Source organism: Spirosoma daeguense (assembly GCF_054776875.1).
Window position 1 is genome coordinate 753,872 of record NZ_BAAHBF010000003.1, and the last position, 57,671, is coordinate 811,542.

44 protein-coding genes, 1 tRNA gene and 1 pseudogene (2 of these 46 running past the window's edge) are annotated in these 57,671 nt (G+C 45.5%); 29 read left to right on the forward strand and 17 right to left on the reverse strand.

Features of this window, described 5'->3' with window-relative positions; all coding sequences use genetic code 11:
- From ACYVD4_RS12085 to soxC, 5 genes are all read left to right on the forward strand, one after another.
- A protein-coding gene (locus tag ACYVD4_RS12085; protein ID WP_460945839.1) for a RagB/SusD family nutrient uptake outer membrane protein crosses the window boundary here: on the forward strand, positions 1 to 878 show its 3' portion. 583 nt of this gene lie to the left of the window's left edge; only the last 878 of its 1,461 coding nucleotides appear in the window; the start codon falls outside the window, past its left edge; the stop codon is at positions 876 to 878.
- On the forward strand, positions 878 to 2,656 hold the full coding sequence (locus ACYVD4_RS12090; RefSeq protein ID WP_460945842.1) for a tetratricopeptide repeat protein: 1,779 nt from the start codon (positions 878 to 880) through the stop codon (positions 2,654 to 2,656). The genes ACYVD4_RS12085 and ACYVD4_RS12090 overlap by 1 nt, the downstream gene beginning before the upstream one ends.
- Before the next feature lie 17 nt (positions 2,657 to 2,673).
- On the forward strand, positions 2,674 to 3,549 hold the full coding sequence (locus ACYVD4_RS12095) for a DUF1684 domain-containing protein (protein ID WP_460945844.1): 876 nt from the start codon (positions 2,674 to 2,676) through the stop codon (positions 3,547 to 3,549).
- 286 nt (positions 3,550 to 3,835) lie between these two features.
- Positions 3,836 to 4,426, forward strand: coding sequence for a c-type cytochrome (locus ACYVD4_RS12100; protein ID WP_460945846.1), 591 nt, complete (start codon positions 3,836 to 3,838; stop codon positions 4,424 to 4,426).
- A gap of 12 nt (positions 4,427 to 4,438) precedes the next feature.
- A complete protein-coding gene (gene soxC, locus ACYVD4_RS12105; protein WP_460945848.1) occupies positions 4,439 to 5,674 on the forward strand; it encodes a sulfite dehydrogenase in 1,236 nt (411 codons plus the stop codon).
- A 347-nt stretch (positions 5,675 to 6,021) separates the two neighbouring features.
- Here the strand turns inward: soxC and ACYVD4_RS12110 are convergent, their stop codons facing one another.
- Together ACYVD4_RS12110 and ACYVD4_RS12115 are read right to left on the reverse strand one after the other, a co-directional pair.
- Positions 6,022 to 7,365, reverse strand: coding sequence for an agmatine deiminase family protein (locus ACYVD4_RS12110; protein WP_460945850.1), 1,344 nt, complete (start codon positions 7,363 to 7,365; stop codon positions 6,022 to 6,024).
- A 137-nt stretch (positions 7,366 to 7,502) separates the two neighbouring features.
- Positions 7,503 to 7,874, reverse strand: a complete 372-nt coding sequence (locus ACYVD4_RS12115) for a hypothetical protein (RefSeq protein ID WP_460945852.1) — start codon at positions 7,872 to 7,874, stop codon at positions 7,503 to 7,505.
- 367 nt (positions 7,875 to 8,241) lie between these two features.
- Here ACYVD4_RS12115 and ACYVD4_RS12120 point away from each other — a divergent pair, with 367 nt between their 5' ends.
- Genes ACYVD4_RS12120 through ACYVD4_RS12130 form a run of 3 tightly spaced genes read left to right on the forward strand, consistent with a single transcriptional unit; the run spans position 8,242 to position 12,477 of the window.
- Positions 8,242 to 8,727: a globin domain-containing protein gene (locus ACYVD4_RS12120; RefSeq protein ID WP_460945854.1), complete on the forward strand. Its 486-nt coding sequence runs from the start codon at positions 8,242 to 8,244 to the stop codon at positions 8,725 to 8,727.
- A complete protein-coding gene (locus ACYVD4_RS12125; protein ID WP_460945856.1) occupies positions 8,657 to 11,710 on the forward strand; it encodes a ligand-binding sensor domain-containing protein in 3,054 nt (1,017 codons plus the stop codon). Before ACYVD4_RS12120 ends, ACYVD4_RS12125 begins: the two co-directional genes overlap by 71 nt.
- Entirely contained in the window at positions 11,707 to 12,477 is a 771-nt protein-coding gene (locus ACYVD4_RS12130; RefSeq protein WP_460945858.1) for a LytR/AlgR family response regulator transcription factor, read from the forward strand. The genes ACYVD4_RS12125 and ACYVD4_RS12130 overlap by 4 nt, the downstream gene beginning before the upstream one ends.
- Positions 12,478 to 12,700: 223 nt before the next feature.
- On the opposite strand, the gene ACYVD4_RS12135 is transcribed toward ACYVD4_RS12130, so the two are convergent.
- From ACYVD4_RS12135 to ACYVD4_RS12145, 3 genes are all read right to left on the reverse strand, one after another.
- Positions 12,701 to 13,237: a T9SS type A sorting domain-containing protein gene (locus ACYVD4_RS12135; protein WP_460945860.1), complete on the reverse strand. Its 537-nt coding sequence runs from the start codon at positions 13,235 to 13,237 to the stop codon at positions 12,701 to 12,703.
- Between the two features lie 25 nt (positions 13,238 to 13,262).
- On the reverse strand, positions 13,263 to 14,810 hold the full coding sequence (locus ACYVD4_RS12140) for a TMF family protein (RefSeq protein ID WP_460945862.1): 1,548 nt from the start codon (positions 14,808 to 14,810) through the stop codon (positions 13,263 to 13,265).
- 643 nt (positions 14,811 to 15,453) lie between these two features.
- Positions 15,454 to 16,020, reverse strand: a complete 567-nt coding sequence (locus ACYVD4_RS12145; protein WP_460945864.1) for a GIY-YIG nuclease family protein — start codon at positions 16,018 to 16,020, stop codon at positions 15,454 to 15,456.
- A 753-nt stretch (positions 16,021 to 16,773) separates the two neighbouring features.
- Here ACYVD4_RS12145 and ACYVD4_RS12150 point away from each other — a divergent pair.
- Positions 16,774 to 17,091, forward strand: a pseudogene (locus tag ACYVD4_RS12150) (DUF1353 domain-containing protein).
- Between the two features lie 33 nt (positions 17,092 to 17,124).
- Here ACYVD4_RS12150 and ACYVD4_RS12155 read toward each other — a convergent pair.
- The 3 genes from ACYVD4_RS12155 to ACYVD4_RS12165 all read right to left on the reverse strand — a co-directional run bounded on the left by ACYVD4_RS12155 (position 17,125) and on the right by ACYVD4_RS12165 (position 20,586).
- A complete protein-coding gene (locus ACYVD4_RS12155; RefSeq protein ID WP_460945866.1) occupies positions 17,125 to 18,534 on the reverse strand; it encodes an FG-GAP repeat protein in 1,410 nt (469 codons plus the stop codon).
- Between the two features lie 297 nt (positions 18,535 to 18,831).
- A complete protein-coding gene (locus ACYVD4_RS12160) occupies positions 18,832 to 19,386 on the reverse strand; it encodes a phage integrase SAM-like domain-containing protein (RefSeq protein WP_460945868.1) in 555 nt (184 codons plus the stop codon).
- 528 nt (positions 19,387 to 19,914) lie between these two features.
- Positions 19,915 to 20,586 carry a helix-turn-helix domain-containing protein gene (locus ACYVD4_RS12165; RefSeq protein WP_460945870.1) on the reverse strand — a complete coding sequence of 224 codons (672 nt, stop codon included), beginning with the start codon at positions 20,584 to 20,586 and terminating at the stop codon, positions 19,915 to 19,917.
- Positions 20,587 to 20,720: 134 nt separating this feature from the next.
- Between ACYVD4_RS12165 and ACYVD4_RS12170 the strand changes: the two genes are divergently transcribed.
- The 6 genes from ACYVD4_RS12170 to ACYVD4_RS12195 all read left to right on the forward strand — a co-directional run bounded on the left by ACYVD4_RS12170 (position 20,721) and on the right by ACYVD4_RS12195 (position 26,558).
- Positions 20,721 to 20,936, forward strand: coding sequence for a hypothetical protein (locus tag ACYVD4_RS12170; protein WP_460945872.1), 216 nt, complete (start codon positions 20,721 to 20,723; stop codon positions 20,934 to 20,936).
- A 67-nt stretch (positions 20,937 to 21,003) separates the two neighbouring features.
- Positions 21,004 to 22,266, forward strand: coding sequence for a site-specific integrase (locus tag ACYVD4_RS12175; protein WP_460945874.1), 1,263 nt, complete (start codon positions 21,004 to 21,006; stop codon positions 22,264 to 22,266).
- A 268-nt stretch (positions 22,267 to 22,534) separates the two neighbouring features.
- On the forward strand, positions 22,535 to 23,674 hold the full coding sequence (locus ACYVD4_RS12180; protein ID WP_460945876.1) for an AAA family ATPase: 1,140 nt from the start codon (positions 22,535 to 22,537) through the stop codon (positions 23,672 to 23,674).
- Positions 23,675 to 24,010: 336 nt separating this feature from the next.
- Positions 24,011 to 24,898: a CHC2 zinc finger domain-containing protein gene (locus ACYVD4_RS12185; protein WP_460945878.1), complete on the forward strand. Its 888-nt coding sequence runs from the start codon at positions 24,011 to 24,013 to the stop codon at positions 24,896 to 24,898.
- 373 nt (positions 24,899 to 25,271) lie between these two features.
- On the forward strand, positions 25,272 to 26,375 hold the full coding sequence (locus ACYVD4_RS12190) for an ATP-grasp domain-containing protein (protein WP_460945880.1): 1,104 nt from the start codon (positions 25,272 to 25,274) through the stop codon (positions 26,373 to 26,375).
- A gap of 21 nt (positions 26,376 to 26,396) precedes the next feature.
- Positions 26,397 to 26,558 carry a hypothetical protein gene (locus tag ACYVD4_RS12195; protein ID WP_460945882.1) on the forward strand — a complete coding sequence of 54 codons (162 nt, stop codon included), beginning with the start codon at positions 26,397 to 26,399 and terminating at the stop codon, positions 26,556 to 26,558.
- Positions 26,559 to 26,637: 79 nt separating this feature from the next.
- Here the strand turns inward: ACYVD4_RS12195 and ACYVD4_RS12200 are convergent, their stop codons facing one another.
- The 6 genes from ACYVD4_RS12200 to rpoN all read right to left on the reverse strand — a co-directional run bounded on the left by ACYVD4_RS12200 (position 26,638) and on the right by rpoN (position 33,057).
- Positions 26,638 to 27,435 (reverse strand): hypothetical protein, encoded by a 798-nt coding sequence (locus tag ACYVD4_RS12200; protein ID WP_460945884.1) that lies wholly within the window; start codon positions 27,433 to 27,435, stop codon positions 26,638 to 26,640.
- On the reverse strand, positions 27,428 to 29,647 hold the full coding sequence (locus ACYVD4_RS12205) for a DEAD/DEAH box helicase (RefSeq protein WP_460945886.1): 2,220 nt from the start codon (positions 29,645 to 29,647) through the stop codon (positions 27,428 to 27,430). Before ACYVD4_RS12205 ends, ACYVD4_RS12200 begins: the two co-directional genes overlap by 8 nt.
- A 211-nt stretch (positions 29,648 to 29,858) precedes the next feature.
- Positions 29,859 to 29,932, reverse strand: a tRNA-Arg gene (locus ACYVD4_RS12210).
- A gap of 52 nt (positions 29,933 to 29,984) precedes the next feature.
- Positions 29,985 to 30,782 carry an enoyl-CoA hydratase/isomerase family protein gene (locus tag ACYVD4_RS12215; protein WP_460945888.1) on the reverse strand — a complete coding sequence of 266 codons (798 nt, stop codon included), beginning with the start codon at positions 30,780 to 30,782 and terminating at the stop codon, positions 29,985 to 29,987.
- A gap of 83 nt (positions 30,783 to 30,865) precedes the next feature.
- Complete coding sequence (locus ACYVD4_RS12220) at positions 30,866 to 31,453, reverse strand: hypothetical protein (RefSeq protein ID WP_460946221.1); 588 nt, start codon at positions 31,451 to 31,453, stop codon at positions 30,866 to 30,868.
- A gap of 158 nt (positions 31,454 to 31,611) precedes the next feature.
- Positions 31,612 to 33,057 (reverse strand): RNA polymerase factor sigma-54, encoded by a 1,446-nt coding sequence (gene rpoN, locus ACYVD4_RS12225; RefSeq protein WP_460945890.1) that lies wholly within the window; start codon positions 33,055 to 33,057, stop codon positions 31,612 to 31,614.
- A gap of 151 nt (positions 33,058 to 33,208) precedes the next feature.
- Here rpoN and ACYVD4_RS12230 point away from each other — a divergent pair, with 151 nt between their 5' ends.
- Positions 33,209 to 34,672: a nicotinate phosphoribosyltransferase gene (locus ACYVD4_RS12230; RefSeq protein WP_460945892.1), complete on the forward strand. Its 1,464-nt coding sequence runs from the start codon at positions 33,209 to 33,211 to the stop codon at positions 34,670 to 34,672.
- A gap of 85 nt (positions 34,673 to 34,757) precedes the next feature.
- Here ACYVD4_RS12230 and ACYVD4_RS12235 read toward each other — a convergent pair whose 3' ends face one another.
- A complete protein-coding gene (locus ACYVD4_RS12235; protein ID WP_460945894.1) occupies positions 34,758 to 35,828 on the reverse strand; it encodes a PorP/SprF family type IX secretion system membrane protein in 1,071 nt (356 codons plus the stop codon).
- Between the two features lie 133 nt (positions 35,829 to 35,961).
- On the opposite strand from ACYVD4_RS12235, the gene ACYVD4_RS12240 reads away from it, so the two are divergent.
- Complete coding sequence (locus ACYVD4_RS12240; protein WP_460945896.1) at positions 35,962 to 39,414, forward strand: PKD domain-containing protein; 3,453 nt, start codon at positions 35,962 to 35,964, stop codon at positions 39,412 to 39,414.
- Positions 39,415 to 39,458: 44 nt separating this feature from the next.
- Here ACYVD4_RS12240 and ACYVD4_RS12245 read toward each other — a convergent pair whose 3' ends face one another.
- Positions 39,459 to 39,866, reverse strand: a complete 408-nt coding sequence (locus ACYVD4_RS12245; RefSeq protein ID WP_460945898.1) for a hypothetical protein — start codon at positions 39,864 to 39,866, stop codon at positions 39,459 to 39,461.
- 227 nt (positions 39,867 to 40,093) lie between these two features.
- On the opposite strand from ACYVD4_RS12245, the gene ACYVD4_RS12250 reads away from it, so the two are divergent.
- The 10 genes from ACYVD4_RS12250 to ACYVD4_RS12295 all read left to right on the forward strand — a co-directional run bounded on the left by ACYVD4_RS12250 (position 40,094) and on the right by ACYVD4_RS12295 (position 52,206).
- Entirely contained in the window at positions 40,094 to 40,831 is a 738-nt protein-coding gene (locus ACYVD4_RS12250; RefSeq protein WP_460945900.1) for an HAD family hydrolase, read from the forward strand.
- Positions 40,832 to 40,942: 111 nt separating this feature from the next.
- On the forward strand, positions 40,943 to 42,088 hold the full coding sequence (locus ACYVD4_RS12255; RefSeq protein ID WP_460945902.1) for a TIGR03364 family FAD-dependent oxidoreductase: 1,146 nt from the start codon (positions 40,943 to 40,945) through the stop codon (positions 42,086 to 42,088).
- A gap of 197 nt (positions 42,089 to 42,285) precedes the next feature.
- The gene (locus ACYVD4_RS12260; protein WP_460945904.1) at positions 42,286 to 45,618 is read left to right on the forward strand and encodes a SusC/RagA family TonB-linked outer membrane protein; all 3,333 of its coding nucleotides are present in this window, start codon (positions 42,286 to 42,288) and stop codon (positions 45,616 to 45,618) included.
- Positions 45,619 to 45,707: 89 nt separating this feature from the next.
- Positions 45,708 to 47,222, forward strand: coding sequence for a SusD/RagB family nutrient-binding outer membrane lipoprotein (locus tag ACYVD4_RS12265; protein ID WP_460945906.1), 1,515 nt, complete (start codon positions 45,708 to 45,710; stop codon positions 47,220 to 47,222).
- Positions 47,223 to 47,366: 144 nt separating this feature from the next.
- The gene (locus ACYVD4_RS12270; RefSeq protein ID WP_460945908.1) at positions 47,367 to 48,449 is read left to right on the forward strand and encodes an alkaline phosphatase family protein; all 1,083 of its coding nucleotides are present in this window, start codon (positions 47,367 to 47,369) and stop codon (positions 48,447 to 48,449) included.
- 108 nt (positions 48,450 to 48,557) lie between these two features.
- Positions 48,558 to 49,478, forward strand: coding sequence for a metallophosphoesterase family protein (locus ACYVD4_RS12275; RefSeq protein WP_460945910.1), 921 nt, complete (start codon positions 48,558 to 48,560; stop codon positions 49,476 to 49,478).
- 2 nt (positions 49,479 to 49,480) lie between these two features.
- Positions 49,481 to 50,023, forward strand: coding sequence for an HD domain-containing protein (locus tag ACYVD4_RS12280; protein ID WP_460945912.1), 543 nt, complete (start codon positions 49,481 to 49,483; stop codon positions 50,021 to 50,023).
- Between the two features lie 46 nt (positions 50,024 to 50,069).
- Complete coding sequence (locus ACYVD4_RS12285) at positions 50,070 to 50,276, forward strand: hypothetical protein (RefSeq protein WP_460945914.1); 207 nt, start codon at positions 50,070 to 50,072, stop codon at positions 50,274 to 50,276.
- A 142-nt stretch (positions 50,277 to 50,418) separates the two neighbouring features.
- The gene (locus tag ACYVD4_RS12290; RefSeq protein ID WP_460945916.1) at positions 50,419 to 51,699 is read left to right on the forward strand and encodes a DUF5690 family protein; all 1,281 of its coding nucleotides are present in this window, start codon (positions 50,419 to 50,421) and stop codon (positions 51,697 to 51,699) included.
- A 162-nt stretch (positions 51,700 to 51,861) separates the two neighbouring features.
- Positions 51,862 to 52,206: a nuclear transport factor 2 family protein gene (locus ACYVD4_RS12295; protein ID WP_460945918.1), complete on the forward strand. Its 345-nt coding sequence runs from the start codon at positions 51,862 to 51,864 to the stop codon at positions 52,204 to 52,206.
- Positions 52,207 to 52,307: 101 nt separating this feature from the next.
- On the opposite strand, the gene ACYVD4_RS12300 is transcribed toward ACYVD4_RS12295, so the two are convergent.
- Positions 52,308 to 54,824: a phosphocholine-specific phospholipase C gene (locus ACYVD4_RS12300; protein ID WP_460945920.1), complete on the reverse strand. Its 2,517-nt coding sequence runs from the start codon at positions 54,822 to 54,824 to the stop codon at positions 52,308 to 52,310.
- A gap of 186 nt (positions 54,825 to 55,010) precedes the next feature.
- Here ACYVD4_RS12300 and ACYVD4_RS12305 point away from each other — a divergent pair, with 186 nt between their 5' ends.
- A complete protein-coding gene (locus tag ACYVD4_RS12305) occupies positions 55,011 to 56,774 on the forward strand; it encodes an SWIM zinc finger family protein (protein ID WP_460945922.1) in 1,764 nt (587 codons plus the stop codon).
- Between the two features lie 70 nt (positions 56,775 to 56,844).
- Positions 56,845 to 57,671, forward strand: the 5' portion of a protein-coding gene (locus tag ACYVD4_RS12310; protein WP_460945924.1) for a cytochrome-c peroxidase. 361 nt of this gene lie beyond the right edge of the window; the window shows 827 of its 1,188 coding nt (coding positions 1-827); the start codon lies at positions 56,845 to 56,847; its stop codon lies beyond the right edge, outside the window.

A 57,671-nucleotide genomic window follows, 5' to 3' on the forward strand; every position in this document is an offset into this window, starting at 1 on the left:
TGAAACGTAGCACCGTAGCCGAAGTTTATACCCAGATTCTGAAAGATCTGGATGAGGCCGAAACCGATTTACCTGCTATGTATACCACTGGGTTGCTCAATACGACCCGCGCTCACAAAAACACAGCAATTGCCTTAAAAACACGCGTTTATCTGAATCAGGGAAACTACGCCAAAGTAGTTGAAGAGGCTAAAAAGATTGTGTCGGCCAGTGCACCTTATTCGGCAGGCACGGGCGTAAAACACCAGTTGCAGAACATCGTGGAAATTTTCACGACCAATTACACGAGCACCGAGTCGATTCTGTCGGTGCCGATGACCGAGCTGGACAACGTAACGGGGCAATCGTCGTTCCCCTACGTATTCAATTCTAATGCCGAATACAACCTGAATCCGAGCGGTATCTGGGGAAACACGGAATGGAAATCGACGGATTTACGGAGAACGTTTTCGCGCACGGCGTCGGGTGTTCAGTTCCTGACCAAATACAACAAGCCATCGCCGTTTCTGGATTACATGCCGATTCTGCGTTACGCCGAAGTACTGCTGAATTATTCAGAAGCGGCAGCCCGCACCGGCGATCTGGCAACGGCTACGAATCTGCTAAAAGCGGTACGTAATCGTTCGGATGCGAGTTATGTGTTTCCTGCCAGCGCGGTAGGTGCACAGGAAGCCCTGGTCAATACCATTCTGACCGAACGACGTATCGAACTGATTGGCGAAGGCTTCCGCTCGAACGATCTGCTACGTAATCTGCAAACGATTCCGGCCAAATCCAGCTCGTCGAACACGGCGCCCGCTGTGCAACCGTCGCAGGCCAACTACATTTTTCCGTTGCCCAATACGGAGATCGTTACCAACAAATTATTGCTGAATTGATGCCTACAAAAGCAATAACATTTCTTCTCTGTCTGATCGCGCTGAGTACGTTTGCTCAGCGGGTCAGGCGGGCTGAAGGCTCATCAGATGAGCATCAGCATGGTACGCAACAACATGAAGCGCACGATGGCTATAGTCACGACCACCTGACGCATATTCTGGATTACCGGAAAGAGACCGCCTACGTACCGAATCTGCCTCCTCCGCAGGTGCTGGAAGGAATCGGCACGGTTGATTTTAACATCAGTACTACGTCGAAGAAGACGCAAACGTTTTTTAATCAGGGTGTTGCGCTGTTGCATTGCTTTTGGGATTTCGAAGCGTATCGGGCTTTCAAAGAAGCGATAGGTAACGACTCAACGGCCATCATGCCATACTGGGGCCTTTACAGCGCGATTGGTGCCATTGAAGGAAACGAGTTTGTGGCTGATAAAAGACTGGCGATTCGAAAATTGAAAGCGTTGAAAACCAAGGCTTCGGAACGTGAACAGTTGTATGCAGATGGTATTTTACTCCGCGATGCTGATGCTGAAAATGGCAAGTCGGCGTATCAGCGGAAGCTGGAAATCATCGTACATAAGTATCCCAAAGATATTGATGCGAAGTTGTTTCTGGCGTTGAGTAAAATGGGCGGTTACGACACCGACCTGAATCCACGCGACGGCCAATTATACGCCGAATATCTGCTACGTGATCTGCTGAAAACCCATCCTGAAAATGCAGCCGCTCACCATTACTGGATTCATCTGATGGAAAACTGCTGCCCTGAACAGGCACTGGAAAGCTCGCGAAAATTGCCCACGCTTGCTCCCAATTCGGGTCATATGGTGCACATGCCCGGCCATGTTTACTACAAAGCGGGTGATTACAAGCGTGCTTACGAGTCGTTTGTCGCGGCTGTGGCTGTGGATTCGGCGTACATGAAAAAGCAGAATATGCCCGAAGTAGATACCTGGAATTACATCCACAACATCAATTACCTGCTGTCGAGTTGTGCGGAAGATGGCCGCTACAGCACCGCGCTGTATTACGCCGAAAAGTTGAAAAACATGCCCGCTACCAAAGAGCGGAAGCAGAAATACGAAGGCCGTTTTTTCTATCAGGGCATTATTGCCCCCGCCAAGATGGAACTGTGCTTCGGTTTTTATAAAAAAGCCGCTGACCGCTTGGCTGCAATCAAGATTGATGCTGATAGTCTGTATAGTGCGAAAGCGATGTCGTATAAAGATGGGCTATTTTATTTCGCGTCGGGCATGGATGCCGTGAGTCGCAATCGGATAGACGAAGCGCTTCATTTTGTGGATGCGCTGGATGCGCTTCTCTGGCGCAACAGCCATCAGACAACGGCCAGAGAAGTTATCAGTGGGCAGCGTCAGAATCACCTCAACGTAGCATCGCTCGAATTACAGGGTGTTATTCTGAGTGCACAGAATCGTCATCAGGAAGCAATTGCTACGCTCGAAAAAGCGCAGAAAAAAGAGAAAGACCTCGGTTACAGCGAGCCACCAACCTATGCGCGTCCGGTGCTGATTAATCTGGCCGAAGCGCATTTACGAGCTGGTCAGGCAGATAAAGCCATTGCTACGTATCAGGAATTGCTGAAACAACATCCGAATTCGGCAAATGCGTATTGGGGGCTTTACAAGGTCTACAAACAGCAGAACAACGTAGCACAGGCATCGCACTACGCCACTCGCCTGCACGACCTGACTCAGTATGGTGATGCGTCTTTATTTCCAATTGATAGTCAAGAACTTCATCAACAAAAACATAACTAATTAACTACGTATCAATTATGAAAACACAACACTTGTTTCTGGTGCTGACCACGTTTTTTCTGGCCGCCTTTACGGTCGAAAAGCCTTACGAAGAAGAGATTCGGGAATGGCACAACAAACGAATAGAAGATTTGAAAAGGGAAGAGGGCTGGTTGAATCTGGCCGGGCTGTTCTGGCTGAAAGAAGGCGACAATACGTTCGGAGGTGATGGTAGTAATAACATCATTTTTCCGTCGGAACACAGCGATGCGTTTTTGGGAAAGTTTGTCCTGAAAAATGGCAACGTGACAGTAGAGACGAAAAACGGAGCATCGGTTTTAGCTGGTGACAAACCCGTTACTAGGTTGGAAGTATTTCCATCTACCGGTAAACCACTGGTGCTAAGTCATAAATCACTACGTTGGTTTGTGATTCAGCGGGGCGATAAATACGCCATTCGTTTACGCGATCTGGAAAGCCCGTATCTGAAAGGTTTTACGGGCATCGATACGTATCCAATCAGCCAGAACTGGCGCATTAAGGCGAAGTTTGTGCCGACGGTTGGCAAGAAGATCACGATTGTCGATATTACAGGTCGGTCGTACGAGCAGGAATCACCCGGACAATTGGTATTTACGGTGGATGGGAAAGAGCAACATCTGGACGCAACTGGAAGCAAAGACCGACTACATTTTGTTTTCGCCGATCAGTCGAACAAGCACGAAACCTACGGTGGTGGCCGATTCCTGGACGCGCCCGGCCCTGATGCAGACGGCAATACGTATCTGGATTTCAACAAGGCGTATAATCCGCCCTGCGCTTTTACGCCCTACGCTACGTGTCCGACACCGACAAAGCAAAATCGGTTAACGGTTGCGATTGCGGCTGGTGAAAAACGCTACGGCGATCATTGAAAATTTACCCCAACTCCTCCCCTTAGTTCAAGGGGAGGGGTTTCACGTGGATGATAAATGGGGTTGTTTTTGCGCTATTTACCACCCCTAACCCCTCCTAAAACAGGAGGGGAATGTACAGAAACGACCCTGTTTACGCGTCCCCTCCTGTTTTAGGAGGGGGGTGGTAAAATCAAAACTCCAACAAGATTAGCCTTAGTTCAAGGGGAGGGGTTGGAATGACTGGCAATGTTTCACTCTCCTGTTTCGGAGAGGAATTTTGGTACGTATCAACTGTATCATTTCTATGATTTTTAAACAGCAACTTTTTCATGGTCTGGTTATCGTGACCGGCCTCTTTTCTTTGAATGCCCGGTACATTCCCAGTCATCAGATCGACGGGGTACTTAGACCAGACTCGTTACCTGTCCAGTTTGGGTTTGGTAGAGTTGCTACGTCGGAACATATTGCCCGTTTGAATGACGATGTACGGCCCGATGGACTCGGTTTGCCTGCTGGCGAAGGTGTGGCAGCGCAGGGAGCAGTGATTTTTTTAGCTAAATGTGCTGCCTGTCATGGCGTTGGAGGAATGGGCGGGCCGGGTGGTGCATTGGTTGTTAAGCCAGCCGTGCCGGGTAAGCGCTCTGAAAAGGTGATCGGTAACTATTGGCCGTATGCCACTACGATATTCGACTACATTCAACGCGCCATGCCGTTCAATGAGCCAAATTCATTAACCCCAAATGAAGTGTATGCACTCACAGCTTATTTATTGGCTGCGAACAAAATAATTGACGAAAAAACAGTACTCAATGCGAAAACGCTACGTAGCGTGAAGATGCCCGCGCAACCTCTCTTTGTGCCTGACGACCGAAAAGGCGGCCCTGAAATACGTTAAGCGACATACCAGATGGAAAATAATCAACCCGCAAAAAAAATAAGTCGCCGTACGTTGCTGGGCGGAGCTGCTACAGCTGCTGTTGCCGTAGTACAAACGTCATTTGCGAAAGGTCTGCAGATTGGGATTGACGAGAAAACGATTCTGACCGAAGACCCGACCAAAACAATGGGTGTGCCGCCCGGAAAAGTTGGTAGTCGTTCGGCCTTTGAGAAACTGGCCAAAAATGCGTCGGATATTTCGTCACGTTCACCGTTGCAGGATTTTTATGGCATCATCACGCCGTCTGATTTACACTTCGAGCGCCATCACAACGGCGTTCCATCCATTGATCCAACCAAATACGAATTAACTATACATGGTTTGGTTGAGCGGCCAATGGTTTTTTCGCTGGCCGATTTAAAGCGATTTCCTAGCGTGTCTCGGATTGCGTTTCTGGAGTGCTCAGGCAATTTTCGGACGGGCAAAGAAACCATGACGCCACAGGAAATCTGCGGCCTGACGAGCCAGAGTGAATGGACGGGTGTAAAATTATCGACCTTATTCAGAGAGGTTGGCGTGAAGCCGAATGCAAGCTGGTTTTTGGCCGAAGGTGGCGACGCAGCCCGGATGACACGTAGCATTCCTGTTTCGAAAGGATGGGATGATGCGATTATCGCCTACGCGCAAAATGGCGAAGCGATACGTCCCGAACAGGGCTATCCAGTACGTCTGTTTCTGCCGGGTTGGGAAGGAAATACAAGCGTGAAATGGCTACGTAGACTAGAACTGAGCGATGCTCCGTGGCATACCCGCGAAGAAACGTCGAAGTATACGGAAGGTATTAAAGATGGGAAAATCCGCCAGTTCAGTTTCGATATTGATGCCCGATCTATCATTACGTATCCGGCCTATCCGGCGCAGATTCAGAAAGGATGGATCGAAATTCGGGGACTGGCCTGGAGCGGACGCGGTAAAGTTGTGGGGGTAGAAGTTAGCACGGATGCGGGTAAAAGCTGGCAACAGGCTCAGTTGCAGGAGCCAATCTTGGATAAAGCGCACGTTCGCTTTAGGTACCTGTGGCAGTGGAAAGGAGCTAACACCGAAATTATGAGTCGCGTTACCGATGAGACCGGCTATATACAGCCAACCTTTGCCCAACTTATCGACGCGCGCGGCAGTGATGGCGGTTATCATTTTAACCCAATTACAACCTGGCAAATCAAGGCCGATGGGCGGGTACTAAATAAGCCGGAAATCAGAGGGTAAGCTCTATTTTGTATTGCTGTTTGCAACCAGACCAACATCTGAATTGTTGATCTGGTTATTTTTTTTACTATAAATTCTAAGTTTTTTCTAATCGATTTTATGCGGTTTACATGACTATACCACCGAAATTCACTCAGTGTTGGTCATTGGTTGATGCCTATCAATACGCCATTTGTTTTCAGTTGGAAACACCCCAGATCAGGGTGAAATTTGAGAATAGCCGTCTGTTACTAGCAGATGGCTATTTTGTTACTAGATAGATAATCAGTCTGTTAGGGCGTATTGTCTATCTAGAATTGCAAATAAAATGGTGTGGTCTTAACTATAGAAACAACTCCTTAGAAGGATTATTTAGGCATCTGGCGAGTTATGCAGTGAATACCACCTCCACCTACATTAATTGCGCGCACATCAACGCCAACGACGGTCTTTCCGGGAAATGCCTGCTGTAATAGATGAACTGCTTCCTGATCGTTTGCCGCCATATCGGGTGATAAACCCGCATATTTAGCTACTAATACTACGTTGTTGATAACCAGAAAATTAAGGTAGCTGGCTGCCAGTACACCTTTCATTGATCCATTTGGATTCAGATTTGATTTGTTGACCGACGCGAAATCCAAGGTAGCCATCAGATTGAACATTTCATCCTGTTCATCCAGATCAACATAAAGTGGTTTCACTTCCGGGAAATCAATGATCTGAAACGGGCGTCCGTCCTGATCACTCGACTGGGCCAGTACGCTACGTACATTTAGTAGCAGTTCACGGCTTTTCGCGAGAATCGGATTTGCAGCAGCCTCCTGCGCTGTAGGGGTTTCGGCCAGCAGCACCGTATTTGAATTGATAAAGCGCACAAATTCGTCTGTATGACCATTGGTCGTCAATAATGTATAGACAGGTTGCGTTTGGTTGCCGAATGGAACCGCAAAAGGCGCGTGAATGACCGGATGCGCATCGTTGCCCAGAAAACCTTTTACCCAGATGACTTTTTTGGTGTTGAACAATCGGGCGAATTCTGCTTCTACCTGCGCTTTACTCCAGTTTGGGTTTCGTTGAAAAACGACATCTTCCGAAATGATAACCGTTCCCTGACCATTAAACTCCAGAGCGCCCCCTTCCATAATCAACGATGAATTGATATGCTCTACGTGCATCGATTGGGCTATCTGCCGATCTACACTTTCATCGATTGCTTGAAAACCAGCAAATTCAGGATCTTTTACGTAGGAACCCCAACCCCATGAATTAAACTTAAAATCAACAGACTTTAACGTAGTACCATCCTTGATAAAAATAGGACCCGTGTCGCGAAGCCAGATGTCGACGTAGTTGATGTGATGAAATTTGAGCTTGCTATCAATCTGACTTTGCGTTACGCCTTTCGCAAGCAAAAGGGTTTTTACCTCCTGCTCGGTAGCTGCATCCGCTACGCATAAGTCAATTCGAACGGTCGATAATAAGCTTTTGAAAAGTTCGGCGTAAGTATCAGGAGCCGACCAGTCGTGTTTGTTGCTATAAGACGGCCACGCCATCCAGACTGACTCCTGTTCTTCCCACTCGGCCGGTACGCGAATCTGGCTTTGCGACGTTTGTAGTTGAGGATTGTCGAGAACAGAACACGACGTAATGAATGTGCCTGCCAGCAGACATAGGCCCGCCAGCCAAAAGCTACGATTGAAGGTAAACATGAATAGTGATTGGTATTTGTTGTAAGGAAGTTGTTGGTTGGTAAAGCAGACTTGCTACGTTGCTTTCCTGAAATACGCTACGTTCCGGAGTTTTCTATGAAATGAAAAAGCCAGGCAACAGTCGGCTTATTGTGTGCTTATTCCGTTAATCGTTTACGGATGCATTCGCCTTCTTTGAAATTAATGGTCCAGTCGTCCCAGACACCAACTTCTTTGCTGTTATAAATCTGTTTTACCACAATATCCCGTGCACCGGGCTGCACAGATCCGGTAAAAACAGAAGCTGATGCCGACGTACCGCAGTCTGGATAAACTGCACTGGTAGCTGTGATTGAGCCAATAAGTTTTTTATCGATGTAAACATCCAGCCTGTCAAATTTGGACGTGATCTGGGTGAAGATTGTGAAACTGGCCTGAGGAGTAATATCGGCTTCTTTTTTACAGCTTGTGCCGACGATAGCTAGTACAACTAAGCAAATTAGCGTCCGGGAAATCGAAACTAGGTTCATGATTGATTGTTGTTTACTGTTCTGAAAATGAAAAATTTGTGGCAGGTACATCAATAAAGTATTTGCCTGATCGATGTGCCAAAACTAGAAGACGGATGCTGGCGGATTAAAATTTAAAAAGGCCAGATGGGGCAGGAGGGGGCGGAAACGGGGTATTTTAGACGCTGAAGCGTTGACAAGCCAACCTAATTAACGTATTGCCAGGAGTGAAAAATGATCCTACGTACCAATAATGACTCGCTGTCCACTCAAGTCGTTATTGGCTACGCTTTAGAAACGATTCGCTACGTTTCGAAGAGAAAAAATAGGTTGTATTTATAAGGTTATACAACTTTTGTTGGCAAATCGAATTAGTTATACGCTACCTATGATATTAACCCCCGATCAAATTCAGATTATTAAATCTACCTGGGGGATTTTCCGGAACATGAACCCATCCTTGATTGGCGATGTGTTTTACAGTAAATTGTTTATGGATTATCCCAATCTACGTCGCTCATATCCCAAAGACATATCCAGTCAATATCCGCAGTTGTTGAGTATGTTATCAATTATTGTCAGTAGACTGGAACGACCACAAACTCTTAAAGAAGCATTGAACGGTATTGGCGAGAGCCGAAGCTGGGCAACGGTCGATCATTACCGGAAAATAGGCAAAACTTTACTCTGGACATTGCAGCAGGGGCTGGGTACTGATTGGAATCTGGCTGTAGAAGAAGCCTGGACACAATGCATTAAAGTGGTTATTGATGTCATGTTTTATGAAGGGAATTCTGGAAACAGTGCCCAGGCTGTTTTGGGTACTTTGGATACTAAACGTAGTAACCGTTCGGGCACAGGAGACGGAGTTTAGTACTGTTCAATACGACGAAAGTAGAGGGCTGAGTGCCCGATACGTACGCTGTATGATGCAGGATCGGCAAGGGTTTATGTGGTTTGGCACGCCCGACGGCTTGAACCGTTTCGATGGACATACGTTTGTTACGTTCCGGAAAAATCTACAGGATAGTAATTCTGTGGCTAGTAATTCTATTAACCGGCTGGCCGAAGATAAGGACGGAAATATCTGGATTGGGCTGTATAATGGTGGAGTCAGTTGCTATAATCCGCGCCGGGGACGCTTTACGCATTATCCGCTACGTAACGTAGAAGGCCATAATTTTCAGGGCCTGGAGGTGACAGGCATTTATGCCGACCGCCAGAATCAAATATGGCTTGGCGTAAAAGGCGAAGGTCTGGTGCATCTGGACCCCCAAACCGGACAGACAAAACGGTATAATATTGTTACGTATAAGGGCGATGCTGCCGCACAGGCTTATCTGAAGAGCTACAATATTCTGTATAAGATTTATGAAACTCCCGATGGTAAATTTTACTTAGTTACGCACGATGGCCTCTATACGTTTGACCGAAAAAAGCATCGGATGCAGGCTCTGCATCATCCGCCAGCCCGTGTAAGGCTGAATATGCACGACGACGTATTCGGCCCTTATGCCGTTGATGGGGATTTATTGTGGCTGGGTGCGTGGGCAGGAGGCCTTTCGTCGTACAACACCAAAACCGGCGAATGGAAAAATTTCAAATTCGATAAGCGAATCCTGCCGACAACCAACATAATAATGGGGCTCAGTCTACAGGGAAAAGACACATTATGGGTCACCTCGCTAGATAGGGGATTTGGCTATTTTCATATACCTACCGCTACGTTCAAATTCATAAAAGATAGAACAAAGTTTCCTTTTCTGGCCTATTATAATCTGTTCAAAGATCAGGCTGGTGGATTCTGGATGAATGCCGACGATGGGCTTTTGGCTGTCTGGCCACGGATAAAACCGTTTACTTACGTACCCGTGAAAGTTAAGCATCTGGATCACTCCACTAGCCATATTGTCAATAACGTTTTTGAGAATGACAAATATCGATTAATTGGTACGTGGTGGGCCGATGGTTTGCAGGTCTATAACAAACAGACAGGTAAACAGAAGAACTTGCCCGTCGATATATCATTAGGTGAACAGCTTCAGTTTATTTTAGATGTTCAGGCCGATAGCCGGGGAAATATCTGGGTTGTATCGCGCGATTTTTTGTACCGATTTGATCAGGCAACTGAAACATTAGTGAAGGTTAAACAACCGCCTATCTGGTCGCGTCAGGTTCAAACCAATTACTTTCGACTCATACAGGAAGATCGTCAGCACATGTTTTGGCTGGCCACTGCGAATAATGGCGTGTTTCGGTATGATCCACAGCAGGAACATTATACGCACTACGCTCCCACAGCAAACCAATCGTTGGGAACCCGCTCAGTGAGAGGTTTAACAATAGATACGCAGGGACGCATTTGGGTAGGTGGACGGGATACGTATCTGGCGTTTTTTGATGCGAAATTACGACAATTTAAGCGAGTGTCTTTGACTTATAACGGAACCAGCCCTTCGCGCGTGTTGTCTTTACTGGTCGATAAAAAAGGCTATCTGTATGTTGGAACTGATATTGGGCTGCTGGTTTACAATGCTAATCAGGCAAAACCAGTGGCGTTGCGGTTATATACGGCGCAGGATGGATTAAAAGGAGATGCCGTATACCAGATGAATCAGGATGACTACGGTAAAATCTGGTGTATAACAGAGACGTCACTTTGCGCGCTTAATCCGAAAAATCACCGGATCGACAGTTATGGGCTTCAGGATGGCATTACGCAGTCGAGTGTTGGTAATACGCTTAATCGGCTACCAAATGGTTATATGGCTTTATCGACTGAAAACGGTTATTACCGATTCCATCCTGCCAGTTTGCGCGTACCTAAACAGGACAAAACGCCCGTTATTACGTCGTTTCAAGTGTATGGACATGAATATTACTACCAAAAAGAACTCGCCCGAAATGGGTTTATTCGGCTAGAACCTGATGAAAATAGTTGTTCGTTCGAGTTTACGATTCTCGATTATAAAGACCCAGACGGATATCAGTACGTATATAAACTGGAGGGAATGGATGTCGACTGGATACAGTCTGAGCGTCGCCGATACGCTGGCTATACCAATCTGCCGGGTGGTAACTATGTATTTCGGGTTAAAGCCATCAATCGAACAGGTGATACGAATGTACCAGAGTTAACTATACCCATCTACGTCGAAACAATTTTTTATGCTACGTGGTGGTTTCGGATTGGGTTGATTTTGTTGTTTGTTGGCTCAGTGTATGCGTATTATCGGAACCAGCTCCGGAGTAATCGACGTATTTATGAACTGCAAAGCAAAGCGAACTCTCTGGAGAAAGAGAAAGCGCTGGTTATGTATGAGAGCTTAAAACAGCAACTGAATCCGCATTTCCTGTTCAATAGTCTGACATCGTTGAGTAGTTTGATACGTATCGATCAGAAACTAGCCGTACGATTTCTGGATAGCCTTAGCAAAATGTATCGCTATATTCTCAAAAATCGCGATACGGAACTGGTATCACTAGGAGATGAGCTTCGCTACGTACGGATGTATATAAACCTGCAAAAGACTCGATTTGAGGAAGGGCTGCAAGTACGTATTACCGTTGATGAAGACTTTTATACGGCTAAAATTGTGCCCGTTACGTTGCAGAACCTGATTGAAAACGCCATTAAGCACAATATTCTTACCACAGACGCACCATTATACATTTCGATTTTTGTAGAGGATAACCAATTGGTTGTCCAGAATAATCTGCAAAAGAAGACGTTCGTAGAAACCAGCAATAAGCAGGGGCTGGCTAATTTGAGATCCTTCTATCAGTATCTGTCCGATAAACCCGTACTTATTCGGGAAGATGCCAATTTCTTTACTGTCAATATTCCTCTTTTATGAAAGCTGTAATTATCGAAGATGAAACCCTGGTAGCCCGTGAACTTCAGGTAAAGATTGCCGATGTAGCCGACGACGTAGACGTTGTTACAGTGCTACCTAGTCTGAAAACGGCTCGCCACTGGTTTATGGAAAATGCGGAACCTGACCTGCTGTTCATGGATGTTCAATTGGGAGATGGTATCAGCTTCGATTTATTCAATTATTACAAACTCACATGTCCGGTAATTTTTACGACGGCCTACGACGAATATGCAATTCGGGCATTTAAAGCCAATGGTATCGATTATTTGCTCAAGCCCGTTGATGAAATAGAGCTTAAAGGGGCAATCGATAAATGTCGGGCGTTATTAGATAAACCAGTTGCATTACCCGCTGACCTCACTTCTCTGGTGCGAGCATTATCGACAGGTTTACCAACCAATTCTGCTTATAAAGAGATATTCATTGTCAGTGTGCGGCATCAATGGGTTCCGATCAAGACAAAAGACATAGCCTGTTTTGCCAAAGAGAATGTACTGATGCTATACACATTTACGGGAGAAAGGCATATTCTGGATTATAATAGCCTTGAAGAAATTGAAGAATTACTGAATCCCAGTCAGTTCTACCGGGCAAACCGGCAACATATTGTTAATACCGACGCTATTGGTCGGGTTCGGCTACACGAAAACCAGAAGTTAACATTATTGCTTAAGGCTCCCTTAAAGCTGGAAGTAGATATCAGTCGTGAAAAAGCCCCTGTTTTTAAGAAATGGTTTGACCGATGATTGGTATACATTGATCAAGCGGATCGTTTGCTACTGAATAGGCTCTATGTGTGAGGTCTGATAGTCCATAACTTAATGGACTATCAGACCCTTTCTATTTCTGAAAAACGCTCCTTCAACAGAAAATTCTCTACTAAATCGACTTTAAGCAATAGGCTCTTTTGTCAATTCAGTAGAGAATATGGGCTATTGCCCTGTCACCATCACGCTTATTCAGCTACAATCACGGCTGCCTGATCAGGCGAATGGATTGTTGATGTCTACCTGTTTGCAATTGATAAATATATGTTCCGGCGGGTAAATTAGCGCCAGATACACTCAGTACGTGACGGCCAGCCTCCTGCCAGACAGCATTTTCCTGACTGAGAATTACATGTCCCTGTATATCCATCAGTGTTCCTTTTGCATAAGAGCTATAAGGAAGTACATATTCAATGCGCGTGGTTGCTCCAAACGGATTAGGAAAAGCCCGAAGACTCAGTCGGCTAGCCGCTTCATCGCTTAATGGGTGTTCGGCGCGAATTATTGCGGAGAACACAGCCCCTGTTTGTGCCAGAAAACCAGGTTGAAGCGTGACGGACTGAGCGGCTGTATACGTACCATTTGCCAATGCTTCGATATGGTTGGCGGCTATCAGGTTGTAAGATGAGTGTTTACGCTGTTTCTGACCAGATGGTATTGTTTGGGTAATAATTTCCTGAGCCACGCCATACGTACTGCATGAAACCAGCAAGATAATTGAGAATATGAGTCGATTCATGACGATGTTTTTTATCCTGTTATGTCTATCTGGTTTTGACAATGGTGCGTAATTTTTGTTTTAGGAGTTTATTTTCCTCCTGAACAAGATTAGTATCAGCACGAAGTGAATTGACTTCCTGCTTCAGGTTGATCAGGTAAAGAGTCAGTTCTTCAATTTTCTCCAGCAGTTTGGCGTCCATTTTGGCCACATCAATGCCTTGTTCTACAACCTCACTGGCCGACGGAACACCCGGCAAATGTTTGTTGGCCTGTATGAATTTCTCTACTTCTGATAGTTCTTTCAGTTTGTATGAATTATCAAATACATAGTCGCTCCACTCCGAGGTATTTTTTACGGCTACTTTTACTTTTTCTGTCAGGATGCCATCTTCAACAAAGAGTTTGTAGCCTGAAGGAGTATTTGCTACGTTAGTACCTATAATTACCGCATCGCCTTTGCTTGCCTGAATGAATGGTCCTTTCTGCTGCCAAAGAGTTTCAGTTAGTCCTTCCCGAAGAGGTACTCCCGATGTGGAAGCCAACACTACATCTCCTATATCATTGACCGTTAAAAATTTGGTTTGCCCTCCCATACTGACGGGCGATAAGCTGGTCAGATTCGTAAAGCGAAGCCCCGACTGATTGGCAGTCCCCTTGGTAATCTCCAGCTTGTTATTGGGAGCTGTGTTGCCTATACCTACATTCACCTGATTGTTGCCCAGAATCATGGCATTGGAAGCCGTCACTGAGGCATTATACCCGATAGCCGTTGAGTTGGTCAGGTTACCGTTACCGGGCGGATTGGTAGCCGCAACACCAATGAAGGTATTCTTTGAGCCGGTCGTATTGTTAATGCCCGCATAGCGGCCAATAGCAGTATTTTCACCCCCACTAGTGCTATTGAGAAACGAACCATCACCAAGAGCGGTATTGCCTTCACCTGAGAGGTTCCCATTTCCAGAACCATTTCCCACAAACAAGTTATAGGAGCCATTGCTGTTGGCTCCAGCCTGCTGACCCAGAAACATGTTCCCAATGCCGGTTTTATTATTGAATCCGGCCTGATGGCCCACAAATACGTTGGCTCCAGCGGTGAGATTATTATAGCCAGCCTGATAGCCTACAAATACGTTACTGACACCCGTTGTGTTATAAAAGCCCGCCGATCGGCCTAAAAATACATTATAGACACCTGTAGTGTTCGCTTGTCCGGCATTAGTCCCTAAAAAGGAGTTATTACTTCCTTTATTAACGATGCCGGCATTAGTACCCACAAATGTATTATAAGCACCGGATGTGTTGTCTCTGCCTGCATCACTTCCCAGAAAGGTATTGTAATTGCCGTTTGTGTTTAAATTACCTGCCAATCTGCCCACAAAGGTGTTATTACTGCCCGTCGTGTTATAAACACCAGCAACTGATCCCACAAACACATTGTCCTGTCCACTTGTATTAAAAGTTCCCGTAGAATAGCCAAGAAAGGTATTATATGTGCCCGATGTATTGGTACTACCGGCATTGGCACCGAAGAAGGCATTACTACCGCCACTCATGCTCATATTTCCAGCGTTTCCACCTACTATTGTATTCAAGGATCCTGGAGCAGTTGAGTTATAGGCTCGTTCTACATAGTTTGTTTGGGCGAAAAGAGCCCCACGGCTCAATAACAAAACAAATGGAATGCAGTACTTTAGTTTCATGAGTATTTATTTGTTTAAGGTTAAACTACGAACCAAAAGTAGAGGCCGGTGTCTGGGACAGAGAATTTATCAAGCCCAAGCGGGGTACAAATCGGCTTGAGTCGGGCAAAATCAAATCTAAAGTGCTATCGATCCAATGAATTCCTATTTATAAGTGAACTGAACAGTGCTTGTATTTTCTCTTGCGGATTCTCAGAGTGTGAATTGTGGTTTTGTTGTTTGTCATCTTAACAACCTGCAATGACCACACATCCTATCTCGAAGTCGCCATCGGATAACGTAGCGTGCTGGAATAAGAGCTAACCCGATTAAAATCAATGAGTAAGGGTTTTCTGCGTTTGCAGATTTGTGTCGGGTATGGAGGCAGTAACGTAGTGGTGCAACTGGGAGATCTGTGCCAAAATCGCTGATGGTGCTTAACTGAGCATAGAATGCCAGACATAACGTTCATACAGAGTGTATACAACGTATCGCCCCTGCCAGATAAGTACTATGCGACTCTGGCAGGGGCGATACGTAGCGTCTTATAACTGACTTATTGTTTTGTATAAACCTGAATGAGTTTTGTTCGGGTACTGATGCCAACTGCTACGTAGGTAGGCATGGTCTGAAGCACATATTTCCCTGAGCCTACCAAGCCTTTGAATCGGTTTACCCATGCTTCCACCTCTTCGGGTTTGTAATAATTCGTATTGCCAAATACACTGACAGGATGTAACTGAAAAGCCTCCCGTAACCGCTCGAAAGCAGTGGTAGAGAGATTGTATTTGAGGCAGATCAGCGACTTACTTAAGCAACCAGATGTAGAGACGGCTTTTGGTGGCCGATTGTCTCTGGATTTGTATCGAGCAATGGCTTCTTGCTCTAGTCGATTCAGTTCATTGGCTTCGCAAGTATGGAAGCGCACCCGTTCAAAATTCGGCCCTGACACTCTATGTTCCAGTAGCCGCGACTGCAAGTTTATAGCTTGTCCAATATAGACAATTTGGTTTTGTGCATCCATCAGGAAATAGATGCATGGCAGCGTTGTCAGACGATTTTTTTCGCCGATAATATGGCCAATTGGAAGGCATTTTTGGGGTGTTTTTTCGCTGATTTTCATGTATTAAATATAATATTAATAATACTTATAAACAACTAATAATACTTATATTATTTGATGTTTTTTTTAGCCTATCAAGAGGTAAAAAAAGAGAATTAGTTAAGCAAAATGGCTTATAAATTTCGCTGGAGGCATAGAGGAATGATCTGCGAACTATAGATAAATTAATTCGTAAAGATTAATCGTTGACAACGTTTTAAGCCTTGTCAAAGATGATGGCTGAGTTATTGTAGAAACTTGTTCAGAGATCGTTAATGAAGAAAGTTGATCTATGGCCGCACAAAAAATATAGTCACGATAACTATAGCTACTACGTTAACAGAATCTCCGTTATCGAAACAGGTTTGGCCTGTCAGGCGGTGGTGCTTCAAAAGCAAAAGGAACAGAAGTCATAGCTCCTGTTCCTTTCTTAATTATAGCTAGGGATTTACCAGTTGATATTCATCAACACTGCCACCTGTTTTAGGACTAGTACTACTTCGAATAAGAGTTAGGTTATTATCTGACAATGTTCTAATAACATTTTGAATGCTGCCATTAGTGTCAGCTGGTTGTGGCGTCAGATTTTTAAGCGTTAATGTCTTATCATCTGCTGATACTTCCCACTGGCCCAAAAATGTTGTGCTTTCAAATTCAGTTAATTTAGCGGTTGTACTTGTGCTTATATTAATTGAAATCGCCCGATTTTCTCAACTTTATACCGGAACGCTTTTCTGGGGGAGGTCAAACCCAAAGCCCGACCGATGGGCGGTTATGGAGCCATTGGAGTTTACCACGCCCGCCGAGACGGTAGAAGTACCGGCGGGATACGTGACCGATTTTGCCAGCGTACCACCTTGGCTGTGAAGTTTCTTCTCGCCAATCGGTCGGCACAACCGGGCGTGTATTCTGCATGATTATTGGTATGATAACCGCTTGTCTGAAGCGAATTTGGGAGCAAAATACGCCCGGTATTTAGCCGATCAGGAGTTGTTATATCGAATGAACAAAGCCCGGCCGCATCGCAGAGGCCGAAACTATATAATGTATCTGGCTTGCCGCTGGTTTGGGAGGTCTTGGTGGGATAATTAATACGGCCCCTGATTTCCCGAACCAACCGTACAATCAATCAATAGTACCAATCTTTATTCTACCTCTTGAGCCCTCACTACCAGGAGCACCTATAATAAAAGTGCCGTTTTCAATACTAACGCCTGTCCCAAACTCTGAAGGCGTTGTACTGTCATCTGTATACGATAGCTTGCGGAGTAAATTCCAACTGGTTCCATTTCGAGAAAAGATGTAGGTAACTCCCTGGTCTGGCCTTCCATTGATGTCGATGCCAGGTGCTCCAACGAGTAGATAATTCCCTGATAAACTAACAGAATTACCAAAATAATCGGGAAGGGTAGTGCCGGTATTTGCCACATCAGGATAGGTTATTGTACTTTGAAGAGACCAGTTAACGCCATTTCGAACATAAACATAGACTTCCGCGATGTTGGGTGAAAACGGTGCAGGTTTGCTAACTACAGCATAGTTATCTTTAAGGTCCGTGGCAAAACTAAATTGCTCACTTGAGGTGCTTGTTGGCGAAGCAAGCTTGGTCTGTTGAGTCCAGATTGCACCATTGCGAACAAAGATGTAAACGGCATTTTTACTATTGGCCCCTACCAGTGCATAATTATCATAAATAGATACTGAACTGCCAAAAGAATCATTCGCAACGCCATCTTCAGCAATTAGCTTGGCCTGTTGGGTCCAGGTTGAACCGTTACGGACAAAGATGTAAGCGGCTCCCTGATCATTCCTTCCATTTGTATTTTGCCTATCTGCACTGACAATAGCATAATCACCGTAAATAGCCACTTTTCGTCCAAACCAATCATCCGCCGTACCATCTTCAGCAACTAGTTTGGCCTGCTGGGTCCAGGTTGTGCCGCTGCGAACAAAGATGTAGGCAGCACCCTGATGTTCATTTCCATTTACTGTACTATGGTGAGATCCTACAATAGCGTAATCACCATAAATGGCTGCAGTTTGCCCGAAAGTATCGCCTGAAGCACCATCTTGAGCGGCCAACATGGCCTGCTGTGTCCAGCCTGAACTATTACGTGTAAACACATAAGCCGCGCCTTGATCGTGATTTGATCCTACCCATTTAGTTGGAGAGCTAATAATAGCATAATTACCAGATATCGCAACTGATCGTCCAAATTGGCTTCCCTGCGCTCTTTCAGAAGGGGTATATGTAAGCGGTGGTAATGTGTTTGGAGTGGCAAGCGCCAGTGGTGACCAGCTTTGCCCGTTAAACACGTAAAACGTTCCTTTTTCTGTATCGTAAACGAAAGCACCTGCCTGTGGATTGATAATGCTCATCCGTTCAGAAGAATTCATACGTGGTGGATAAAAGGCTTTGTTGGTAGCGGGTACATCCAGAGCCGCAGAAGGGTGTGGTTTGCCTCCAAAACCTATTTGGGCTGATACTTGGACAATGTTTAGAAAGGATAAAATGACAATAAAAAGGTGTTTCATATGATTTTTTTAGAGTCTTAAAACTAGTAATAAGTATTAGAAATAAGCTAAGGCTAACTAAATATTGTCTTGTAAACAAAACAGGAATGCGTCCTATAAGTAGCTGGTAGGGGTGGTAATTAGGGTGAAATTGACCACCTGATTCCGCCAAAGAGTGACGGGTGATTTCGGTATAAATTGACCACTTTATTTTTCTTCTCATCAGCGAATTGTCTTCATTTTCGCTGTGAAGGGGGTGATTAATTGGCAACGGAATCAGGTGGTCTGTGGCAGCGAAACTTCAATTAATACGTAACCCTAGGAAAACAAAAAATGCCGTAAAACTGCTTGCCAGGTATCCGGCGGCTGGGAGTCTTTAAATAGGGCAGTCAATCGCTGAAGTTGTTCTTCTGTTAGGGCGTCTGGAAAAGTTTCGGGTCTGACAATTTTGCCTACTTTAAACAGGTCATCAAACACATTGCCGTTTATCAATGCCCGCTTCACAAAAAACCGCAAATTCTTCATATGATTTTCAACTGTGGACGGAACGTTCCCGCGTTCTGCTTTCATCCATGCCCGGAAGTTTTCAAGCAACTTAGGAGTTAAGACATTGAAGGGTAGCTGTAGCGTTTCGGGTTCAATACTCAGATCAGCGGCCTTAGTCTTCTTTTTGATTTTTGTCTGTTCACTTAGCCGAAAAGCTTTCAGGCTGTTAAGAGTTGCTACGTATCCATTCCGGCTTCCGAGTTCAATCTTTTTTCGCTTCAATCGTTCGTTTACATCATTTAGCCAAAACGTGAAGAAATCTTTCCGGGAAGTATAGCGGTTGAAATCTTTAATTAATTGCTCAATCGTTAGCGTTTTGCTACTCAATCGATATTACTTAAATATCCCATTGACTTTGTTGACTTCGGTATAAATCATCAATTGATAGTCCGAAAGGTCTAAATTATCCTTTTGCCAGGGTAAGATTTTTCCGGCGTCTTTTCCAAATTTGGCCGGTGGCCATGACAGCTTTAGAGATAAACGGTACCATTTACAGAAATATAAATGTATAGAGGGCAAGTCCCGTCTTTTTTAATGTAGTCATCCTTAATAAAGACCTTTTTAGTGAAATTCTGTGGAGTTCCCATTCGGAAACGGGTTAGGAAACCAAAAAGCCGCCATACGTTATGTATGACGGCTTTAGGCTCTGCTTCGTGCACTCGTAGGGTCTGCTTTCTACACTACTTTTGCACTGATTATCAAAGCCTTATTTTTTATATCTGATTCAATGTGACTTCAAATTTAACGAGCTTTCTTTAGAGTGTTACCAATTAAACGTCAATTACACATAGTTAAGCCCGTTTACACTGTGACTAAGCGCAACAAAATGTGAACGTATTTGTAAAATTGAGCTGTTTAGAGTTGATCTTTTACGTTGAAATACTCCATATAAAGTTCTTCTAACTCATCATCTTCAAGTAAGCCTTCGTGAATGACTGTTTCCATAACATCGTGAAAAATCGAGCTCTTCATTAGTTGGAAGAAAACCGTTCTTATCTCTTCATGTGTAAGCACAGTAGAGTACAAATATGGATTTTCATAAGGCATTAGGGTCTTACTATTATTATACTCCTGAGCGCTTATAGTTGAGCTTTCCTTACGACCTCTGTACTTTATAACAACTGTTCCAATGTTTTTTTGCAAAGCTGTAAGGTCAATCCTATCCCTAATACGAACAGCTATTAATTTAGATACATCTTTAAGTTCTCTCTCTAAGGTGCTGATAATCTTGATTTTATCTTTTAGCCTATCTTCGAGTTCATTTATTCTCTCTTGATAAGGTTTTATCTCATCCTTTGCTTCGCTGTTATCCTTGTAATCATCCTTTCTTTGACCCCAGGTTAGAAGTTCAATAAGTGAAACCCCCAAAGCAGAAGCGATACTTTCAGCTTGCTCGATACTTATTTTATTACCCCTATGTTCAAGTCTATGATATGCGGAGGGGTCAATTTCTAACTTTCGTGCTATCTCTGCTTGAGACACTCCTTTTGCTGCACGTAAAGCTTTAATATTCTCGTATAAGTCCATTCTACTGAAGATATACGCAATATTAACTTACTATTTATCAATAGCTATTATCAAAAAAGACATTAATTAAATTGATTTTCCTTGTATATTATTGTTATTATTATTAGTATTGTGGATAAAATAAACAGTATTATATGGATAAAATAGCTAGTAATCTAATTGGGGTAGCTTATACCAGTTACCAAGATAAGATTGGAGGGCAGTTCAAACCCGATCAACGATTCTATTCTAAAGTTGGCATCAACCGTAAACGATTTGGCCAGCTTTTACGTGGTGAAAAGCCCGTTTTTGGCTATGAAGCCCGCGCATTATCTGATTTTTTTGGTATTCCAGTTACTGATCTGCTATAAAGCAGAAAGCCCTACCACATCAAGGTCGTAGGGCTTTACTAATTCTAAAATTTGAAAACGTAAAAGTATGAATTTCAAGCAACAGTATGCAAAAGCAGAGCGTCGTCTCAAGCGATCTACAGCCGTCAAATTTGCGGTATGTTCAGTTAATTTCTTTGTCCGTAAAGAAAGCCGGACTATAGGATTTCGAGTGCGCTGTAACGGAAAAACAAGCCCTTTTAAATCGCTTGGAATCCGGGTTGATGTTTCTGACTTCAATCCGAAAACACTCCAGATTGTTAATGACTCTTATAATACTGCACGTCTCATTGATCTAAAAGCCACAATACTCAAGGTATTTAAAGAGAGAGAGTTAACAGGTAGGAGTATTGAGCCTGTAGTTATTCGGGACATTGCGTTAGGGCTACGTGGCCATGATGATCATACGCCTACTATAGTTGAAGCTTTAATCCGATGGACGGAGCAAAAAAGCAAGCTTTTAGGGAATGGCATTACGTTAAGCACTCTCAAGCAATACCAACGCTATACCCGCATCATTACGGACTTTACAACGCTTTATTATGGTAAAGATGCTACTCTAGAAGTGCTTAAACCTGCTGTTCATTATGAGCTATTGGGGTATGTAAAAGGGGAGCGTAGGAGTAGCCACAATTACGCCATAAAGGTGATTCAATTTCTAAAATCAGTATTGGATTATGCTGTAGCCTATGAATGGTGTGATCGTAACGTGTTGCAAGCGGCTCGGTTAAATAAGCAACGCAAAGAAGTAAAGACGTTGACAATAGAAGACCTGGAGACTATTCAGAAAACTCAATTCGTTGAGTCAACTCTCAATGAAGTACGGGATGTATTTCTTTTTTGCTGTTACACAGGATTGGCCTATGCAGATGTGGCCAGCTTGACCAAAGACTACTTAGTGACGGTCGATGATATACAATGCATTTTAAAAGATCGTAGTAAGTCTGGACAACAATCGTTTGTGCCCATTTTTCCCGAATCAAAAATTATTCTTGATAAGTACCGCTACCATCCCATATGCCGTATAAAGGGCGTTTTGTTGCCTGTATTGAGCAATCAGAAAATGAATAAATGGCTAAAAGTGATTGGTAACGTAGCTGGTATCAAGGAAACATTACACACTCACTTAGCTCGGAAAACCTTCACCATGTTTGCCGAAGAACGCGGCTTTAAATTAGATCAAACGGCTATAATGATGGGGCATAGCCGTACATACATGACAGAGCAGCACTACTACAAAGGACGTAGGGAAACGGTCATAAAGGAGTTTAAGCGGATTCAGCAACAAGAGCAAATCAAGAAAGCCAGCTAACTCATGCCTACTACAGATCCATTTCATAGCCTGGAGGAGTTACCGGATGAGCCTGAGCTACTAAAAGCGCGCATTTACAGGCAAATCATTTTGCTAGGGTTGCAATTGGTTGAGATTGATGAGCTGCGGGATCAACTCAGAGCCATTAAACGCCAAAACCGAAAGCTTCTCGCTTTACTTACTCCGACCAATTAATACAAAGAAGCCCTGCCAATATTGGCGGGGCTTACTCTATTGATCATCTTTCAGTTAAATATTTGCAAATATAGTGAATATCAACGGATTAACTACTATTCCTATTCAGGAAGGGCCGCAAAAAACTGTGTTAAGCCAGGCTACTTTGTTAAGCCGAATTCGAGACAGCCGTATTACAGATCGCACCCCTGTTAAGAAGCTCAAGCCTGTTGTAACGGTAGGGGCATCTACCTTCGCTCGACGGGGCGATTTTTCTGTTATTACTGGCCAACGTAAAGCAGGTAAAACGACTGTTCTGCAATTTGTAGTGGCTACTGCTTTATTAGAAGACATTCCCCTGGAGCTAGATACCTTGCAAATTCGCTCGGAATATTGTCGGGGGCTGGATGTTATTTATGTTGATACCGAAGGCAGCAAAGAAGACACGCAGGACTTTATTAAAGGTGTCAAAAGCATCATAGGAGCCAACGATCAACCGACCTACTTACATACCTATCACTGGCGGGAATTTACGGCCAAAGAGTGTCGGGAAGGTATGGATATTCTCTTTACTGAACATCCCAACGCTCATCTGTGGGTTATCGACGGTATTGCCGATCTGGTTAGCAAGCCTAACGATGAAGAAGAAAGTAATCACACTGTACGCTGGATTATGAGTATGGCCGGGAAGTTGGATACCTGTATCATTCTAGTTATTCACGAGAATCCTACCAAAGCCGGTCAGGAAGCCAAACTACGAGGCCATTTAGGCAGTGAGTTAGAACGGAAAGCATCCGGGGCTATCGGTATTGAGAAAGATCGTCAAAAGGGGGAGCATTATATTAAAAGCCGTTTTCTCCGTAAAAGCGCCGATTTTGAGCCCATTGCTTTCCGCTTTGACCCGCAAACACACCGTCCGGTTCACCGAATCCTGACAGCTAGTGAACGCGCTCAACTTCAAGACAAAAACCGGGCGCGAATCAGCGAATTGACCCAACTACGAAGCCGATGCTTTCTCAACGTAGCCAGCAAGACCGAACGTGATCTTAAAGAGAGCATCAAGCTTTACCAGAACCCCACTACTGGCAAAGATGCCGAACGCGCTCTATGCAATCGCAACCTAGCCGCTTTGTTAAAATACGATTTGATACGGGAAGAGAAGACAGCCGATGGGGAGGTCTATTACCCAATTGACACGGAAGGTATGACTATAGACTTCAAAATTGGACAATAGAACGAATGAGCACCACCCAATATATATACCGAACGAACTATATATATATAAGGCGTTCGCGTTCGCGTTCGTTCGGTCATTCGCTTGGACAAAAGCGAGTTCTAAACCTTCTCCAATCTCCAAAACTACCTCAATTTGGTTTTTCCTGCATTTTAGGTCAAAAAACAGAATATTATTTGGCGGCCCAAATGGTGCTTTTGAAAACGAGCCTAAAAACCGAACGCGAACGCACGAACGCTATATACCCCCCGTTCGCGTTCGTTCGCCCGTTCGCATACACTGTTGCTTTTAGCCTCCAAATAATCTTTGGTTTTGCCCACTAAGAAAAAAGTCAATATGATAGACTCTCAAATTATTAAACTGGCCAAGCAAGTAGCCATTACTGACTATCTGGCCTATCGAGGATTTCAGCCCATTGCCCAACGAGGTCAACGGTTTGTTTACCTGTCTCCTTTCCGCCAGGAACACACGCCCTCCTTTTCGGTTAACCTGGCTATTAATCGTTACAAAGATTTCGGCTCCAGCGAAACGGGGGATGATGTGATTCGCCTAGTCGAACGATTAGACGGCTGTGGGTTTGCCCAGGCTGTTGAACGGCTGAGCCAATTTGCTGGATTGGAAAGTAAACCTCTCTTTTCTTTTAGTGGGCCTTTAAGAAAGGAAAGTATCACTACTGAAATTCGCTCAGTCAAGTTACTTTCTAATTCTCATCTGATTCGCTACGTGGAAAGCCGCCAAATCAGCTTTCCCATCGCTCGTCGGTACTGCCAGGAGGTTTACTTTCAGCAAGGTGGTAAAAACCTGTTTGCGTTGGGTTTTGCGAACGACAAAGGCGGTTATGCGCTACGTAACGGCGTAGGAGCCAAACGCAATCTTGGGCCATCTGGACACACATCAATAGGGGAAAGCCAAACGGCTAGCGTGGTCAATGTATTTGAAGGCATGTTTGACTTCTTGTCTGCCTTAGAATACTATCGGTGTGCCGCTCCCAGGTGGCCAACGTTGGTGCTTAATTCCACAACCAATTTGGAAAGTGCGCTACCCATTTTGCGGCAATACGGTCAAATTAACGCGTATTTGGATAATGATCGGGCAGGAGAGGAAGCCTTTAATGAACTGTGTAAATTAGGTATTGGGGTCATTGACCGTTCACGGCTCTACGCTAACCATAAAGATTTCAACGCCTACTGGATGGAAATTTCCACTTTCCAGAATTCTCACTGATTACTACTTTCCAAAATTGTGCTTATATACCCCATCCGAGCGCCCTGAGATAATGCGGTTGATTATCAGCTAGTTAACTTTATTGAAAAAGTTGCACCCTGATTTAGAGTTAATGTGCTGTTTTCTAGATGATTGTGCAAAAACACCCCCTGTTTTTGCCCATTTTTTTGTTGATCGAGCCCGCCCTTTAGCGGTTTTGGAAATTTCCAGAAAATCCATTTCCGAATATATGAAAATGACTTTTGAATTGTGGGCGCATTTCCTTCACAAATAATGTAACCAAAATGTGTGTGCAAATCTGTCCTTTTGTTGAGCTACTGGCCGAGCCATCTTTGTCTTTCCAATTTTCAAACGTTAAACACAACAAAAACAAATGAAACTTTTAGTTCTGAGTACGAGTACCCCATCCAAACATTTGATCAAAGCCATTACCGACGCTGGCCATAGCTATGAGGTTCATGACCCGCGCAATCTCTATTTGTTCATCTCCGAGCAGGTCAATGGCTATGACCGTATCTTTAATGGTTCGCCCGATCTGGAAAGCCCTACACGCTTATTTGCGGCTTCTTTCGACGCTATCATTAGCCGGATCGGTGCTGATTTACCTCTATGTGTGTCGATCCTCCGGCATCTCAACGAGAATCTAAAGGTATACAGTCCACAAACAGCCATTGGTTTGTTGGTAGCCCATGATAAGCTATGGACGAGCCAAGTACTAAGCGCTAGTAATGTACGCACTCCTTTAACGGTATTTGCGGTTCGGTCGAATCATGTTGCCTTCGCCATTGATAAGGCAGGGGGCTTGCCAGTAGTGGCCAAGCAGCTCACAGGTTCGCAAGGGGCAGGCGTGTCGATATTGGAAACACCTTTAGCGGCCAATACAACGCTGGAGAGTTTTTATAAAGCCAATATACCTGTCAAGCTACAACGCTTTGTAAAGGCTCATAACAGTAGCAGTGGCAATCCGACCGATATACGGGCTATCGTGATAGGCGACAAAGTAGTATCAGCAATGGAACGAACGGCCAGCCAGGGCGATTTTAGAGCTAATTTATCCAAGGGGGGGAATGGTCGTTCCATTGAACTGAGTGAAAGCGAAATCGAAATGTGCGTTAAAGCAGCTAAAGCGGTGGGTTTAGAATTTGCCGGGGTTGATTTGATTCGGGAGAAGATGGGGCAAACGTACGTAACAGAGGTAAATGGTAATCCAGGGACTGGCATCATCGACATTACAAAAAAGAATCATTTTGTAGACCTCGTGAAATACATTGAGGGCAAGTCAAAAACGAACGAGACAATAGCGGCACCCGTGCCCTTACCAGATGATAATAAAGACGACAACTTAGAGCAGGAGGGTGAAGAGGAAGCCCTGGCTGGACGGTATAACCAATTGCTAGCCAGAGAGGCGAATGGTAACTTAGATTATAATGAATCAGCAGTTTTAAGCTTTTTCAAACAAAAGTTTGGTAAACAATAAGCAACTGTAACTATTCTATCAATGGCACAAGAGCAGGATATGATGAGCCGGATGAAACGTCTCACACGAGTAAATAAAGAAGGTGGTTCTATGACCGCCAAAGAACGAGCTTGGTTTGAAGAGAAAAAGAGAGAAGGGCAAATAATGACAAATCTGGCAAAGGGTTCTACAATACATAAATAACTAAGAGTGATTAGTATGAAAAGCATGTATTTTCTTGCTATTTTTTATACTAATCACTACTATTTGAAAAATTCATTTATTAAAATTTTAAAGTCTTATGTATATTATTCTCTTTAAAATTTTCAATCACGTTTGATGAATTTCTGCCTAGTAGGAAATTTTTCAAATATTTATAATTAATTAAATCTCTGTAACTTTCTTTGAAGAAATATCTAAATATTAAGTCAAAAAAAAGAAAAGGATCAAGAATTCTATCTACCGGAAATCTAATATTTTTTATTGCTCCAAATTGTAATTCACATTTATGATGTGTTTCTACAGAATAGTCATAGTCCATTCTTATATGAGAATAATTAGTATTGTTATAAACTTTGTCAAATACAAGACCTCTTAAATTATCTTCTTGCCATTGATAACCATACATGTTTTTAAAGTGCTCTTTGGCATTGTCTATTTGGGTTTGCACATTGAAGCCAAACTCTTCTGATATACAAAGATATAGATCATAGTAAAACTGTCTTAGATTATGATCTTCTGACTCTCCAAAAAAGTCTTCATAATCACCAATAGTATCTTTTAAAAAAACTGGATATGGATAATAACATAGTTTTACTTCTTTCAAAATACTTGCGCCTCCATTTTCACCGAAACAATAGTAACATTGCATAAAGCTTCTATCAGCAAACAAGAAAGAATACTGCCTATTATTTAATAGATATTCATATTCTCTTGCATAAAAGAATTTGCTATTTCCAGGTTTGTAGTCAGGCCAGCTTATGACACTAGTTTTTCTTACAAAGTTAGTATCAAGTATGTACTCAGAAAAAACATTATTAATTGCACTTAACCTTTCAAGAGCCTCATTTATATTATTCATCCAGCTTCTTTTTTATTTCGTCAGCAAGACTTTGATCATTCTTTATCATTTCTAAAAAAACAGCTCTGTAAGCATCATCTTTCATTTTTGACTCAATTTCCCGTTGATACATATCTAGTTGCTTATCCGAGGTCATCATTATCTTAATAGAATTATGATACTCTACCATGTCAGGAAAAGTAAAACTAAATTGAGGATAGTTATTTAGTATGGAATTGACTTCATGGTCAATTCCATACTTTTGAAGATTTGCTGTTATATAGCACCAGCCTCTAGATCTAGTTACTGAGACAAAAAAGGCATTTCTTGCTCTAAATGAGTAATCATTTACTACTCTATTTGCATTTAACACAAATACAATATTTGACTCATTTCCTTTTGCTCTAAAAGCGGTTGTCAGAGTGACCCTGCCTGGTTCTTTAAACAAATTAGACTCTTCGACAAAACCTGGGGTAATACATTTGATGTTCAAAATATTAAGCTGAGACCGTATATATTTAAAGTCTGGATCAGAATTTTTAGTATCCAAAGTGATTACAATAATTTCATCAGGCTCTACATTCTCCTCAGTAACCAGCTTGTGGATTTCATTTATTATAGCATCATGCTCAGATTGCTTGTTTTTGAACATTCTAAACTTTATAAGCTCTTTCTCATCTCTAGAATTTTCCTTTAAGAGCCTTTCTAAAATATTTCTGCTATTGCTCTCAGGTCTTTCAATTACTACCTGATCGTCTTTTTCAAACTTAGGTTTGTCAGGAGAGATTACTTTATATCCCCTAGCTTCCCAAGTTTTCTTATCTGGCATCGGAATTTTGAAGTTTTCAGAAAATAAACCCAATCCTATGCCGTGGGCAATCATTAAGTTTATTCTCGGATTTCTATACGAGTTAGGTAAAACAAAATCTTTTTGAATTCTACCACTATATTCTCCTTCCAATACACTATTAGGGAGATTTGGCTCATTATCTAGTCCTTTGCCAAAAAGTTCTTCAGGTTCTCTTATTCTAAGCTCTTTTAGCGACTGGAATTCGTCATAGGCCCAAACAATTCTTTTTTCCTCTTTTGCTAAAAGGTAAATTATTTCAAAAAAGGAAGGTGAGAAATCTTGTGCTTCATCTACTAGAATCAAATCATATTTAGGTTTGATATGATCTTTGTAATTAGTCAGTATATCTTCAAAAATAGCATTGTTAGGGTCAGGAAGATGTCTAACATCAAAAAAGGTTTTTGGCGTAATTCCTAAATCTTCGCAAAGATCGGAGTAAACACCTCTAACGTTTTTCCCACCCCATGCATGGCGAACTTGTAGCTTATCTGAATTATAAGTGGTTTGTGTCTCCCATACATAATAATCTTGAATATTCTTCTCAATTTGAGAATACATACTAAGATTATTAAAGACAAATAGAATCTTGAAATCGTCAAAAGTCTTATGAGCATTAGCCGCTTTCATGCATAGAATGATTGTTTTCCCTGTCCCTGCTAAACCTCTTATTCTTTGCGGTCCAGAAGGAATTTGCATTGCTACAGCCCTTTGAGTTGAGTCAAGTTTCCATGTATAATCAAGAGATTTTTTAATAAAGTCGTTTTTAGTGACAAGCGCCGAAGCAATTCTTTCCTTTTTGAATTTTTTATAAACACTAGTTCCCTCAATTAAAGAATCAATAAGATCCAATAATTCTATATCTATAGAATACTCTGTTTCACTAAATATTACCCCTAAATATTCTAAATAGTTATCTGCACATATTATTTCGCAAGATAGACTATCTACGAGTCCTTCTATAGAATTAATTTCACTTGAGCTATTAGAAGCAAAAACAATATATCGTCTAACTTCAAATTTTAATGCATTCTCTTTTCTATTGTATAGTTTAGAATTAGATGATAATCTAGTTTTAAAATTTTGAAAGTAGTTATCTAATATAATATCCTGAGAATATATGTATGTATTTTCAGTTTCCCAATATTCATCATCCTCACTATATATACCTGAAATTTTATCATCAACTACATGGAAAATTATTATACCGTATGTGCTAGATCTAATAATAAAACTTGGAACGTCGTCTAGATCTCTTACTCCTAACGTGGGGTTCCTAAAGCCCATGATGCCTTCGTCATGTTTTGTGAGTTCCATCAACGTAGTCCACATACTTTGCTCAAATGGCTTCCCTTTAACATCTAAAACTCCAGGTAGTAATTGCATAGTGATTGTCTCGTTAGCTCACATAAATACTTGACTGATTACTAAACGTAATATTAGCAGTATTACATGCTATAATGAACTGATATTTGATGAAGTATTGCTTGAAGCTCCCTTAGTCACATTTTGGGTAATATCTAGTGTTGAAAGGGCATTTTAAAAAAAAATAACCCACTAATATATTGAAAATTAGTGGGTTATTTTTTTAATCTCGTGCACTCGTAGGGATTCGAACCCCAAACCTCCTGATCCGTAGTCAGGTGCTCTATCCAATTGAGCTACGAATGCGTTCCCGTTGATTGGGAGTGCAAAAGTAGAGAGAAAAAGATATGTTGTCAACCTATTCGCCTAAAAAATTTGCACTGCGTTTCATTAAAAATGAGCCAATACCTTCCATCGCATCATGTGTACGACCCAGTATGTCCTGATTTTCAGCTTCTTGTTCGAGTTGCTGTTCTAAAGTTGAGTAAAATGATTTATTCAAAATTTGTTTCATCGATCCTATGGCACGGGTAGGAGCTTTTGCATACAAAGCCGCTAGCTCGTTTATAGTTGTGTCTAATTCAGCGGCAGGTACCGACCGACTGACCAAACCGATACGTTCGGCTTCTGGGCCATAAACCCGTTTTCCTGTACTACATAATTCAAACGCTTTCTGGGGACCAACTAGACGTGGTAAAAAGAACGTAGAACCAGCATCGGGCATCAGACCGATGTTGACAAAAATCTGGCTGAAATACGCTTCCTCTGTACAGACCACTACGTCGCAGGCTAGTGCCAGTGAACAACCTGCTCCGGCGGCAATGCCGTTGATACGTCCGATAATCGGTTTGGGTAGTTTACGCATGGCCAGAATCATGGGGTGATACGTAGTACGTAGTGAATCACCTAAAGCCAGTGTGCCCCCCAACGTAGCAGCTTGCGAAACGCCTTCTTTTAAGTCGGCACCTGAAGAGAAAGCTTTATCGCCAGCTCCTGTAAGGATAATGACACGTACCAGATCATCAGTACTGGCAGCTTCTATGGCCGATGTTATGTCACGAATTAGGCCAGGACTAAGCGCATTATAAACCTGCGGACGATTTAAAGTAATGCGACAAATGCCGTCGCTCACCTGATAAAGAAGGTTTTCGAACATATAGAAAAGGGTTTATCAGGCCATGTTTCAATGGTGTATGACGAACCATACGGTAGGGCCTGCTGGCATAAAGTTGAGAAAAATTACATGAACCAGTATACGGTTATTAGACTAACCGATAATCCTAAAAATAGTCCTGCGCCAACTTGAGTCACCGTATGCGCATTTAACCTGAGCCGGGCACTAGCCACAAAACCCGTAACAATGACCAAAAGCAGTAATGTGCTGAATAAATCCGTTAGGCTGTAGCGGAGCAGAAAACCGCCAATTACGCCAACAACACCGCTGATACCGACTCCATGCGCACTAATTTGCCAGCTTAAACTAATGAGGCCAACAAGCAGAATGGAAACCGCAATACTTGCAATGAGTATCCCAATTTCGGGAGCTAGTGTTGATACTCCCTCCATCTTAAACCGGAACAGATAAGCAAGAAATAGGTAAACAAAAGCGGTCAGAAAATAGGGCAATCGCCGGTCGGCTAACGTCGTGAGTTGCAGACTTTGAACGTAGCCACTTCGGAACAGATAGTAAATCAGTAACGATGGTACGGCAAATGTGCCAATAAAAATCAGAACGAGCAGACTAAGCCGTAAGGAAGCACCAAAGGCATCCATGCTTAGTACGCTGGGTACCTGAAAAAGCAATAAGCCGAACAGGAGTGTCGGCATAAGTAACGGATGAAAAACAACCGATAGGAAATTGGCAAACGACTTTGTCAATGGTGAACGATACGTGATGAGTGATAAATGCTTGGTTAGCGCATTTTGTTTTACAAAGTTAATGCTACAACGCCACTCATCACGTATCGTTCATCATTCAGCATTAATTATAACTGTTTCCGCAATCGGGCAACGGGTATATTTAACTGCTCTCGATATTTCGCCACTGTCCGCCGGGCAATGTTGTAGCCTCGGTCGTTTAATATTTTTTCAAGTTTGTCGTCGGAGAGTGGATTGAGTTTGGGCTCGCCATCAATTAAATCCCGGAGAATGTTTTTGACTTCCCGGCTGCTGACGTCTTCACCTGTATCGGTCGATATACCTTCGGAGAAGAAGTATTTCAGTGGATATAAACCAAATTCAGTTTGAACCGATTTACTACTGGCGACCCGCGATACGGTCGATACGTCCATGTCGATCAACGTAGCGATATCCTTAAGAATCATAGGTCTTAGCTTCGATTCATCGCCCGTCAGGAAGAAATCGTACTGAAATTGAACAATGGCGTTCATCGTTTTCAGTAATGTCTGTTGCCGTTGTTTGATGGCATCGATAAACCATTTGGCCGCATCGAGCTTCTGCTTCACAAACGAGACCGTTTCTTTCAGCGCCTTGTTTTGTTTGCTGCTCTTGTCATACGTATCGAGCATGTCGGCAAAGGAACGGCTGATACGTAACTCAGGTGCATTCTTTCCGTTTAGCGACAATTCGAGTTTGCCGTTATTGTTGGTCAGAATAAAGTCGGGAAGTAGATATTGTGCAGTACCGTCTTCGCTCTCAACCGAGCCAGGTTTGGGGTTCAATTTGATAATGACGTCGATTACTTTCTTGAGCGAATCATCGCTGATATTCAACCGACGCTGGATTTTATCGTAGTGTTTTTTCGAAAATTCGTCGAAATAATCGTCAATAATACGGATTGCCAGACTATTGAACGGGTCGGATGAGTCTTTGCGCTGAAGTTGCAGAATCAAACATTCCTGCAACGATCGGGCAGCAATACCCGGTGGATCGAATGTCTGAATCTTAAGCAGTACATCCTCCACTTCATCGGCATCGGTTAATACGTTCTGGCCAAAAGCAAGATCGTTTACAATGGCCTGAAGAGGACGCCGGATATACCCATCGGCTTCGATACTACCGATCAGTTGTAAACCAATAGTCCGCTGGTCTTCAGTTAGATTCAGGTACCCAAATTGCTGAAGCAGCGAATCAGTAAGGCTCGAACTGGTAGCGAGTGGCATTTCACGGTCTTCATCGTTATAGCTGCCGTCGCCCTGCATTTTATAGCCAGCATAATCTTCGTCCTGAATATAGCTGTCGATATCCAGATCGTCGTCGCGGTCTTTGTAATCCTCTACCTCATCAAATGAATCCTCATCTTTCTGCTCATATTCTTCATCCATACCTTCTTCAAGAGCTGGATTTATTTCCAGTTCTTCCTCAACACGAGCATCTAATTCAGCCGTCGGAATCTGCAGTAGTTTAATAAACTGAATCTGCTGCGGGGATAGTTTCTGCTGTAGTGACTGGGCAAGGCTTAATTTCTGCATGATGGTGCTTTGGCTGTAGATTTATTCGTTACGTCGAGCAGTTTGAGGTTATAAGCAAAACAGCCCTCACAATTATCAGACCAAAATAACCGGTTTTTTGTTTTTAGCCTATAAATTTTCTGTAAACTCTTGAAATGCTACCTTCGTGCCTATGACAAACAAGCTGTATGATACTTCGCTGAGCCTTCTGACCGACCTCTATCAGGTAACGATGGCATATGGATACTGGAAATCGGAAACGGCTGAAAAAGAAGCTGTTTTTAATCTTTATTTCCGGAAAAACCCGTTCAATGGGGGGTTCACCGTTGCCTGCGGACTGGCTAATGTAATCGGTTATATTGACCATTTTGGCTTCTCAAAAAAAGATTTACGCTACCTCCGCAGCCTGACCGGAAATGATGGCAGACCGCTTTTCGAAGAGGCATTTATTGAGTATCTGGCTCAGTTGAAACTGACTTGCACGATTGATGCGATTCCTGAAGGAACGGTTGTGTTTCCAAATGAACCATTGATACGGATTCGTGGCCCAATCTTACAGTGTCAGTTGCTGGAAACACCCTTATTGAATCTCATCAATTTTGAATCGCTGGTGGCGACCAAAGCGGCCCGTTTGCGACTGGTTGCCGAAACTGATACGTTACTGGAGTTTGGGCTACGTCGGGCGCAGGGTGTTGATGGCGGTATGACAGCCAGCCGAGCTGCCTATATCGGCGGGTGCGACGCTACGTCGAACGTACTGGCGGGTAAACTTTACGATATTCCGGTGCGCGGTACCCATGCCCACAGTTGGGTAATGTCGTTTGATGATGAACAACAGGCGTTTGATACGTATGCCAACGTATTGCCCAATAACGTAACGCTGCTGGTTGATACGTATAACACCCTTCAGGGCGTTCGACACGCTATTGAAACGGGGCGTCGATTGAAGGAACAGGGGCATAAGCTGGCGGGTATCCGGCTCGACTCCGGCGATTTGGCTTATCTGAGTATCGAAGCTCGGAAATTGCTGGATGAGGCTGGTTTTAAGGATACGGCTATTGTTGCCAGCAATGATCTCGACGAAACGATTATCAATAGCCTGAAGCAACAAGGCGCTAAGATCAACATCTGGGGAGTAGGCACAAAACTCGTAACGGCCTATGATCAACCAGCGCTTGGTGGCGTTTATAAATTAGCTGCGCTACGTCAGGAATCCGGTGAGTGGTCGTACAAAATGAAACTCTCTGAACAGGCTATCAAGATCTCGACGCCGGGTATTCAGCAGGTACGTCGTTTTCAGGACGAACGCGGTTTTATTGCCGATATGATTTATGATCAGGAAATGGACGGTGCCGATAAGCCAACTGTGATGATCGACCCATTAGATTTTACAAAACGTCGTCGTTTCGAGGCCGGGCAGACTCATGAAGATTTACTGGTAACGGTTTTTCAGGAAGGTAAAAAAGTATACAGTACTCCTGATATTCATGCGGTTCGGGCGAGGGTACAGACGCAATTAGCCAGCCTGCATCCGGGCGTAAAACGGTTTGTAAACCCACACCTTTACCCGGTTGGTCTCGAGAAAAATCTTCACGACCTGAAAACAGCATTAATCATGAAGTTGCGGGGCGAGTAACGCACGAAGTCCCCAACAGGCTCCGGCTGTCAGATACGTAGTAATTACTACGTATCTGACAGCCGGAGCCTGTTGGGGACAATACTTAGAAATTCAGGCATTTCCTTTGTCGGCGGGCATTACCGCGTCGGCTCGTAAAACTGAATAGTGAATCGAAGCCATACCAGACCGTTATTTCGTGCGCACCACCCGACGCCCAACTGAGCGATGAGATAGTCATGTCGTAGCTATATTGAACCATAATTCGCTCTAACTGAACGGCAACCAGCCCAACAAGTGCATCGCGTTGGGTAGTCTGGTTATACCGCCGAAACGGAATGTTTCGATACCATACGCCTAACATAACGGGCGAATAGGTCAGATTTAGCCCCGCATCGAGCTGTTGATTATTGCCCTGTCGCCGATAGTTCGTTGTGAACGTAACACTTTTATCACGGCTGGCTTCGTGGCCTAACCCGTGTTCGCCAATTGACAGGCCAATCGGGAAACGAATGCCAAATTGACCGCTAAAACGCTGACCAACCCAATCGTCGCGGCCAATGGCGGTTGATTTTCCAATGTGATGCAACGTACTGCCGAACCAGAAGGAAGCCTGCTCTGCATCGTCGGGCTGGCTTTCCAGTAAAACTCCCGCCGACAAATCCAGAAAATTTCGACTGATACTGGCTACTGATAATGGGTCGGAACTGACAGGATTACTTAATCCACTTGCCGAAAATTGATCGACGAAAGTTAGCCCACTCGGATTGTATCGACTCGACATCAGCGAAGCCTGAACGCCACCAATTAACCGCCATGTTCGGCTGGATTGCTGAAACAGCGTTACGTCGGGCGCAGCCATCATGCTAACCGTACTGGTACGTCCGAAGCTGGCCTGCTGATCATGAATAGCTTGTATTCCCCAGCCAATGCCAACCGGGCCACGGTCGGCCTCCAGATACGTATCGAACGAAGCTGCTACGGTCTGGTAATTGGTGCCTAAGGCGGGCCACTGGTTTCGGTAATTAAGAATGAGCCGTGAGCCGCCGGAGTTACCGGCAAAGGCCGGGTTGTGATAAAGTGGATTGGCGTAGAACTGAGAAAATTGCGGGTCCTGCGCAACCGCAGGACAGACGAAAAAACCGCTAAAAAAAACTATCAGTAAAAAAAACTTCATGGTGTGTTAACTGAAGCCAGAGAAGGATACTGCCGGAAGCTTATTAAGGCTCAAAAATGGCTTATTGTAAAGTAAATGAATATTTTAGTCTGATTCCATATATTTACAATACTATCTATACCATGTCGCCAAAATGCATTTTTCTACTTGTTCAGGTTGGTTTTTTTGCCTCGTTCTAACCAGCTTTCTTTTCTTCGGGTCTTTTTCGGCCCGCGCCCAACTTGTCGATGTAAATGCCTGTCAGGGAAACCTGACCCGCTGCGTATCCGAAAACGACACGACCTACGTGATGTGCTTCAACGTAATACCAGCGTCGATCTGTACATTCAAAAAATTTACGATCAACTGGGGTGATAATACGTCTATTGAAACAATAACCGGGAGCGGTACCATTCAGGTGCGGCACACCTACAAACTAGGTACTTTTGCCAGAGACTGCCGGAATGGAGGTGTTTTAAAGTATGAAATAAAGATTGTAACGGACTGTCAGGGCGATAATATTACTCGTGATCTGGTATTTCTGGTAAAACCAAGAGTTCAGTTAACGATTCCAGATGTTTGTGAAAGTAAGCCGATTACGTTTCGAAATAATACCTGCCCAAGCTCTACCGATATTGTCAACAATATTGAGTATAAATGGGATTTTGGCGATAACACAACCTCTACAGAACGAGACCCTCGCCATACATTTCCAACCACCCGTTCATCGTATGTGGTCAGTCTGACGGCCACAAACTCATGCGGCACTGATAGCAAACAATTTACCGTTCCGGTTAAAAAAACTCCGGTAGCCAGCTATTCTACGGTTGGCTACGATTTTAAGGCGCAGGATACCATCGGCGTTTGCCTATCGAACGGCGGAACGTTGTCGCTCGATGCAACGGCATCCATCGACGCATCGCGGTATCAGTGGACCATTACGCCCAATACGTATCGCTACGTTCAGAATACAAATGGAAGCTCGCCCATTGCGAAAATACAATTTACCCGAACCGGAAATTATACCATTACCCTGACCGCTCTTAACGACTGCGGAACGTCGCAACCCATTATCTGTCAACATCGTGTTGTTGATTTGCCGCCTTTGTCTATTGTGCCGCAACCCGATAGTTGTGTCGCGTTTCAGTATCAATTGAAAAATCCAATTGCTGGTGCTACGTATACCTTCAACGGGCAGCCTTTGGCTCCTAATAGTGGGGTTGATGCGCCCTTGTCGACCTCGCCGTATATTGTTCAGGCGCAGATTTCGGGTCAGTGTGGTACACGCACGGTGCGTGATACGTTTTTTGTACAGCCACCAGACCCGATACGTATCACGGCACCTAACCTAACGGCTCCCGGTCGTCAGACGGCCGTATGTTCTGGCACGGCACGGATTGCGGTTCAGGCCAACCTGCCTAATGGCGAATGGAGTGGTACGGGTCGAACGTTGCTCGAAACACAGGGAACCAATACGTTTTTTAATCCACGTACAATTGGCCAATATACACTGATTTATGGGCGGGGAACTGGCGTTTGCCGACGTAGCGATACCATTCGGATTGCGGTAGAAGGCGGACAGGTAACAGCTTTCGATACGGCAATTTGTGGCAATGCTACGTTCGTAAAACTGCGAAGTTCAACGCCGGGAGGAGTCTGGCGAAGTACGGCTTTCCCAAACGCTGTTCGAAATGATACGTTGTTTCTGACGGGTATAACGGCCAATCAGGTACCATTAACGTATGAACTGGCTATCGGTACGGCAAGTTGTCAGGCTCGTGCCAATGCAACGGTTTCCATTGGTCGGCCTAAAGCTACATTTACCGTAACGGGCGCCTGTAGTGGCTCGGCGATTCAGATACAAAATACATCGACTGGCGCTACTACGTATCAGTGGTTTTTGAATGGACAGACAACTCCCATTTCTACCGTTCAGCAACCATCTATTACGTTGCCAGCGGGCCAGAATCGGCTGCTTTTACGAGTCGGTTCTGGTGGTTGTAGCGATACGTTAAGTCGGGTGATTCGATTGGTGGCTCCGCCAACTCCGGTATCATTTACGCCAAGTCAGACAACGGGCTGTTCGCCAATGAACGTTACGTTTAATACACCCGGAACGGCGAATCCAGATGTGCAGTATATCTGGAATTTTAGTGATGGTCCGAGTAGTTCCGCTTTTCAGCCCGTTTCGCATACGTATCAGAATCAGTCGCGTCAGGCGCAGAGTTATCGGGTTGTGCTGACGGCGACTAATACGTGTGGTACGCAGTCGTTTTCGAGTGTGATCACGGTGCGACCTTTGGTGAAAGCTGAAATTGGCGTTGATTCGACAACTTTTCGTTGTTCACCGGCGCGGGTAAAATTCTCGAACCGTTCAACGGGCCAGAGTCAGCCCGCACTCTGGTTGTTTGGTGATGGGAGTAACCCGTTTAGCTCCACGGCTGATACGTTATCGCATCAGTTTTCAGCCCGAGATAGTACGAAAACATTTCAGATTCAGCTTGTTGTAACCAACGAATGTGGCCGCGATACGGGCCGAACGTCGATTCGTATTTCGCCTACGTTGGTGCGGCCACTTTTTACGATTAGCAATTCAACGCCCTGCCCCGGCGAATCGGTTACGTTTACCGACGCTACTACACCAAAACCCATTCGTTGGATCTGGCGGTTCAGTAATGGGCTGGTGCTGACGCAGGCTAATCCGCAGCAGACATTTGCGCAAGCCAACACTACGTATACTATTTCGCTGACAGCCATTACAGAATGTGGTTTCGATTCGACTCGTAAAACGATACGTACCATTGCCGCACCAATCGGCGATTTTCAATTGCAATCGCCTTCGATTTGTCAGGGGCAGGTGGCTCAGATTACCAATACGACCAATCCGGCTACTCGTTTCCGGTGGGATTTTGGCGATGGTTCGCTTATCGATTCGGTTACGCACGCACCCGGTCATAGCTATACGCGGCCGGGAAGTTATACCATCACCATGACGTTGCTGGGTAGTTCGTCGGCGTGCCAGAGTAAATACACAAGAGCTGTTACGGTACGTCAGAAACCACAACCAACCATCGCCGTTGAGGGCGATGCCGAGCAATGTGCGCCGGGCAAGATACGTCTGACAGGTTCGGCTACAAACGTTGATACGTGGCAGTGGTACGTGAGCGATGGACGGGTGCTTACTGGACAAACGGTCGATTTGTCGTTGTCGCAACCCGGTCAGTATAGCGTATCGTTAGTAGCATCGTCGGGAGGGGCCGCTTGTCAGGGATCGGCAGGGCCACAACCTGTTGGAAAGGGCATTGCCTGTGAAGTATTTATTCCAGATGCCTTTACGCCCAATGAAACTGATAACATCGGTAAAACATGGACGCTTTTTGGCGAAGGAATTCAGAAGATTCTTCTGCTACGTGTGCGGAGCCGTTGGGGAGAAGTTGTGTTTGAACAGAAAGATTTTCCGGCCAATAGCGATAAAGTTGGTGAATGCTGGGATGGTAAATTCAACGGAATGCCCATGCCCTCTGGAAGTTATACGTTTGAAGCCGAAATTCTGATGAAAGGCAATACGTATCTTCGGCGGGTAGGAAGTGTGGCTTTGCTACGTTGACGATATGCCAACTTTATCGGTAGGAAAAATCATTTTTCAAATCTCTAATGAAAAACAAGAACGGCAAGAATTACGATAGACAGACCAACAATCATGGTTATTTTTCCGAGTGTTTCCATCTTTTGTAGCTGAGCCACAGCATCGCCTTTTTTTGCCTTTTTTGTGCGAATGTCTATTAAAACGAGGAGCACCACAAGGACGATTACCAGGATCAGTTTAGCAATTAGCAAGGGTAACGAAGCTAATACTTGCCAATAAGGTGTAATCAAATACAGACCAGAAATGGCGAGTAACCCGATTCCTATATGGCCCATTCGACTTAGAACCAGACTATGTAATTGAAACTGGCGAGCTTCATCTTCCTGCATTTTTGAGGTTGCTATGGCTAAAAAGGCATGTGCAAAACTAGTTCCAAGCCCCATTGTAAGGCCAATGAAGTGTAGGATTAGCATTGTTTCTCGCATGGAATCGGCGGTCTATAAAGATCAGATTCTAAAACTAAGTACCTTACTGATTGATACGTCTATTTTTTGTGTCAACGGCTAACAATTTTCCATATCAAGAATCGCTAGCTGATCAAGAATCTGCTCAAACCACCGGATTTAACATCTGCTTAATAGGAGGTTCGGGAAATATTCAGTTTTTTTACCAGCCAACTGTCAATCTCCCTCCTGTGCTTATGAAACCCATTGAATTGGTTGTTTTTGATATGGCCGGTACGACCGTAACCGATCATCATGAAGTGGAACGATGTTTTGCAGAGGCAGCCGCCGAAACGGGGTTAACCGTATCGGACGAGCGAATTCTGGCGATGCAGGGCCTGTCGAAACGCTACGTATTTGAAACGCTCTGGCAGGAACAGCTTGGCGCACAGACAGAACGGTTGACTGAATACGTCGATAAATCGTACGATACGTTCCGCCGAATCCTCGAAAACCACTACCAGACGCATGGTGCAACGCCTACCGAAGGTTGCCTCGATACGTTCGCCTGGTTGCGGGAGCAAGGTATCGCTATTGCACTAACAACGGGTTTTTACCGGGTAGTTACCGATATAATTTTAGGCAAACTTGGCTGGCTGGAGGGACTTGACGGCCAACGTATCGGCGATGATGATAGTATAATTCAGTCGTCGATTGCCAGCGATGAAGTGGAGCGTGGGCGTCCGTACCCGAATATGATTGAGCGCGCCATGAAGCTATTGGGCGTTACCGATCCTAAAGCGGTCATAAACATTGGCGATACGCCTTCCGATCTGTTGTCGGGTCGGGCGGCTGGCGTCGGGCTAAATCTGGGTCTCACAAATGGTACTCATACACGCGAGCAATTGGAAGATTATCCGCACGACGCCCTACTGGGATCACTTCGTGAATTGCCCGCGATGGTCGAAAGCCGCCAGGCGATAGTGAATATATAATGGGTAATGTAAAATGAATAATGCCGGGTAGGTGATGGTCATGTACAGGCCGCATTGTTCATTTTACATTATTCATTACACCATACCGTATCCATTCTGCATTAACTTCCTATGTACGATTTAATTGTTGTCGGTGCCGGGGCTCTCGGTACGTTTCATGCCTATCATGCTGCCAAAGCCGGATTACGTGTATTATTGCTTGAAAAAGACCGCTATCCGGTAGGCGCAACCGTTCGGAATTTTGGGCAGGTGGTGCCGTCGGGACTGGCCGGACGCTGGTTCGATTATGGACGTCGGAGCCTTGACATCTATCAGGAGATTCAGCAGGAAACCGATCTGAGTGTACGCCAAAATGGCACAATCTACGTAGCATCGGATGCAGATGAATGGATGCTTGCCAATGAATTGTATGACCGCTATCAGCAACTGGATTATCCGTGCGAACTGCTTACCAAAAGCCAGTGTCTTGAAAAATATCCGACCTTACAGACAGATTATCCGGTTGGGGGTTTGTTCTTTCCCGGCGAAATGAGTGTTGAGCCGGATCAGATGATTCATCGGCTGATTGCTTATATTCAGAAAAAATATGGCGTTGATTATCAGTCGGGTGCGGCTGTGATTGACGTTCAGTCGAATTATTCCGGTGCTATTTTAACACTCGCCAATCGGGAGCGGTTTCAGGCCAATCGGGTGCTGATCTGTAGCGGACATGAAGTTCGCCTGCTTTTTCCGGACGTATTTGCCGATGCAGGTTTGGTTGTCAGCAAACTACAAATGTTGTTGATGGAGCCAGTTTCGGGTCTCAATCTGCCAGGCAATATCCTGACGGGTCTTAGTATACGTCGGTACGAATCGTTTCAGACTTGCCCGTCTCATGCATCCGTTACGTCGCCCGAACGCTACATGGAACTTCAGAAATGGGGAATTCATATTTTGTTCAAACAGGCAACAGACGGGTCGATCATCGTTGGGGACTCACATGAGTATGCTGAAGCGACACAGGCCGAAGACTTAGGCTATCATACACAGGAATTTATCAACGAGCTGATGCTGGACGAAGCACAACGTATCGTTACGTTCCCGCTGGTCACGAAAAAAACGTGGGCCGGTTTTTACAGCCAGACTAAAGACGAAATCTTTGAGTATGACGTCGACGAAAATATCCGGATTGTTACGGGAATTGGCGGCAAAGGAATGAGTTCGGGCGCAGGTTATGCCGAACAAAGTGTAAGAAATTGGCTGAACGTAGCACCGTAACAAGATCGCATATTGACATAAAAAGAAAACACTTTTGATCCAGAAGTTGCTGGGTTAAAAGGGTAGTTTGCTGGTTTTAAGAATTTGTGAATTTTCCTTAATGTGAATTCATAAAGGATTGATAATCATTCTTTAACATCGGTTTAATGCCGCTATACTTTTGCAGAAATTACTTTCTCGTACTAACCTGCAAACGTATGATATTTACGCTACTTGCTTCAGTACCACCTACTCGTATCTGGCATCGAGGTTTGGTGGTCTTTTTAGTTAGCCTGCTTTCGGGCCTGTCGGTTATGGCTCAAACGATTTCCGGTACGGTTATCGGTTCTGACGACAAAAAGCCCTTGCCCGGCGTGTCGATTCTGGTAAAAGGCACAACAACCGGTACAACCACAAATGCCAACGGTACGTATAGCCTGAACGTTAGTAATGCCTCAACTGCTAAGCTTACGTTCTCATTTATCGGTTATGAAACCCAAGAGATAGCCGTTGGAAATCAGACAACCATCAATATTTCACTGTCGGCGGGTACCGCTACGTTGGGCGAAATAGTGGTAACGGCGTTGGGGATTCAGCGGGAGAAAAAAGCGCTGGGTTATGCCACGCAGGAGATTCAGGGAAGTGCGCTGACCATTGCCCGCGAAACCAACGTAACAAATCAACTGGCTGGTAAAGTGGCTGGTGTTACGGTTGTTGGAAGTCCATCGGGTATTGGTGGTTCGGCGCGCGTGACGATTCGGGGAGAACGTTCGGTAGATCTGAATAAAAATCAGCCGCTTTATGTGATCGACGGTGTTCCGGTATCGAACGGATTTACGGGCGGTTCGGGACGTAACAACCTCGAAGTTGACTTTGGCAACGGGGCTAGCTTTATCAACCCCGACGATATTGAGTCGATGAACGTACTGAAAGGTGCGGCTGCGTCGGCCTTGTATGGAGCGCGGGCTGCCAACGGTGTTATCGTGATCAAAACAAAATCGGGTCGTGGTTCTAAAGGCATCGGTGTTGAAATAAACACGAACCAGACCTTTGAGACACCGCTCGTGCTGCCGAAATACCAGAACGTATACGGACAGGGAAATGCCAACGGTGGTGATTTCGCGTTTGCCAATGGTGCCGGTGGTGGTTTAACTGACGGTACCGACGAAGCTTGGGGGCCAGCGTTCTCGCTCAACAAAAACTATCCCCAGTTTAACTCGCCGAGAACGCTGAATGGTCAGCCAATTGATTACCGTGGTGGCGATCTGAACGCACCGGCAGGTAGCGTTATTACAGCTACGCCCTGGGTTCCTGAAACGGATAACCTGAAAAAATTCCTGCAAACGGGTAATACGCACACAACCAACGTAGCGGTTACGGGTAACAACGAATTTGGCAACTTCCGATTGGCGCATACGTACCTGACCCAGAAAGGGATCGTGCCGAACACCGATCTGACACGTAATACAACGTCGTTTAGTGGAGGGTATCATTTTACGCCTAAGTTCTCAGCCAATTCGTTCGTGAGCTACGTGAAAGGCAACAGCGGCAACCGTCCATCGATCAGCTATGGTACCGAAAGTATCATGTACCTGTTTAACTGCTGGTTACCACCGTCCGTGTCGATGGATGCGATGCGCGATTACTGGATGCGCGGTCAGGAAGGCGTTCGTCAGTTTAGCTGGAACTACAACTATCACGACAACCCATATCTGACCGTTTTTGAAAACACCAACGGCCAGCTTTACGACCGGATTATCGGTAACGTATCGCTTAAGTATGATCTGACGCCCTGGTTGAGTGTGCAGGGACGTACCGCCGTCGATTATACCAATGAAAAACGTGAATATCGTCGGGCGTTCAGCACGCAGCGTTTCCCATTCGGGCAGTATCGCGATACACGTATCGTGAGCGAAGAACGTAACACCGACTTCCTGTTTACGGCGAACAAAGAGTTTAACGAAAACTGGACTGTATCGGGTACGTTCGGTGGTAACCAGCTTCAGCAAAAGTCTGATTTTCTGGAAAATAACGCGGGTCAGCTCAACATTCCGGGCATTTATAATCTGACAAATTCGCGCATTCCATTACAAACCTCGCAAAGCCTGACCACCAAACGGGTGAACTCACTCTATGGATCGGCACAGGTTGGTTTCCGCAATTATCTCTTCTTAGAATTAACAGCCCGTAATGACTGGTCGAGTGCGTTGACGCTTCCAGCGTATGCTCGCACGTTTGGTGTGCAGGACAACTCGTATTTCTATCCGTCGGCGGCTTTGAGCGCAGTTTTGAGCGATATGTTCGTGCTGCCACAGCCGATTTCGTTCCTGAAAGCGCGCATCAACTACGCATCGGTTGGTAATGACACTGATCCGTTTACGTTCACGCAGTCGTATAACCCAAGTGATCCGTTCGGTAGCAGTCAGGTTTATGGCGAAACTGACCGATTGGCCAACTTCAGCCTGAAACCTGAAATTAGTAGCTCATTTGAGGGTGGAGTGGAGCTGAAACTGTTCAAACGCCGGGTTGGACTTGACTTTTCGTATTACCTGACCAACACCCGCAACCAGATTCTGAACATTCCGCTGTCAATTACGAGTGGTTACAATAGCCGGGCCATCAATGCAGGTCTGATTCGGAACAGTGGGGTAGAGGTAGCCCTGAATCTCGTACCTATAGAGAAAGCCAATAGCCTTCGCTGGGCTATCGACCTGAATTTTTCGGCCAACCGGAGCAAGGTTCTTGAGCTATCGGACAATATTCAGAATTTCGTGATGGCCAGTCGAGGTGTGAGCATCGAAGCACGCGTTGGTGAGCGCATGGGCGATATGTACGGCATTGCGTTTGCCCGCGTTCAGAATACCGATCCAACCAAGCCGTATTACGATGCTACAGGACGTAACGTTGGACAGATGGTATTTGCCAACGGGCGGCCTGTGCCTACTACCGAACGGGTTAAACTGGGCAACTATAACCCTGATTTCCTGCTGGGTATTAATAACAGCCTGAGCTATAAAAACCTGCGACTGAGCTTCCTGTTCGATGTTCGTCAGGGTGGAAAGCTTTATTCACTAACGCAAACGGTTGGTCGTGAGGGCGGTATCATCATCGAAACGCTGGAAGGCCGCGCCAACGGCTACGATCTGAATTTACCCGGCAATGGCGTGATCGGTCAGGGCGTAACCGTTACAACGGGAGCTGACGGAACAAACACATTTGCTGCCAACGACGTGAAACTGAACTCGCGTCAGTGGCATACTGCCTGGACAAGCGGACGTAACATTGCCGAGGGCGTCATGTTCGATGCATCGTTTGTGAAACTGCGTGAGGTTCAACTCGGCTTCTCGATTCCAGATCGCATCTGGGGTAAAGTTCCACTCAAAGGTGTTACGTTCTCGCTCGTTGGCCGGAATCTGGCCGTGTGGTCGAAAGTACCGCACGTCGATCCCGAAACGATGTCTTACTCTGGTGGTACGGCTCTGCCCGGTATCGAATACATGGCTATTCCGACCACGCGCAGTTTTGGTTTTAATCTGGGCTTGAAATTATAAAAAGCAATACCCCGTCTCAATCCCTTCCTACGGTGGAGGGGTTGAGACGGTCGGCCGCTGCCGTGGGGTTTCTCAAACGAACTTATACAATGAAATCGATAAAAATACTTGTTACGAGCCTTTCCCTGCTGGCGTTTACGTCCTGCGATAACGGTTTCGAAGAAATCAATAACAACCCGAACGTACCTACTCAGGTTTCGGCTGATTTATTGCTATCGGGCGTGTTGCGAAATACCATCAACGATCAGGTAAATATGGCCTGGGGAATTGGTAATATCGTGGTGCAGCACACTGCCAAAATTCAGTTTGTAAACGAAGATCGTTACCTCTGGGGTGAGCAGAACGGCGTCTGGAATACGGTGTATGGTAACATGCGCAACGTGCAGAACATCATTGACTTAGCAACGGCTGCCAAACAGAATAACTATCTGGGAATTTCGCTGGTCTTGAAGTCATGGCTGTTTTCGCTGGCTACCGATGCTTACGGTGATATTCCCTATACCGATGCCATTAAAGCAAAATCAACCGGTGTTTATGCGCCTAAGTATGACACACAGGAAACGATTTACAACGGAATCCTGGCCGATCTCGCTAAAGCGAACGACTTGCTGGGAACCAGTAACGAAGTTGTTTCGGGTGATATTCTTTTTGGTGGTGGAGCGGGTAGCATTGCCAAGTGGAAAAAACTGGCGAATTCACTACGTCTGCGTGCCCTCATGCGCATATCGAATAAGCGGAACGTCGGTACGGATTTACAGGCGATTCTGGCCGATAAAGCCAAATTTCCCATCATGGAATCGAATACCGATAACGCTACGTTGACGTATCTGGCAGCCGCGCCAAACCAGTGGCCGCTCTACGGTGCTCGGGTCGGTTCGTTCGATGAATTCCGGGCTAGCAAATCGCTCGTTGATCGACTTTCGGCGCTGAATGATCCACGTTTGCCCGTGTTTGCACGTCCGGTTGAAAAACCATCGGTAGCCGGAAAAGTGGAATACGTTGGTATTCCGAATGGTCTGGGCGATACGCCTGCGCTGAACTACAATGGCGGTCCTCAAGGTGTATCGCGAGTAGGATTGTCGTTTGCCTGTCTAGTATGTAGTACGCCCGCTCCCGTAGCGAACGTAGCACGTGGTCCCGTCATGACATACGCTGAGGTTCAGTTTATTCTGGCCGAAGCCCGCGAAAAAAATCTTGTTACAACGGGCAGCGCCGAAACGTATTACCTGAACGGCATCAAAGCCAACATGGATTTTTACAAAGCCATTGTTCCGACAGAATACGGTGTCGACGTAACGCCAGCCGCTACGTATTACACACAAACGGGTGTTGCTTACACGGGCACTACACAGCAGAAACTCGAAAAAATCGGTACGCAGAAATGGGTCGCCTTGTTATTCAACGGTCTGGAAGCATGGTATGACTGGCGTCGGACGGGTATTCCAACCGTTACGCCCGGCCCTGATAACCTGAACAACAACAAAGTGCCGATTCGTTTTATCTATCCCCAGTCGGAGCAGTCGCTGAATGGGGTGAATCGGAACGAAGCCGTTGCTCGTCAGGGAGCCGACGACCTGAACACCGCCGTTTGGTGGGATAAATAGTCGCTGATGTGCTTGTAAACGTAGCATAAGGTTCGGGCCAAGCTCCAGCTTGGCCCTTTCATTTTTGTTCGTCTGCAATGAGGCAAGTAAAATCTACCTTTATCCTAGTTTAGACTGTTGCACCACGTTCAAAATCAACGCTTCATGCTACGTGCCTTTGTTTGTCTAAGTCTTTTAATAAGCTTATCGGCCCATGCGCAAAACGCGCAGAATCTGATTCTGGTAACGCTCGATGGTGTTCGGTGGCAGGAAGTTTTCAACGGTGCCGACTCAACGCTTTTGTTCGATCCGGTTTATAGCCGCGACACGTCTAACGCTCGTAAAAATTACTGGGCCGCTACGTCCATCGAACGACGAAAACGATTGATGCCGTTTCTCTGGAATACAATTGGAGAGCAGGGACAACTCTACGGCAATCGGCAGAAAGGCAGCCGCATGAACGTATCGAATCCGCACTGGTTTAGCTATCCGGGTTATAACGAAATTCTGAGTGGCTATGCCGACGACCGAATCAAGTCGAACGATAAAATCGACAACCCGAACGTAACGGTGCTGGAGTTTCTGAATCAACAGCCGGGTTTTGCGGGAAAAGTGGCCGTTTTTTCGTCCTGGGATGTGATTGAAGCGGCTGTGAATGAGAAACGTAGCGGAATTCCAGCCAGCTCGGCCAATGAACCTGCCAAACCCGTTACGTCGGTCGATTCGCTGTTGAGTGATCTCACTACGTTGTATCCGCGCGAATTTGGCGATGGCGTTCGGGCTGATTTTCTGACTTATTTTTCGGCGCGTCAGTACGTCAGGCAAAAACAGCCGCGTGTGTTGTTTTTATCGTTCGACGAAACCGACGATCTCGCCCATGCCGGACGCTACGTCGATCACCTTACTATGGTGCAGTCGATTGATCGCTACTTAGCCGATTTATGGCAGATGATGCAGAAAATGCCCCAATACGCCGGAAAAACCGCCATGCTCATTACCACCGATCACGGACGCGGCCATACGCCAAAGGCACGCTGGAAAGATCACGGCACCAAAACCGCCGATTCATATCAGATCTGGCTGGCGGCAATGGGGCCGGGCGTAGCGACATCGGGCGAGCAACAGAACGGCCCGGTTTTATTTCAGAATCAGATTGCTGCTACGTTGGCGCGCTTGTTGGGATTCGATTTTAAAGCCGATCATCCGGTTGGGCCAGCTATTGACACGATAGTCGGAAGTAAGCGCTGATACGTATTGACTTTACAATAGAACACAGATTAGTATGATATTTATGATCATCATATTGTAAATCATAAGCATCATAACAATCAGCGTTCCATAAGCTAATCAACTCCCATGAACCGTAGAACCATTCTCAAATCAGCGGCTTTGCTGCCGTTTGTTTCGCCTTCAACAGCGCTTATTACGTCGGCACCGACGGCCCGGAAACGTAGCGTTCGGTTTGCCTACATGGGCGATACGCACATTACGCCCGAAAACAAGCCAATGGAAGGCGTTGCTAAATGTTTCCACCATGCTCAGAACCAGAAGGATAAGCCATCCTTTTTTCTGCACGGTGGCGATGTGATTATGGATGCGCTGAAGCAGGATAAAGTTGAAGTGCAGAAACAGTGGGATGCGTGGCATACCGTTGTAAAAGCCGACAATTCGCTGCCTATCGAATATTGTATCGGCAACCACGACATCTGGGGGTACGAGCAGGCGCAAAGCGACCCGATGTACGGCAAGAAATGGGCCGTCGATCTGATGAAAATCGGCAATCGTTACCGTAGTTTCGACCGGAACGGCTGGCATTTTATCCTGCTCGACAGCGTGCAGATGACGCCCGAAAATAAATGGTACACGGGTTTCATTGACCCTGAACAACTCGACTGGCTCAAAAGCGATCTGGCTAAAACCGACCCCAAAATGCCGATTCTGATTCTATCCCATATCCCGATTTTTAGCCCTACCGGTTTCTACAGTCAACAGAACGTAAAGAATGGTAACTGGAACATTTCCGGGGCGCTCGTTCTGTCGAATACGCCGGAATTGATTAAGCTATTTTACCAGTATCCGAACGTAAAAGCGGCTTTGAGCGGTCACATGCACTTACTGGATCGGGTTGAGTATAACGGCGTTACGTATCTCTGCAATGGGGCCGTTAGCGGCAACTGGTGGAAAACCGAGATGCACGAACAAACCAAAGCTGGTTACGCTCTTTTTGATCTTTATGACGACGGAACTATAGAACGTACCTATCTGCAATACAGTTAATTATGGAATCCATTAAGAATCTTTTTGCGCAAAGTGGTCAGGATGAATATTATGGTGAGCCGATCACCCAGCTTGAACATGCTTTGCAATGCGCTCTGTTAGCTGAACAGTCGGGTGCCGATGACGACACCATTTCGGCGGCTTTTCTACACGATATTGGTCATTTGTTACCTCCCGAATTGGCCGGCGGTTACATGGATGGCTACGGTACGGTTGACCACGAAAAATTAGGCGCCGATTACCTCCGCGAACTGGGATTTTCGGAAAAAGTAGGACAACTGATTGAGAATCACGTCAATGCCAAGCGGTATCTGGTCTTTAAGAATCCGAATTATTTTGCCCGTTTGTCGGAAGCAAGTCTAAAAACGCTCGAATTTCAGGGCGGACCTATGACTACCGGTGAAGCCGCTTCGTTTGAAACGAATCCATATTTCAAAGGCATTCTGCTGCTACGTACCTGGGATGAGCAGGCAAAAATTCCGAACCTGCCCACACCCGACATGAACTATTACCTGGAAATCTGCCGTCGTAGTGCTGGTTATTAAGTAGTTACTTGTAATAATCTATTGCCCGATTTATAAACAGAGAGTTATGTTTACTACATTGACTAAATGGCTTATCACACTGGTGATGATGGGCGTCATTCTCACAACGGGTATTGTTTATCTGGGAGCTACCCAGCCAAGAGGTAAACTGTGTATTATCTTGACGGGGCTATTAATCAATGCTGGGTTAGCTTTCTGGTATAGCTGGCTTGACCGTCGGCCTAAGAGCGTTACTGATTGGCTAAAACATTGAATTTATAACCTTCAGACTGGTAAAGCCAATTTGGTGTTTTCAGTTCGATCCAGACTTTTTTGTATTGACTACTAACCCAAACGGACAAAATATTTTGCTATTTTGTCCTTCTTCTACCGTCTGGAAGTTTATTCAACAAACTATGCGTTCGCCCGCTTTTCTCCGTAACCCTACTGCCTTTGTCATCTATGGTGCTGTTGTCGCCTTTTGTACCTATGCCTGCATGTATGCCTTTCGCCGGGGCATTACTGCCACTACGTTCGAGGGAATGACGTTTGCGGGTGTGAGTTATAAAATCTGGCTGGTTACGGCGCAGGTATTTGGCTATGCTGTATCGAAAGGTATCGGCGTAAAGGTTGTTTCTGAAATGTCGCCGAGCCGACGCGCGATCAATATTTTATTTTATGTGGGCGTTGCTCTGCTGGCCCTGCTGGGATTCGCGCTGGTACCTGCACCCTGGAATATCGTTTTTCTGTTTCTGAATGGTCTACCACTTGGCCTGATCTACGGCACCATGCTCGGATTTCTGGAAGGTCGTCGCCAAACTGATGCGCTGGTGGCTGGTCTGACCGCTTCGTTCATTTTTGCGTCGGGATTTGTGAAAACCGTAGCCCTCACCATCAAAAGCGCATGGGGTGTATCGGAATTTTGGCTACCGTTTGTAACAGGAAGCCTTTTTATCATTCCGATGTTAATTTCTATTTATGGGTTAACATTATTGCCACCGCCCACCGACGAAGATCGGGCACTACGTACCGCTCGTAAGCCGATGGATGCCGAAGAGCGCCGGACATTTGTACAGAATTTTCGACCCGGCCTGATTCTACTGATTTTATCCTACGTATTGCTTTCCGCCTTCCGCGATTTCCGCGACAATTTTGGCCCTGAAATTCTGAAAGATGCAGGTGTCGACAACGTAGCGATTTTCGCCAAAACCGAAACGCTGGTAGCCGTCGGAATTTTGCTGGTGATGGCGTTGCTGCAACGGGTAACGAACAATTTTAAGGCATTTGCGCTCCTCAATGGGCTGATGCTGTTGGGCGGTGCGCTCGTCGGGCTTAGTACGTATGCGTACACTAGGGGCGCGCTTTCGCCCGGTAACTGGTTTCTGCTCACGGGATTAGGGTTATACATGGCCTATGTGCCTTGTAACGGCCTGTATTTCGAGCGGCTCATTGCGTCATTTCGCTACGTTAGTACGGTTGGTTTTATCGTTACGTTGGCCGACTGGTACGGTTATCTGGGGAGTGTGGGCGTATTACTGTACAAGAATTTTGGTTACGCCAATATCAGCTACCGCGAGTTTTTTATTTACGGTGCTTATACGCTAGCCATTCTTTACAGCGTTCTGGTAGCCGCTTCATATCTTTATTTTAAAGGCCGGTACGCTGCTAAAACTCCCGCTCCGCAGTCTGTTTTTTGACGCATTGGTGCTTAATAACCATAAATACGGACTGCAATAACCTAAGGTTGTATGCGTCTCAAGCAAATCTGGTAAAATCTCAATTGCTACCGATAATCGACTGTACTGAACCGGGTTTAGTTTTGATTCTCTGAATACTGGAATCAAAATCGTTCTCAAATCATGGATCATCAACCAATTCTGCGTCAACTCTATCAGGATTTCAATGCACGCCATATTGATGCTGTTTTAGCGCATATGCATACCGACGTGGCTTGGCCAAACGGCTGGGAGGGGGGCTATGTATCGGGCCAAGATGAGGTGCGCGCTTACTGGCTACGTCAATGGGAACAAATCAATCCGACGGTAGAGCCTCTCGCGTTTGAGACAAGACCCGACGGCCAAATTGCTATCAACGTTCGCCAGCTTATCAAAGATTTGGACGGCAATGTGTTAAGCGACTCACTACTAAACCATGTATATCGCTTCGAAAACGGGAAAGTACGAACGATGACTATTGAACAGTAACAAGTTGTTTGAGTCCCAACGTCGATATGATTACCCAAATACGTCAACAGCCCGAAAACGTAGTGTTTTCGGGCTGTTGACGTATCGAAAAGCAATAAAAATTACACCAAGCCTCCCATCAATGGGTCGCTGAAACTGCTGGAGCCAGTTTCGATACGTCCGGCGTAGCGTTGCTCGAACAACGTATCGCCCTCAACGCGGACGCTGAAATCATACCAGCCGTGGCTGTTTTTTAAATCCATATCGAACGTAACGGGCTTGCCCGACTTGCCGCTGTGCGTGAGTTGTTTCGTGCCTTGTTTATACGCGTTGTCGATGAGTTGAATCTTCCACGGCTTTTCGCCCTGGCTGATAAATTGAACCGTGAGTTGGGCTGTTTTAAGTTTTTCGGGACGGTTATCGATACAACGTAATGTTAGATATGGATGAACCGCTTTTCCCGAAAACTCTCGAAAGAATCCGTTGGGGCCGTATACCCGAAAATGATACGTAGCATCGGGCGAAACAGGCCACGTATCACTCAGTACGTCGCCGGGCGAAACCGCGTAGTCGCGAACGGAATGATCGGCCATATTGTAGACCGTAAAAGGAGCACCCGCCGTTGCTTTGCCAAATCGGTCTTTATTCGCGCCGAGGCTGATGCGGAACTGACGATTGTTTGTCTCCAGATTGCCATCGGCCCACAACTGATAGGGGAGGGCGCAGGACGGGCGAATGCCTTTTTCCTGCTGCACCATCAGGGGCGATTTCGTCGACTGGTTCAACTGCTCAACTTCGGCCTTACTCAATGCTCGGAAATTACTTGGGGCCTCTTTAAACTGCGCTTTGTGAACGCCTTCGATAAACGTATTGCGCTGAACGGAAGTCGGTAACGCATACTTCTCGCCGTTGTAAGGCCGGAAAACCGAAGTCAGATCACCGCAAACGGTACGTCGCCAGTCGCTGATATTGGTTTCCTTAATCGGCTTTTTGGTTTTCTGACTCAGAAATCCTTCCAGAAATTGCAATACCGACGTGTGGTCGAATACCTCCGAATTAACGTACCCACCTCGGCTCCAGGGCGATGCAACAACCATAGGCACCCGGTAGCCCAGACCGATGGGACTTTCACGCGCATCTTTTTTAGGGTTTGCTACGTTCCGTTTCAGCTCCTGCGCCATGTCGACGTGCTCCGACTGCGTATCGATTCCTTTTGACACATGACCCGTTTCGGGACGGTTTGGATGGGGGGCTACAAACGGTGGTACGTGGTCGAAATAGCCATCGTTTTCGTCGTAGGTCAGTAGGAAAATAGTCTTCTTCCAGACGTCAGGATTTTTGGTAAGAATATCCAGAATTTCAGATAGATACCATGCGCCATACCACGGAGCTGATGGATGGTCTGAGAAGTTTTCCGGAGCCACAAGCCACGATACAGTTGGTAATTTCCCGGACTCCACATCGGCCCGGAACTGGTGCAGTACGTCGCCTTTCGGAATCGCTACGTTCCGGGTTACGTCGCCATCCTGATACGTTAGCCGGTCTAACTGGCGGTAATGCGGGTCGTTTTCGTTCGTCGTGAACGCTTTCTGGTGCAATGCTTTCGCGCGGGCCGACAATTTCTCGAACTTATCGGCCGTGTATTGGTCGCCTTCGTCGGTCAGTTCGTTGAGTAAAGCCGTTTTTTGTTTCAGTGTTCTACGAGCCGAAATGCCTTCCTTACTGGATTCCGACAACGTAGTAATCTGCTGTTCGAGGGCTTTGATTTCGCCGGGCAATGTACGTAGCGATTCGGCACGAAACTTTTGATAGTTGGCCGAAAACCTGACGTTATACTGTTCAAACCACTCGATTGGATTATCGCTGAAATTGGCTAGCCAGCCATCTTCATCGCCCACAAAACCAGTCGACAGGTTAATTTCGTTCTGGTAAATGCGCCAGGAAATTCCATTGTCTTCAAGCCGTTCGGGAAACGTGGGCCAACTGGCAAGTTTGTCATAATCAGTATCTTCGTTACGTACCCGCGCTTTTACATCCATCGCGTGTTTTTCGCGAACAGTGCCGCTCCAGAGGTAAAGCCGATTGGGGGTTGTACCCGTCAATGATGAGCAGAAATGCTGATCGCAAACGGTGAAAGCATCGGCCAATGCATAGTAAAACGGAATGTCTTCTCGGTCGTAATACCCCATTGTAAGCGGCATGTGCGCGTATTCTTTACGGCCTGATGGTTTCGCTTCGAGCCAGCGATCATACTTCCCGCCGTTCCGGGCATCGACCTGATTGGCCCACGAATGCGGCAACGAACTCATCCACGTGGCTTTGGTATCGCGCAGGTTCAAGCGGAAAGGTGCGTAGGTTTCGCCCGCCGGATTGCTCTGGAACCAGACTTTATTTTTGTTGGGCAACGTAACAGCACGCGGGTCATTGAAGCCGCGCACGCCCTGAAGCGTACCGTAGGTATGGTCGAACGAACGATTTTCCTGCATCAGAATCACTACGTGTTCGGCGTCCAGATAGGTACTGCCCGGCGCGGGAGCAATCGCCATCGCTTTCTGGATAGACTCTGGTAAACTATCCCAAATGCCTGCACTACCGGCCAGCAGAGCCGCTTTCTTCAGAAACTCGCGTCGTGTATCCATTCAGTTTTTACTCGTGTTACGTTGGATTACAAAAGTACGTTAATCACTTGTGCCGGACGTTATTTCGCTGTTAGCAAATCATGATTATATGGAATACTGGTTTTAAGAATGACCGGGCTATCAGCTATACGATTTTCCTAAACGTAGGACTACGCTATTTTTGTCAATCGGCCAGCCTTAACCAACATGATGACGCTCGACAACTTCGACCAGCAACTGCCAAAAGATTTGCTAAAAAAAGCCCAGCCGTATGCACAGAACGGAGCTGTGTTATACGTAGAGCAGGATAGCAACGGCGTGTGGCAGGCCGAGGTTGCAGGTTCAGATACATACTCGGTCGAAATAATCCTTGATGGACGTACTATTTCCGATTCGTTTTGCGACTGCCCCGTTGAGAGTGCTACATGTAAACACGTTGTGGCTGTGCTGTTTACGCTACGTGAAACGCTTCGAAAACAACCAAAGTTGGGTAAAAAAGCAGGGACAGTTAAACCTAAAAAAACAACCGGAAAACTAACCATCGCCGATTTGGTGCAGGAACTAAGTGCCGATGAATTACGGGTGTTTCTGGTTGAATACGCTACGTCCGACAAAACGTTTGCGGCCAAACTACAGCTTCATTTTGCTGCTAAAGACGAACGTATCGATGTAGGGCAGCACTACGTTGATCTGACCCGGAAACTTGTTCAGGCCCACACCGACCGACGCGGTTTTATTGATTACCGGAGTACGTTTAAACTGGCCAAGGAAATCAATACGTTGCTGGCAACCGGCAGCAAATTGATTGTTCAGCATAATTTTAAAGATTCGCTGACGCTAGGTATGATTTTGCTGGAGGAGATAATGACCGTTCTGACCAAATGCGATGATTCGGCGGGCAACATCAGCGATACGCTACGTAATTCTGTTGAGTTACTACGTGAAATTGCGCTCCACGATGATACCGCGTTGCCACTACGTCGGCAGTTATTCGACAGGCTGGCTGACTCCTTAACCGACAAACGCTATTTTGGCTATAGTGATGCCGGACTTTCGATGCTCGACGTAGCACGCCAGACATCGCTGAAACTACATGAGCCTGATCTGTTTCTGGAATTACTCGATAAATTACAGCCGTTACTTAGATCAGCCGGTAGTACGTTTTATCCAGATTATCTGCGGACGTTGCGGGTAAAGTTTTTACGTGAGATTGATCGCGACGAAGACGCCGACCGCGAAACCGAAGCCAACATGGATATTGTGCAGGTTCGGGCACAGGCTGTCGATAAAGCTATTCAGACGAAGCAATATGATCGGGCAAAAACGTTGGTTCAAGATGGCATTCGGATTGCCGAAAAAAACAAGCATCCAGGCACCGTGCATCAGTGGATGGAGAAATTACTGGTTATTGCCGAAGCTGAGAAATCAATAGATGACATCCGTCGATTTACTAAACAATTCGCTTTTGACCGCTGGTTCAACGTCGAGTATTTCCGTCGATGGAAGGCTACGTTTTCAGCCGAAGAATGGGCTGTGGAATATACATCACTGGTTGAAAAAATCAGACAGGATATTGCGAAAGAAGCAGGCAAACGTCGTTCGGGCTGGGGTTATAATGCTGCCGATGCCTTGCTGAGCCAGTTGGGTCCGATTTTTCTGGAAGAGAAGCAATGGCCTGATTTGCTCGTTCTGCTCCAGCAAGCTCCCCGACTCGATGCGATTAAGGAAATGATGCCGCATCTGGCCGATTCCTATCCAACCGAAATGCTTGCCTTGCTGTTACCGGCTATCCGCCAACTGGCTGAGCAAGCCAATACCCGTTCAGATTACAAGAACGTAGCGTCGTGGATCACGTCGGTTCGTAAAACGATAGCCGGAAGCCGCGACGCCACCGACGCACTAATTAACGAGTTCAAAGAAACCTATGTCAAACGCTCGGCTATGCAGGATGAACTGAAACGTATTAAATGAATAAGTAGTTTTGTGACGTTTTACTGTTATAGTGTATAGAATTTTGGTAGTTGCCTAGTTATTTGGTACGATGATTTCCCGTCAGTTTGTTCTTCTTTTGGTATCAGCGTTTGCCTTGGCAACGTCGGTGTTTTTGAGTTGCCAACCGAAAGAAGAACAAAGAAGCCAACAGAAAACACCCCCCGACGATATTTCGATGCTGGCGGCTTTGCCCGAACGGGTTCCTGAGCCAGACGATAACCGGACAACGCCTGAAAAAGTTGAATTGGGACGACTTCTCTTTTTTGATCCTATTCTGTCGGGGCATCGGGATATAGCCTGTGCTACGTGTCATCATCCTGATTTTGGGTATGCCGAGTTTTTGCCCGTCTCTATCGGTGTAAATGGCGAAGGTGTTGGTACAGAGCGTCATTTTCGGGAACCCAATACCATTCCACTCGTAAAACGTAACGCCCAGACCATTCTAAATACAGCCTTTAACGGGCTACTTCTTCACGAAAGCATTGAGGCTGGAAAAGCGCCCATGTTTTGGGATTTGCGGGCGAGTAGTCTGGAAAAACAGTCGCTGGAACCGATTCGTACCCTTGAAGAAATGCGCGGTCATGCATTCACGCAGGACGTAGCAATCGATAGTATTGTGCTACGTTTACGCAAAAACGCTACGTACCGGCAGCTATTTGTAAACGCATTTGGGAACGTAGCACCTGTTACCGAACTGAATCTGGCAAAGGCACTGGCCGCTTACGAACGAACTTTAGTGGCCACTAATTCGCGCTTCGATCAGTTTATGCGGGGCGATAAAACGGCGTTGTCGTTGTCGGAGCAGGAAGGCATGGCGTTATTTCTGAAATCAGGTTGTGCCAAATGTCACAATGGCCCCATGTTTTCTGATTTTAA

Coding starts and splice junctions, on each gene's coding strand:
- ACYVD4_RS12190 (WP_460945880.1), top strand. CDS start 25,272: ATGAAACTTTTAGTTCTGAGTACGAGTACCCCATCCAAACATTTGATC.
- ACYVD4_RS12170 (WP_460945872.1), top strand. CDS start 20,721: ATGGATAAAATAGCTAGTAATCTAATTGGGGTAGCTTATACCAGTTAC.
- ACYVD4_RS12185 (WP_460945878.1), top strand. CDS start 24,011: ATGATAGACTCTCAAATTATTAAACTGGCCAAGCAAGTAGCCATTACT.
- ACYVD4_RS12130 (WP_460945858.1), top strand. CDS start 11,707: ATGAAAGCTGTAATTATCGAAGATGAAACCCTGGTAGCCCGTGAACTT.
- soxC (WP_460945848.1), top strand. CDS start 4,439: ATGGAAAATAATCAACCCGCAAAAAAAATAAGTCGCCGTACGTTGCTG.
- ACYVD4_RS12215 (WP_460945888.1), bottom strand. CDS start 30,782: ATGTTCGAAAACCTTCTTTATCAGGTGAGCGACGGCATTTGTCGCATT.
- ACYVD4_RS12100 (WP_460945846.1), top strand. CDS start 3,836: ATGATTTTTAAACAGCAACTTTTTCATGGTCTGGTTATCGTGACCGGC.
- ACYVD4_RS12195 (WP_460945882.1), top strand. CDS start 26,397: ATGGCACAAGAGCAGGATATGATGAGCCGGATGAAACGTCTCACACGA.
- ACYVD4_RS12090 (WP_460945842.1), top strand. CDS start 878: ATGCCTACAAAAGCAATAACATTTCTTCTCTGTCTGATCGCGCTGAGT.
- ACYVD4_RS12155 (WP_460945866.1), bottom strand. CDS start 18,534: ATGAAACACCTTTTTATTGTCATTTTATCCTTTCTAAACATTGTCCAA.
- ACYVD4_RS12095 (WP_460945844.1), top strand. CDS start 2,674: ATGAAAACACAACACTTGTTTCTGGTGCTGACCACGTTTTTTCTGGCC.
- rpoN (WP_460945890.1), bottom strand. CDS start 33,057: ATGCAGAAATTAAGCCTTGCCCAGTCACTACAGCAGAAACTATCCCCG.
- ACYVD4_RS12305 (WP_460945922.1), top strand. CDS start 55,011: ATGATGACGCTCGACAACTTCGACCAGCAACTGCCAAAAGATTTGCTA.
- ACYVD4_RS12290 (WP_460945916.1), top strand. CDS start 50,419: ATGCGTTCGCCCGCTTTTCTCCGTAACCCTACTGCCTTTGTCATCTAT.
- ACYVD4_RS12230 (WP_460945892.1), top strand. CDS start 33,209: ATGACAAACAAGCTGTATGATACTTCGCTGAGCCTTCTGACCGACCTC.
- ACYVD4_RS12255 (WP_460945902.1), top strand. CDS start 40,943: ATGTACGATTTAATTGTTGTCGGTGCCGGGGCTCTCGGTACGTTTCAT.
- ACYVD4_RS12250 (WP_460945900.1), top strand. CDS start 40,094: ATGAAACCCATTGAATTGGTTGTTTTTGATATGGCCGGTACGACCGTA.
- ACYVD4_RS12245 (WP_460945898.1), bottom strand. CDS start 39,866: ATGCTAATCCTACACTTCATTGGCCTTACAATGGGGCTTGGAACTAGT.
- ACYVD4_RS12120 (WP_460945854.1), top strand. CDS start 8,242: ATGATATTAACCCCCGATCAAATTCAGATTATTAAATCTACCTGGGGG.
- ACYVD4_RS12270 (WP_460945908.1), top strand. CDS start 47,367: ATGCTACGTGCCTTTGTTTGTCTAAGTCTTTTAATAAGCTTATCGGCC.
- ACYVD4_RS12110 (WP_460945850.1), bottom strand. CDS start 7,365: ATGTTTACCTTCAATCGTAGCTTTTGGCTGGCGGGCCTATGTCTGCTG.
- ACYVD4_RS12235 (WP_460945894.1), bottom strand. CDS start 35,828: ATGAAGTTTTTTTTACTGATAGTTTTTTTTAGCGGTTTTTTCGTCTGT.
- ACYVD4_RS12240 (WP_460945896.1), top strand. CDS start 35,962: ATGCATTTTTCTACTTGTTCAGGTTGGTTTTTTTGCCTCGTTCTAACC.
- ACYVD4_RS12300 (WP_460945920.1), bottom strand. CDS start 54,824: ATGGATACACGACGCGAGTTTCTGAAGAAAGCGGCTCTGCTGGCCGGT.
- ACYVD4_RS12175 (WP_460945874.1), top strand. CDS start 21,004: ATGAATTTCAAGCAACAGTATGCAAAAGCAGAGCGTCGTCTCAAGCGA.
- ACYVD4_RS12165 (WP_460945870.1), bottom strand. CDS start 20,586: ATGGACTTATACGAGAATATTAAAGCTTTACGTGCAGCAAAAGGAGTG.
- ACYVD4_RS12285 (WP_460945914.1), top strand. CDS start 50,070: ATGTTTACTACATTGACTAAATGGCTTATCACACTGGTGATGATGGGC.
- ACYVD4_RS12135 (WP_460945860.1), bottom strand. CDS start 13,237: ATGAATCGACTCATATTCTCAATTATCTTGCTGGTTTCATGCAGTACG.
- ACYVD4_RS12200 (WP_460945884.1), bottom strand. CDS start 27,435: ATGAATAATATAAATGAGGCTCTTGAAAGGTTAAGTGCAATTAATAAT.
- ACYVD4_RS12280 (WP_460945912.1), top strand. CDS start 49,481: ATGGAATCCATTAAGAATCTTTTTGCGCAAAGTGGTCAGGATGAATAT.
- ACYVD4_RS12115 (WP_460945852.1), bottom strand. CDS start 7,874: ATGAACCTAGTTTCGATTTCCCGGACGCTAATTTGCTTAGTTGTACTA.
- ACYVD4_RS12275 (WP_460945910.1), top strand. CDS start 48,558: ATGAACCGTAGAACCATTCTCAAATCAGCGGCTTTGCTGCCGTTTGTT.
- ACYVD4_RS12145 (WP_460945864.1), bottom strand. CDS start 16,020: ATGAAAATCAGCGAAAAAACACCCCAAAAATGCCTTCCAATTGGCCAT.
- ACYVD4_RS12265 (WP_460945906.1), top strand. CDS start 45,708: ATGAAATCGATAAAAATACTTGTTACGAGCCTTTCCCTGCTGGCGTTT.
- ACYVD4_RS12220 (WP_460946221.1), bottom strand. CDS start 31,453: ATGCCGACACTCCTGTTCGGCTTATTGCTTTTTCAGGTACCCAGCGTA.
- ACYVD4_RS12260 (WP_460945904.1), top strand. CDS start 42,286: ATGATATTTACGCTACTTGCTTCAGTACCACCTACTCGTATCTGGCAT.
- ACYVD4_RS12205 (WP_460945886.1), bottom strand. CDS start 29,647: ATGCAATTACTACCTGGAGTTTTAGATGTTAAAGGGAAGCCATTTGAG.
- ACYVD4_RS12295 (WP_460945918.1), top strand. CDS start 51,862: ATGGATCATCAACCAATTCTGCGTCAACTCTATCAGGATTTCAATGCA.